43 protein-coding genes and 1 pseudogene (1 of these 44 running past the window's edge) are annotated in these 57671 nt (G+C 59.8%); 9 read left to right on the top strand and 35 right to left on the bottom strand.

All coding sequences use genetic code 11. The features are described 5' to 3' along the window. The 9 genes from ACILSL_RS00220 to ACILSL_RS00180 form a co-directional block, all read right to left on the bottom strand. Positions 1 to 441, bottom strand: partial view of a DUF1501 domain-containing protein gene (locus tag ACILSL_RS00220; RefSeq protein ID WP_395729973.1) — the 5' portion only. It extends 1041 nt beyond the left edge of the window; the window shows 441 of its 1482 coding nt (coding positions 1-441); the start codon lies at positions 439 to 441; its stop codon lies beyond the left edge, outside the window. Positions 442 to 447: 6 nt separating this feature from the next. Then, complete coding sequence (locus ACILSL_RS00215) at positions 448 to 1785, bottom strand: DUF1501 domain-containing protein (protein ID WP_395729972.1); 1338 nt, start codon at positions 1783 to 1785, stop codon at positions 448 to 450. A gap of 57 nt (positions 1786 to 1842) precedes the next feature. Continuing rightward, positions 1843 to 3969 carry a PSD1 and planctomycete cytochrome C domain-containing protein gene (locus ACILSL_RS00210; RefSeq protein WP_395729971.1) on the bottom strand — a complete coding sequence of 709 codons (2127 nt, stop codon included), beginning with the start codon at positions 3967 to 3969 and terminating at the stop codon, positions 1843 to 1845. 3 nt (positions 3970 to 3972) lie between these two features. Beyond that, positions 3973 to 5010, bottom strand: coding sequence for an alkaline phosphatase D family protein (locus tag ACILSL_RS00205; RefSeq protein WP_395729970.1), 1038 nt, complete (start codon positions 5008 to 5010; stop codon positions 3973 to 3975). Next, on the bottom strand, positions 5007 to 6014 hold the full coding sequence (locus ACILSL_RS00200; RefSeq protein WP_395729969.1) for a Gfo/Idh/MocA family protein: 1008 nt from the start codon (positions 6012 to 6014) through the stop codon (positions 5007 to 5009). The genes ACILSL_RS00205 and ACILSL_RS00200 overlap by 4 nt, the downstream gene beginning before the upstream one ends. A 37-nt stretch (positions 6015 to 6051) precedes the next feature. Further along, positions 6052 to 7296: a hypothetical protein gene (locus ACILSL_RS00195; protein WP_395729968.1), complete on the bottom strand. Its 1245-nt coding sequence runs from the start codon at positions 7294 to 7296 to the stop codon at positions 6052 to 6054. Between the two features lie 19 nt (positions 7297 to 7315). Continuing rightward, positions 7316 to 8500: a sialidase family protein gene (locus ACILSL_RS00190; RefSeq protein ID WP_395729967.1), complete on the bottom strand. Its 1185-nt coding sequence runs from the start codon at positions 8498 to 8500 to the stop codon at positions 7316 to 7318. Positions 8501 to 8576: 76 nt separating this feature from the next. Next, positions 8577 to 9983, bottom strand: coding sequence for a DUF1501 domain-containing protein (locus ACILSL_RS00185; RefSeq protein ID WP_395729966.1), 1407 nt, complete (start codon positions 9981 to 9983; stop codon positions 8577 to 8579). 4 nt (positions 9984 to 9987) lie between these two features. Then, on the bottom strand, positions 9988 to 13134 hold the full coding sequence (locus ACILSL_RS00180; RefSeq protein WP_395729965.1) for a DUF1549 domain-containing protein: 3147 nt from the start codon (positions 13132 to 13134) through the stop codon (positions 9988 to 9990). Between the two features lie 159 nt (positions 13135 to 13293). Between ACILSL_RS00180 and ACILSL_RS00175 the strand changes: the two genes are divergently transcribed. Further along, entirely contained in the window at positions 13294 to 14418 is a 1125-nt protein-coding gene (locus tag ACILSL_RS00175) for a hypothetical protein (protein WP_395729964.1), read from the top strand. Between the two features lie 4 nt (positions 14419 to 14422). Here ACILSL_RS00175 and ACILSL_RS00170 read toward each other — a convergent pair whose 3' ends face one another. The 22 genes from ACILSL_RS00170 to ACILSL_RS00065 form a co-directional block, all read right to left on the bottom strand. Then, complete coding sequence (locus tag ACILSL_RS00170) at positions 14423 to 15088, bottom strand: SGNH/GDSL hydrolase family protein (RefSeq protein WP_395729963.1); 666 nt, start codon at positions 15086 to 15088, stop codon at positions 14423 to 14425. 26 nt (positions 15089 to 15114) lie between these two features. After that, positions 15115 to 16980: an alpha/beta hydrolase domain-containing protein gene (locus tag ACILSL_RS00165; RefSeq protein ID WP_395729962.1), complete on the bottom strand. Its 1866-nt coding sequence runs from the start codon at positions 16978 to 16980 to the stop codon at positions 15115 to 15117. A gap of 74 nt (positions 16981 to 17054) precedes the next feature. Next, complete coding sequence (locus tag ACILSL_RS00160; protein WP_395729961.1) at positions 17055 to 17699, bottom strand: gluconate 2-dehydrogenase subunit 3 family protein; 645 nt, start codon at positions 17697 to 17699, stop codon at positions 17055 to 17057. After that, positions 17699 to 19510 carry a GMC oxidoreductase gene (locus ACILSL_RS00155; RefSeq protein ID WP_395729960.1) on the bottom strand — a complete coding sequence of 604 codons (1812 nt, stop codon included), beginning with the start codon at positions 19508 to 19510 and terminating at the stop codon, positions 17699 to 17701. The genes ACILSL_RS00160 and ACILSL_RS00155 overlap by 1 nt, the downstream gene beginning before the upstream one ends. A gap of 39 nt (positions 19511 to 19549) precedes the next feature. Beyond that, entirely contained in the window at positions 19550 to 20881 is a 1332-nt protein-coding gene (locus ACILSL_RS00150; protein ID WP_395729959.1) for a DUF1552 domain-containing protein, read from the bottom strand. 10 nt (positions 20882 to 20891) lie between these two features. Next, positions 20892 to 24836, bottom strand: coding sequence for a DUF1592 domain-containing protein (locus ACILSL_RS00145; RefSeq protein WP_395729958.1), 3945 nt, complete (start codon positions 24834 to 24836; stop codon positions 20892 to 20894). Positions 24837 to 24871: 35 nt separating this feature from the next. Beyond that, positions 24872 to 26272, bottom strand: coding sequence for a DUF1501 domain-containing protein (locus tag ACILSL_RS00140; protein WP_395729957.1), 1401 nt, complete (start codon positions 26270 to 26272; stop codon positions 24872 to 24874). Continuing rightward, positions 26269 to 28710, bottom strand: coding sequence for a PSD1 and planctomycete cytochrome C domain-containing protein (locus ACILSL_RS00135; protein ID WP_395729956.1), 2442 nt, complete (start codon positions 28708 to 28710; stop codon positions 26269 to 26271). The genes ACILSL_RS00140 and ACILSL_RS00135 overlap by 4 nt, the downstream gene beginning before the upstream one ends. Continuing rightward, complete coding sequence (locus tag ACILSL_RS00130) at positions 28707 to 29357, bottom strand: GntR family transcriptional regulator (protein ID WP_395729955.1); 651 nt, start codon at positions 29355 to 29357, stop codon at positions 28707 to 28709. Before ACILSL_RS00130 ends, ACILSL_RS00135 begins: the two co-directional genes overlap by 4 nt. Before the next feature lie 127 nt (positions 29358 to 29484). After that, positions 29485 to 31164: a GDSL-type esterase/lipase family protein gene (locus ACILSL_RS00125; protein WP_395729954.1), complete on the bottom strand. Its 1680-nt coding sequence runs from the start codon at positions 31162 to 31164 to the stop codon at positions 29485 to 29487. A gap of 12 nt (positions 31165 to 31176) precedes the next feature. Beyond that, complete coding sequence (locus tag ACILSL_RS00120) at positions 31177 to 32559, bottom strand: DUF1501 domain-containing protein (protein ID WP_395729953.1); 1383 nt, start codon at positions 32557 to 32559, stop codon at positions 31177 to 31179. 36 nt (positions 32560 to 32595) lie between these two features. Beyond that, positions 32596 to 33645 (bottom strand): 6-bladed beta-propeller, encoded by a 1050-nt coding sequence (locus ACILSL_RS00115; RefSeq protein ID WP_395729952.1) that lies wholly within the window; start codon positions 33643 to 33645, stop codon positions 32596 to 32598. Positions 33646 to 33694: 49 nt separating this feature from the next. Continuing rightward, a complete protein-coding gene (locus ACILSL_RS00110) occupies positions 33695 to 34315 on the bottom strand; it encodes a trimeric intracellular cation channel family protein (RefSeq protein WP_395729951.1) in 621 nt (206 codons plus the stop codon). Continuing rightward, on the bottom strand, positions 34315 to 35346 hold the full coding sequence (locus ACILSL_RS00105; protein ID WP_395729950.1) for an alkaline phosphatase family protein: 1032 nt from the start codon (positions 35344 to 35346) through the stop codon (positions 34315 to 34317). Before ACILSL_RS00105 ends, ACILSL_RS00110 begins: the two co-directional genes overlap by 1 nt. A 3-nt stretch (positions 35347 to 35349) precedes the next feature. Then, positions 35350 to 35934: a MarC family protein gene (locus ACILSL_RS00100; RefSeq protein WP_395729949.1), complete on the bottom strand. Its 585-nt coding sequence runs from the start codon at positions 35932 to 35934 to the stop codon at positions 35350 to 35352. Positions 35935 to 35942: 8 nt separating this feature from the next. Continuing rightward, positions 35943 to 39533 (bottom strand): proline dehydrogenase family protein, encoded by a 3591-nt coding sequence (locus ACILSL_RS00095; protein ID WP_395729948.1) that lies wholly within the window; start codon positions 39531 to 39533, stop codon positions 35943 to 35945. Between the two features lie 12 nt (positions 39534 to 39545). Next, complete coding sequence (locus ACILSL_RS00090) at positions 39546 to 40736, bottom strand: glycine C-acetyltransferase (protein ID WP_395729947.1); 1191 nt, start codon at positions 40734 to 40736, stop codon at positions 39546 to 39548. A gap of 59 nt (positions 40737 to 40795) precedes the next feature. After that, positions 40796 to 41632 carry an alpha/beta fold hydrolase gene (locus tag ACILSL_RS00085; RefSeq protein ID WP_395729946.1) on the bottom strand — a complete coding sequence of 279 codons (837 nt, stop codon included), beginning with the start codon at positions 41630 to 41632 and terminating at the stop codon, positions 40796 to 40798. 127 nt (positions 41633 to 41759) lie between these two features. After that, positions 41760 to 42743, bottom strand: a complete 984-nt coding sequence (locus ACILSL_RS00080) for a LysR family transcriptional regulator (RefSeq protein ID WP_395729945.1) — start codon at positions 42741 to 42743, stop codon at positions 41760 to 41762. Positions 42744 to 42794: 51 nt separating this feature from the next. Then, the gene (gene tdh / locus ACILSL_RS00075; RefSeq protein WP_395729944.1) at positions 42795 to 43823 is read right to left on the bottom strand and encodes an L-threonine 3-dehydrogenase; all 1029 of its coding nucleotides are present in this window, start codon (positions 43821 to 43823) and stop codon (positions 42795 to 42797) included. Between the two features lie 63 nt (positions 43824 to 43886). After that, positions 43887 to 45311 (bottom strand): DUF1501 domain-containing protein, encoded by a 1425-nt coding sequence (locus ACILSL_RS00070; RefSeq protein WP_395729943.1) that lies wholly within the window; start codon positions 45309 to 45311, stop codon positions 43887 to 43889. Next, positions 45308 to 47731, bottom strand: a complete 2424-nt coding sequence (locus ACILSL_RS00065) for a PSD1 and planctomycete cytochrome C domain-containing protein (RefSeq protein WP_395729942.1) — start codon at positions 47729 to 47731, stop codon at positions 45308 to 45310. The genes ACILSL_RS00070 and ACILSL_RS00065 overlap by 4 nt, the downstream gene beginning before the upstream one ends. A gap of 181 nt (positions 47732 to 47912) precedes the next feature. Between ACILSL_RS00065 and ACILSL_RS00060 the strand changes: the two genes are divergently transcribed. From ACILSL_RS00060 to ACILSL_RS00050, 3 genes are read left to right on the top strand one after another with little or no spacing between them, the layout of a single operon-like run. Then, the gene (locus tag ACILSL_RS00060; RefSeq protein ID WP_395729941.1) at positions 47913 to 48866 is read left to right on the top strand and encodes a hypothetical protein; all 954 of its coding nucleotides are present in this window, start codon (positions 47913 to 47915) and stop codon (positions 48864 to 48866) included. A 5-nt stretch (positions 48867 to 48871) separates the two neighbouring features. Further along, positions 48872 to 50266: a GDSL-type esterase/lipase family protein gene (locus tag ACILSL_RS00055; RefSeq protein WP_395729940.1), complete on the top strand. Its 1395-nt coding sequence runs from the start codon at positions 48872 to 48874 to the stop codon at positions 50264 to 50266. Positions 50267 to 50291: 25 nt separating this feature from the next. Continuing rightward, entirely contained in the window at positions 50292 to 51290 is a 999-nt protein-coding gene (locus ACILSL_RS00050) for a GDSL-type esterase/lipase family protein (protein ID WP_395729939.1), read from the top strand. Positions 51291 to 51344: 54 nt separating this feature from the next. Here ACILSL_RS00050 and ACILSL_RS00045 read toward each other — a convergent pair whose 3' ends face one another. Next, entirely contained in the window at positions 51345 to 52196 is an 852-nt protein-coding gene (locus ACILSL_RS00045; RefSeq protein ID WP_395729938.1) for a sugar phosphate isomerase/epimerase family protein, read from the bottom strand. 145 nt (positions 52197 to 52341) lie between these two features. Between ACILSL_RS00045 and ACILSL_RS00040 the strand changes: the two genes are divergently transcribed. Both ACILSL_RS00040 and ACILSL_RS00035 read left to right on the top strand, forming a co-directional pair. After that, entirely contained in the window at positions 52342 to 53265 is a 924-nt protein-coding gene (locus ACILSL_RS00040; protein ID WP_395729937.1) for a PmoA family protein, read from the top strand. Between the two features lie 2 nt (positions 53266 to 53267). Continuing rightward, on the top strand, positions 53268 to 53714 hold the full coding sequence (locus tag ACILSL_RS00035) for a SufE family protein (RefSeq protein WP_395729936.1): 447 nt from the start codon (positions 53268 to 53270) through the stop codon (positions 53712 to 53714). On the opposite strand, the gene ACILSL_RS00030 is transcribed toward ACILSL_RS00035, so the two are convergent. Then, positions 53711 to 53971, bottom strand: a complete 261-nt coding sequence (locus tag ACILSL_RS00030) for a hypothetical protein (protein WP_395729935.1) — start codon at positions 53969 to 53971, stop codon at positions 53711 to 53713. The two genes, ACILSL_RS00035 and ACILSL_RS00030, sit on opposite strands and share 4 nt — an antisense overlap. Positions 53972 to 54107: 136 nt before the next feature. Here ACILSL_RS00030 and rpsT point away from each other — a divergent pair, with 136 nt between their 5' ends. Together rpsT and ACILSL_RS00020 are read left to right on the top strand one after the other, a co-directional pair. Further along, entirely contained in the window at positions 54108 to 54374 is a 267-nt protein-coding gene (rpsT, locus tag ACILSL_RS00025; RefSeq protein WP_395729934.1) for a 30S ribosomal protein S20, read from the top strand. Between the two features lie 100 nt (positions 54375 to 54474). After that, entirely contained in the window at positions 54475 to 55395 is a 921-nt protein-coding gene (locus ACILSL_RS00020; protein WP_395729933.1) for an aldo/keto reductase family oxidoreductase, read from the top strand. A 16-nt stretch (positions 55396 to 55411) separates the two neighbouring features. On the opposite strand, the gene ACILSL_RS00015 is transcribed toward ACILSL_RS00020, so the two are convergent. After that, on the bottom strand, positions 55412 to 55900 hold the full coding sequence (locus ACILSL_RS00015) for a hypothetical protein (RefSeq protein WP_395729932.1): 489 nt from the start codon (positions 55898 to 55900) through the stop codon (positions 55412 to 55414). A gap of 1 nt (position 55901) precedes the next feature. Further along, on the bottom strand, positions 55902 to 56762 hold the full coding sequence (locus ACILSL_RS00010) for an MBL fold metallo-hydrolase (protein ID WP_395729931.1): 861 nt from the start codon (positions 56760 to 56762) through the stop codon (positions 55902 to 55904). 173 nt (positions 56763 to 56935) lie between these two features. On the opposite strand from ACILSL_RS00010, the pseudogene ACILSL_RS00005 reads away from it, so the two are divergent. Further along, positions 56936 to 57671, top strand: a pseudogene (locus ACILSL_RS00005) (glutamate synthase subunit alpha); the annotation flags it as partial.

Raw genomic sequence — 57671 nt, 5'->3', positions numbered from 1 at the left:
GGAACGCACCAGCGCGATGTCATCCGCGCAGGTGGCAATGTGCGGCAGCAGATCGCTGATTTCCATGCCGCACTGGCCGTGCTTTTTAAAGGTGCGGCTGGTGCCCATCACCGTGGCGGTGTCCTTTTGCAGGAAAGCGAACTTCGCATCTCCCACGATCGAATCGGGCAGCGGCTGGCCGTCGTATTTGTTGAGCAGTGGCTTCGGATCAAAGAGATCCATCTGCGAGGGGCCACCTTCGAGGAAGATGAAGATGCAGCGCTCCGCCTTCGGCGCGAAATGCGGCCTGCGTGTGGAGAGCGGATCAGCCGGGATGTCCGCCTCCGCAGCCAGCAGACCATCCTGCCGCAGCAAGGAAGCCAAGGCGAGCGTGCCAAGACCGCAGGAACTCGTCGCAAGGAAATCGCGACGGGTTTGGGTGATGTATTCCAGCGGTGACATGAAGGGTCAGGCCAGCTCCTTGATCGACTGGAATTCGTTATCGACCAGGTAATGAGGGCGACCGGAGAAGTCAGACACCGTGCTGGTATGCGGATTGATGCCCAGATTGTTGTAGAGTGTGGCGAAGATCTCCTGGAAATGCACAGGTCGGTCCGTGGCCTCGCCGCCGAGGCGATCTGTGGCGCCGATGACCTGCCCATTCTGCATGCCGCCCCCGGCGAGCAAAGCGCAGGAAACATTCGGCCAGTGATCACGACCGCCTTTGTCATTCACACGCGGCGTGCGCCCGAATTCGCCCCAGGCGAGCACGGTCACATCCTTGTCCATGCCTCGTTCATGCAAATCCTGTACAAGGGCGGAGATTGCCTGATCGAAATCGGGCAGGTTTTCCTGCGCGTATTTGAAGTTCTGCCCGTGCCAGTCCCAAAAGCTGTAGCTGAGTGTCACCACGCGCACACCGGCTTCGACGAGCCGGCGTGCCAGCAGGAACTGCTCATTGAGCCGCGGCGCGGCATCGCCCTGAATTTTTTCAGTACCTTTGCCGTAGCGCTCGCGGACCTTGGGAGACTCTTTGGAAAGGTCGAGAGCATCCACAAGCTGCGAGGAGGTCAGAATGCCATAGGCCTGCTGCCGGAAGACATCGATGCCCGTCATGGTGCCCGAGGCATCCGTCTCGCGACGGAAGGTGTCGAAAGCAGAGAGCAGTCCTCGTCGATCCCCCAAACGCTCCAAGGTCACACCATTGAGTGACATGTCTTCTTTTCCACGCTCCAAAGGCATGAAGGGAGCATGCGCCACGCCAAGGAAACTCGGGCGCCCCTGATTGTAAGGCGTGTGCTTCATCTGCTGCGAGAGATTCACGTAGCCGGGCACCGTGGGTGCGCCGCCTTTGAGCTTGGACACCACACTGCCGATCTCCGGCCAGCCGCCCGGAGGCGCATTGTTGCTGAGGCGGCCCGTCACACACTGAAAGCTCTCATGCCGGTCCTTCGCACCCACAACGCTGCGGATGAAGGTGAGCTTGTCCGCCATCTTCGCCATGCGCGGCAGGTGCTCGCTGATCTGGATGCCTGAAACATTGGTGCCGATGGCCTTGAACGGACCACGCACCTCGGACGGCGCGTTCAGCTTGATATCATACATGTCCTGATGCGGAGGACCGCCCGGCAGGTAGACAAGGATGAGCGCCTTCTGCGATTTGCCGACTCCCTGAGCCGACTCCGCACGCAGCAGTTCTGGAAAGCTCAGGCCTCCGAGACCGAGACCGCCGATACGCAGAAACGAACGTCGCGAAAGGCCGTCACAGTAACGGTTGGCGGATTGTTTGGAGAACAGAGTAAGCATGGGGTCTAAACGGAGGCTGAGGCGAAGGTGTTGCGGTGGCGAGGTGAGGAAAGGAGGCTATTCACGATTGATGAACTCATCCAAGTTCATGAGCACCCGCGCGACAGCGACGAGCGTGGCGGCTTCGATCTGACGGGACACGGGCACGGAAGCGCTGGTGCCGCCCAAAATCTGCAAGGCCTCCGCGCCACCCTTCTGAACGCTGGCCAGCTGCGCGGCATGAAAGACGGTGAGCCGCTGCAGCTCCTCAGCACGTGGCGGACGGTTCAGCGTGCATTCAAAAAGATGACGCAGGCGGCCGGCTGTGCCCTGAGCTGACTCGTGCATCGTGCGCAGGGCGAGCGCCTGGGCGGCTTCGACGAAGACACTGTCGTTCATCATGGCGAGCGCCTGAAGTGGCGTGTTGCTGCGCTCGCGGCGCACGCAGGCGTCTGCGGCGTCGGGTGAATCAAAGGTGGTGAGCGTGGGATACAGCACGCTGCGCAGAGTGATGATGTACAGGCTGCGGCGGTAAATTTCGTCGCCAGGACTGGCCTGCCAGTTTGAAGAACGGCCCACATCAAAGACATCCTCCGGCAATGGTGGCCGGAAGCTGGGGCCGCCGAGGGTGCGCTTCAGCAAACCGCTGACGGCGAGTGCGGAGTCGCGCAGGATTTCAGCGTCCAGGCGGATGCGGTTCTGGCGGGCGAGGAGGCAGTTCAGCGGATCGAGTTCAACGATGTCTTCGCGATGAGTCGAAGACTGGCGGTAAGTCTCACTCATCACGATGAGCTTGATGAGCCGTTTGCGGCTCCAGCCATTGCGCATGAACTCAGAGGCCAGCCAGTCGAGAAGTTCGGGATGCGAGGGCGACTCGCCGGCGGTTCCAAAGTCATCCGGCGTTCGCACGAAGCCAAACCCGAAGAGCTTGCTCCAGATGTGATTCACTGCGACGCGACTGGTGAGCGGGTGCTGCGGCGAGACAAGCCAGTGCGCGAGATCGAGGCGGCCGGGCTCAGGCTGAACGGGCTTTGCCATCGGCGGCAGCGCGGAAAGGCTGGCGGGAATGACATCCGGTCCGCGGCGGGTGTAGTCGCCCGCCAGATGGACATAGGTCTGGCGGCGATCCTTGTCCGCCTCGGCCAGCGCCTGCGCCTTGGTCTTCGCATCATCACGATCCACGGTGTTGTCGAAGAAGGCATAAAAGCTGTAGTAGTCGCGAATGGTGATGGGATCGTATTTGTGCGTGTGGCACTGAGCGCAGCCCACGGTGAGGCCCATCCAGACACGACCGGTCGTATTGACGCGATCCACGATGTTTTGATAACGTGCCTCCTCCTTGTCCACCCCGGCTTCGGTGTTCAGTGCGGCATTACGATGAAAGCCAGTGGCGGTGATTTGCTCCGGCGAGGGTTGCGGCAGCAGGTCGCCTGCGATTTGCTCAATAGTGAACTGATCAAACGGAAGGTCGGTGTTGAAGGCACGGATGACCCAGTCGCGATACAGGTAGGCGTTGGGGCGTAGACCATCGCCGAGGAAGCCGTTGGAATCCGCATAACGCGCCATGTCCAGCCAGTGGCGCGCCCAGCGTTCGCCGAAGTTGGGCGAGGCAAGAAGGCGGTCCACGATCTGCTCGTATTGTTGTTCCGACCAATCGGATAGAACGGCGAGGTCGGATGGGGAAGGTGGCAGGCCGGTGAGATCAAGATAAACGCGGCGAATCAAGGTGGCAGGTGAGGCTGCTGGCGCAGGCTTGAGGCCGTGCGTGCGGAGCCTGGCAGCGATGAAAGCATCAATGGGATTTTTGCTGTCCGACAACGGCACCGCAGGGCGCGCGATCGGTTCAAAGGCCCAGTGATTTTGATACTCCGCACCTTCGGAGATCCAACGGCGGAAGAGATTACGCTCGGCTTTGGTAAGCTGCTTCGGCGACGAAGGCGGCGGCATCACGTCAGCAGGATCCGTGTGTGTGATGCGTTGCCACAACTCGCTCGCGTCGGGCTGGCCGGGCTTGATGGCAGCCTTCACGGCCTCGGCACGCACATCCAGTCGCAGGTCAGCCTCGCGCTTGTCTTCGTCCGGTCCATGACAGGCATAGCATTTCGCAGCGAGTATGGGACGAATGTCGCGATTGAATTCCACACGCGCTTCTGCAGCGAGAGCGCCGCAGGAGACCATGAAGACGAATGGAACGACGAGACGCATGGGCTAGCTGATCAGCAGTTCACGGAAAGGCAGAGTCTGCGCTATCTTGGTGCCGCCGTCTTCACCGAAGACCTTCACCGTGATGGTGGCAGCGTCCCAGTCGATGCGTAGATGACCGACGTTGGGCAGATGGTAGGTCTGGGGCATGCAGCGGTACTTGTTCGGCGTGGGGGTGCCGCGCGGATGCTTCTGCGTCATTGAGCTGGTGGTGAAATCAAACACGCCATTGTGCGAGAACTCACACCAGTGGCGGTCGCCACTCAAAACCACCGCAGTCTGCCCCCGCAGGAGTTTCAGCAGCTTCTGCTGCTCGTGCGGCATGTTGGCCCAGCATTCGCCACCATGCACTTCAGGGGCAAACTGGATGCTGGAAACGATCAAACGAAGTTCCGCCGGCTGCTGGAGCACTTGCGCGAGCCAGCTCCATTGCTCTGCGCCAAGCATGGTGGCGGCAGTGTCATCTGTGGGAACGTAAGAGCCGCCGAGCAAGGCTTTGTCCTTCGGCACTTTTTTAAGCGGACTGCGAAAGTAGCGTGTGTCCAGCATGACCACCTGCACGCGCTTGCCTGCCGGACCGAAGGTCCGCGCGTGATACACGCCCTCCTGCTGACGGCGTGGCGATGAAGCGGGTTCGTCGAGCCAGTTCCAGAACTCCACGTGCGCCTCTTTTTTTTGCGGATAGCTCCCGCCGCCATCGTTTTCGCCAAAGTCGTGATCGTCCCAGGTGGCGAGGATGGGCTTGTTTTGCAGGCCTTTGAAAAAGCGGCTGTTTTTGAGCAGCGCGTACTTTTCCTGCATCATCGGGATGCCGCCTTTGTCCGCATAGATGTTGTCCCCCATGAAGATGAACAGATCTCGCGGCAGAGTAAGCGTGCGGTCAAGCATCGGGTGGTCATGCGTGTCGAGGCAGGAGCCAAAGACGATGTCCTGCAACGGAAGCTCATCCGCTGCGTGGGCTGCCGCCCAACCAATGGCGGGAAGAGTGGCGAGGAAATGACGGCGGGTGTTGAGCCGGGGCATCGAAGAGAGCGCTGAGTTCATGGTACAAGTTTGGCAGCCTCTGCTTTTGCCTTCGCCAGCACGTCCGCCAGCGCGACAGGTTTGCCGCCTTGGCGCAGGCTTTCATCCGCCGCCTCCATGAAGGTGAATATTTCGATCGTCTCGGCTTCGCTCACCGGTGCCTCTCCCGTCCGGAAGAACTTGCCGATCTGCCGGCACAAGGCCTCATAGCTGATGGTTTTGGCCCCCTGCCGCACGCCCTTGCTGCCGTACACCAGGGCACCGAATTCGGATTTGCCTTTCACGATGCCACGATAAGTGCCAATTCGCCCGTCCTTCCACACGCCAGTGACCTGATCACTGATGGACCCCTTGGCGCGTGAAACGGTTTCGCAGCCAGTGCCCATGAGTGTGAAGAGCGATTCGATGCCGTGGATGGCGTAGAAAAACAAGTCCGGTGTGCCGCTCTGATAGGAACACGGCCCCCAGGTCGTCACGCCGAGGATGTCGCCAATTTCTTCGTTACCTTGCAGGGTGAGAAGGTCCGCCCCAAAGCGTGATGACGAACTCGACCAAGTCTTGACGTGATGCTTCTTCGCGAGCTCAAACAACGCGATGGTCTCCGGAAGAGTTCCCGCAATGGGTTTGTCGATGTAGACGAGCTTGCCCGATTGGAAGACCTCACGTGCTTCTTTCAAATGGATGCGCCCATCCACGCTCTCAATCAGCACAACGTCGACTTTTTCGAGCAGCTTGGAAATGGAGTCCACAATCTCCACGCCCATGCCGCGCACCTGCTCGGTGAATTTCGCCACGCGGTCCTTGCTGGCAGGCATGTCGGTGCCGCCGGGATAACCCGCCACCACCTTGATGCCCGCAAGATCACCATCGGCCTTCGGATTGTTGAAGAGCTTGGTGAATGCGGGCACATGCGAGGTATCGAGACCGATGATGCCTGCACGAAGCGGCTTGAGCGTGTCCTGGGAGAGAGCGGAGCCTGCCAGACTGAAGAAGAGAGCCGCGGCGAGTGGAAGAACCTGTTTCATAATGGCTGACACGTACGCTGTGAAGTGCTGAGGTTGATCAGGTCATCAGCCCCTGAATATCGATGAGGTGCAGCTGGCGTCCTTGGTCGCCATGTGGAGCGTCGATGCAGACCCAGCGTTCATCGCGGCTGGAACGTGGATGATTGTCCACACGCCATTCGCCGGAGTATTCCCGGGGCAGGTGGAACTCGCCGAGGTCGATGCGTTTGTTGGTGGCGATGTGATACAGGTGCGGCGTCTGGATGCGGCGCACGCTTTTGGGATAGGTGTCGTTCAGAATCCACTCGTTGCGATGCAGATAGGTCAGGTGGCCACCACTGTCGAGCACGCCATGACCGATCTCCTCAACGATGCCGCTGTCCTTGTCTTCGAAGAGGAAATCGCCCCACTCCTTGTTGCCGAGCCAGTCCTTGGCTTGGGAGAGGATGTGCGTGGCATCGCGCCAGATGAAGTGCGAGGCGTAGCCATTGGGGATGACGATGCGGAGATCACTGCCGTCCATGTTGGCCGTGATGAGGCGCGTCAGGTGGCCGCCTTTTGGCTGCGTCCAGCGGTGCAGCATGATGAAGCGTTTACCATCAGGACCGACGAGAAGGTGATAAGCGTGATGCTTTGAGCCGGGATGGTTTTCCATGACCACGCCGGTCTTGGCGAGCAGCTCGTGCGAGACAATGAGCTTCTCCGCGCCGGTTTCGAGGTTCACGTGGGTGACGCCGCTGCCCGCAGGGGCCATGTCATCAAAGAAGCGATCCTTGATGCCGGTATAGCCGTAGCCGGGCCGGCAATCGGCCACGCGTGAAAAATCACAGCTCACGGCTTCTTTGCCATTCGGTGCCAGCGCGTAGATGGGGCTGGGAATCGTGTGCTTCTCGCCCGTCTTCACATCGAGGATATGACTGACGAAGCGATCCTTCTCACGGTCATTCCAGATCACCTTGGACTCGGAGCCGGGAATCCATTGCAGCATGCAGCCCTGTTGCCAGCACCAGGCGCGGGACTTGCCGAGAGGGATCCATTTGTCTTTCTCCTGAAGATCGACCATGCCGACTTCGATCTCATCGTCCGCCGTCGGAGAGCGATGCTCGAAGCTGACCTTGTTGCTGAGCACAAAGCGATTGTCCGGCGAGAACTGGAGCTTGTCATAGTAGGCGAACCAATGAAACCCGGGGCCTTTGGTAATGACCCGTGTTGGCGGAAACTTGGGTGCCTCCTGCCCGCGTGCAGCGAGCGATCCGAGAGCAAGCGTGGAGAGAAACTGACGGCGGTTGGGGGATGAAGTCATGGCTGTAAAAATTGACGGTTTATTGTTTGGCGGCCTTTGCATCGAGCTCTGCAAGCTTGAAACGCACACTCACGATGTAAGGAGCTTCACCTGCCGTCCAATGTCCGTAAGTGGTGGTGACGATGGTGCCATCTGGCAGCACCTCGATGCCAGGGTAGGTGCAGTCAGCGCCTTTGGTGTTGTCCATGATGCGCACTCGATACTGACCCTCGGCACCGTTGACGATGTCCTCATATTTGCCCACCCATCCGACCCAGTCGCCCTTGGTCGAACTGACATGAGTGGTGTCACGGAAGCTGATGAACAGGCGGCCATCGGGTGTGTATTTGGCGACGTGGCGGTCCCCAGTCAGAGCTGCGGGCAGTTCCTTGGGCTCGCTCCAGGTCTGGCCTTCATCGTTCGAGAAAATGACAAACGAATTGTACTTCCGTGAATTCTCGCGCAGCAGCACGGCGATCTGCTTCCCATCCGGCGAACGCAACGCGCCAGGCTCGCAAAGGCTGGCATCTGGCAGCATGGCGATGGGTGCGGGCGCGCTCCATGTGAGTCCACCATCTTTGGAAAGTGTGGTGTAGACCCAAAAGCGCCATGCCTTTGCCGGTGCGCCTCGGATATAGCGGCCATCGTCATGGAAGAAAGCGAGATAATGGCCCGGTGTTTTCAGATCGATCACCGTGCCCATGGCGACGATGCCGCCGAAGTTGCCGATGGGTGCCAGTTCGCTCCAGTTTGCCCCATCATCTTCGGTAATGGCCATGCGGATGGGGTAAAGACCGCTGAACATGATGATGCGCTTCTTGCCATTCGCATCCACCACCCGGTGCAGCGTCGGCACCTCCAAGGAAGTCTCCCATGATTTTGGCGTCAGCAGCCGCTCGCCCCACGTCAGGCCCGCGTCATTGCTGCGCTTGTAAACGATGGGCCCGCGCCCGTGCCCCTTTGGATAGACGATGAGCATGGTTTTGTTGTCTTCGAGCAGCAGCGTGGTCGGGTGGCCGAGGTACTGGCCCTTCTCCTGATCCACGATGACCTGGCGCTCCTTCTCACCGCTGATATCAACGACAGGAATCGTGTAGCCCGGCGCGAGTTTTGTTTTGAGGCTCTTCGGAGGCACCAGAGTGACGTCCTTCTTTTGCAGCCCGGTTTGGGCGTAGGCGGAGGTGAGCAACAAAGGGACGAGAGCGGCAAGAGTACGAAGATGCATGCAAAGCAAACGGACAACCTCACGAAGGCTTTGCAAAGGAATCATCCTGGTGAAGCGCCCACCACCACCACCACGGTCAAGCGCCCAGCAGTTTCGTCATCGGGTGCCCTTCGTTCTGGTCAATGCGTTCGGGACGGCCTTTGTGGTTATAGACGAGCTTGGTGTGATCCAGGCCCATCAAGTACAGGATGGTCGAATGGATGTCATGCACATGCAGGCGGTCTTCGATGGCATAGAGCCCGAGGTCGTCGGTGGCACCGTAGGTCTGGCCGCCCTTCACGCCGCCACCGGCCATCCACATGGTAAAGCCTGTGGGATTGTGGTCACGGCCGTCGCCCTGCTCACTCATGGGGGTGCGACCAAATTCGCCGCCCCAGATGACGAGGGTTTCGTCGAGCAGACCCCGAGCCTTCAGATCGGCAAGAAGGCCGGCGATGGGTTTATCAACAGCATTGCAGAGGCGCGAATGATTCACCTCAATACCCTTGTGGCTGTCCCATTTGCTGCCGGCACCGCTGTAGAGCTGGATGAAGCGCACACCACTTTCGACGAGACGGCGGGCGAGCAGGCAGTTGCGGCCAAACACAGCAGTGGCCTCGTTGTCCATGCCGTAAAGCTGCTTCGTCGCCTCGGTCTCCTTGCTGAGATCCACCGCCTGGGGTGCCTCAGCCTGCATCTTGTAGGCGAGTTCATAGCCACGAATGCGGGCATCGAGCTCGGTGTTGCTGGCGCGGGATGCCCCGTAATCACGGTTCAAAGCACCAAGCAGGTCGAGCTTGTCGCGCTGACGTTTGCGATCCACGCCTTTGGGATTTTCCAGGTATTTGATCGGCACGCCGTCAGAGTTGAACTCCACGCCCTGATACACGGCGGGCATGAAGCCGGTGCCCCAGTTGCGCACCCCATTCACCACGGTAGCTTCGCTGTCTTTGATGACCACAAAGCCGGGCAGATTTTGATTTTCAGAGCCAAGCCCATACGAGGCCCAGGCACCGAGCGAAGGGCGCCCGCCAAAGACAGAGCCGGTATTCATGGAACATACGCCACCGGCATGATTGATACCGCTCGATGCACAGGAATGAATCACCGCGAGGTCGTCCGCATGCTGCGCCACGTTTTGAAACCAGTCCGAGATCCACAGGCCGCCCTGACCGTACTGCTTCCAGGTGCGTTTGCATTCGAGCAGCGGCGACTTGGTTTCCCCCATGGCGGTGATCGGCGGCTTGAAACTCGCAGGCAGAGACTGACCGGCCAGCTTGTTCAGCAGCGGCTTGTAATCAAAGGTGTCGAGGTGGCTGGGCCCGCCTTCCATGAACAGGAAGATCACGCTCTTGGCCTTGGCCGCACGCTGCGGAAGTGTGGTGGCGGCAGAGGCATTTTTTTCACCCATCAAACCGGCCAGTGCCACGGCACCGAAGCCGCAGCCTGCGGTTTGAAGAAACTCACGCCGAGTATTGGGAAGATCGAATCGATTGCAGCTCATGGTGTTAGTGAAGATAAAAGAACTCGTTCGTGTTCAGCAGGACCTGGCAGAGATCATTCATGGCCTGGCGGAATGGATCGTCCGCCTCAACCGTTTTCGTGTCCGATCCAGACCATGCCAGCTGCGAAGTCAGCGGATCTGCGGAACGCCAGATGACGAGACCGGCCGCCCATTTCTCAGCGTCTTCATTGAGCGCCTTGTCATCCAGCACGCCGCTGGCCACGCGCAAAGCCTCGATCCGGCCATCCCATTGATGCGTGGGCGCGCGCTTGTGCAGACCGCCAATCACGAGCTGCGAAGAGCCCATGCTGAGTTTCGAACGAATGTCCATGGGCACCACGACTGTCTGCGCTGCGGCTCCCGCCGTGTCGAGATCACGCACGGTGAAAGTGACGGTATGCCCGACACATGAAACACGTGCGGCAATGTGATAACGGCGGCCCAGTTCAATATGGATGTCCGATGGCACGACCTGATAGCCGATGTTGGAGTTCTCATCTTCTCCAACCACCTGGATGATGACGTTGCGCGGCTTGTAGCGTGATTTTTCACCTGTCACCCCAAGGCTCCAGCCGAAGGCCTCCAAGCTGTCTTTTCCGCCAAACCAGCGAGAGGCAATGGTACGCACCGAAGCATTCATATCAACGCTGTTCAGGCTCGCGATGGCCTCCACGGTGAATTCATCCCCCTCCTTCTCGCCGTTTTGGACGATGAGGCGCTCATGCGGGGAGTTCTCCTTGAATGCGCCACTGCTTTCATCCGCATCGTTTGCCACCACCGGCGCAGTCGCAGTGCCTGCTCGTTTCTTCAAAAAGGATTCTGCTTTCTGGCGCTCCAGCTTCGTGGGCAGCCGGCCCAGCACGGCGAGCCAGACATCATCAATGTTTTCCACGCGTGCGGCCAGCTTGCGTGCACGGGCCAGCAGCCAGTCGCCATTGAGCAGTTGCAGCGCCTGCGTCGGCGTAGTGGTGCTTTGACGTTCGGAGGTACTGGCAAAACCTGCGGGCGCATCAAGGGCACGCAGCAGTTCATTCTGATTGTTGCGCTTCTTTTTCGTGTAGATGGAGCGACGGGTGCCATTGCCATCATCGGCGGGACCACCCGCCTGCGGGTCAAGTTCGCCGCTGGCGGCCAGCAGCGCGTCACGCACCTGCTCCGCATCAAGGCGGCGGGGATTGAAGTGCCAGAGGTAATGATTGGACGGATCAATCTTCGCAATGGCAGAGGTCGGCTCACGCCGGGCAGTCTGTCGGTACGTCGCAGAAAGCATGATCTCACGATGCAGTGGCTTCATGTGCCAGCCATTGGCAACGAACTTGGTGGTGAGGTAGTCGAGCAGTTCGGGGTGCGTGGGTTTCTCGCCCAGCTTGCCGAAGTCACTCGCCGTCGCGACGATGCCGCGGCCGAAATGGTACTGCCATATGCGGTTCACGATGACGCGTGTGGAGAGCCGGTTGTCCGGGCGCGTGATCCAGTTTGCCAGCACAGTGCGGCGGCCTGTGGAATTGCCGATGGGTTTGATCTCGGGCTCCTTGGGCTCCAGCAAAGTGAGGAAGCCGGGGGCGATTTCCTGCTCTCCTTTGCGTGTTTTGAGCGCGACAGACGGCGCCTTGGGCCCCGCATCCGTCGCCACAAAGGCGTCCAGCAGGGGCTTCGGCTTGAGGTTGTCGAATTTCTTCATCTCTTCCTCCAGCGCTTTGTACTGCGCCTTCTGCTCATCCGTCTTGAGGCTCTTGATCGGATCAAAGGTGTCACGCACCTGCTGCATCTGGCGCTCGCACAGACCGGCGAGCTGTTTTTCCAAGGCCTCGCGCCTGTTGTCCGGCTTCCGCACCATCTCCTGCAGATCATCCGTGAAGCGTGTCAGCGCACGCTCCACCCGAGGCTCCAGGATCGGCTTCGTCATCGCGTCCATCTTGGCGCGGATGTCGGCGGTGGCGGTCTCCCATTTGGCCAGCTGTTCGTCGTGCGCTTTCTTTTGAGCAGGCGTCGCCAGCTTCAGATCATCGCGCCATTGCACCGGGGCCAGAAAGGCGCGCAGGCGGTAGTAGTCCTTCTGCAGGATGGGGTCAAACTTGTGATTGTGGCAGTGCGCGCAGCCCATGCTCAGGCCTAGGAAGAGCTCGCCGGTGGTGTCCGTCATGTCGGTGAGAATGATGTCCCACTGACCGCGCGCATCGCGCTGGTTCCATTCGTACACTGGATTGCGCAGGAAGCAGGTGGCGATCAGCACATCCGGATCATTCGGCGCGATCTCATCACCCGCGAGCTGCTCGCGCACGAATTGATCGTAGGGCTTGTCGTTGTTGAAGGATTTGATGACGTAGTCGCGATAAGGCCACACGGACGGACGATAGGCATCCGCATTGTAGCCGTCGCTCTCGGCATAGCGCACAAGGTCGAGCCAGTGCTGCGCCCAGCGCTCTCCGTATTGAGGGCTGGCCAGCAGTTCATCCACCAGCTTTTCATAAGCACGCGGGTCCTTGTTATTCACAAAGGCATCGATCTGCTCGCGAGTCGGTGGCAGGCCGTGCAGATCAAAATACACGCGCCGCACCAGTTCATTGCGGTCTGCCTCCGTCGCCGGGTCGAGCTTCATCTCCATCTGCTTCGCCATGATGAAGCGGTCGATGTCGTTGCGCACCCATGAACTCTTCACCGTGGGCGGTGAAACTTTTGCCACCGGTTTGAAAAACCAGTAGTTCCGCTGCTCCTCAGTGAAGCCGCCTTCTGTCACGACGACTTTCTCAGCCGCATCCTGCGGCCAAGGCGCGCCCAGCTTGATCCACTTTTCCAGAACAGCGATCTCAGCGTCGGGCATCTTGCCACCGTTGTTTTTAGGCGGCATCTGAAACTCCTCGTCTTTGTAATGAATCGCCTCGACCAAGGCCGACTTCTCCGGATGGCCAGGAATCAAGGCGGGGCCGGTGTCACCGCCCGTCTTTAAATAGCCGATGTTGTCCACACGCAGGCCGCCCTTCTGTTTGGTCTTGCTATGGCATTCGAAGCAGCGTTTCACCAAAATCGGGCGCACTTCGTTTTCGAAGAACTTCATCGCCGAACGCGCGGCATCGTCGTCTGCAGCAAACGACACTCCCGCAGTGTGGCAGGTGAGAAGGAAAAGGAGGGCTGGAAGGCGTGACCGTGTCATGTCGATAATAAAAGGCCTGAGGAGTACGTCTTTGGACACGAAAATTGGCAAAATCATGCCTGTTTGAGTGTCTTGGGAGGAAAAGAATGCTTCTCTGGGTGCCGCATGCCCCCCTGCTCCTGTAAGCCTTTGACAATCCTCCTGCTATTCGCTGCAGGAATGGCGGCCGCTGAACTGCCCGCGGTGGATCGTTTCAACTACATCCTCGGCACGCAGGCCATCGGTGGCAAGTACCAGTTCACCGGCCAGGATCCTCTGGTGGAGTCTGCCGAGGTCATCCACGCCATGGGGGCGAGTTGCATGAAATTCGACCTCCGGCCCAAACCGAAGCAGTATCCGGGCGCCCGTTCACTGGTCGAACTGGCACGCGACGAACCCGCCCACCGCAAGGTGCTGGACATGCCCTTTGCCAATTTCCAGCTCTGGGCCGAGCCTTTCGCGAACACTTCGTGGAAGCAGGGCTTCTCCAAAGCCCATGCGGAGCTGGAATATGTGGAAATGTACGCCCTCGTCGTGCATCTGCTGAAAACCTACAGTGGCACCGGCAAGACCTTCTACCTGGGGCACTGGGAGGGCGACAACCTCCTGCGCGGCAGCATCAGCAAAGCCGCAGACGCCCAAATGACCCCTGAGAAAGTACAGGGCATGATCGATTGGTTGACCACCCGGCAACGCGCCGTGGACGACGCCAAACGCGACACGCCCCACCAGGACGTTCAGGTCTGGCACTACACCGAGCTCAACCACCCCACAATCTCCCTGCGCGAAGGCCGCCCAACTTTGGCCAACCAAGTGCTCACCCATGTGCCGGTGGATTGTGTCTCCTACTCGGCCTATGACGTCACGAACGAGCCCAAGCCGGAGGCAATCAAAGCCGTGCTCAGCTACATCGAGTCCAAGCTCCAGCCGAAATCCGGCATTCAGGGCAGGCGTGTCTTCATCGGTGAATACGGCTACTCCGTGTTTCACAATGGCAGGTCACATCACTCGCCACAGGAGCAGGACCGCCTCTCACGCATTACCATCCAGGCAGCACTGGAATGGGGCTGCCCTTTCATTCTTTACTGGGAGCTTTACAACAATGAACTCGATGCCAGCGGTCAGCAGCGCGGCTTTTGGATGATCGACGACAAGGGCGTCAAACAGCCGGTGTATGAAACCCACCGCCTCTACTACCTATGGGCACGGCGGTTTGTCACTGAATGCATCACACGCACCGGCAAACCTCCCGCCGACACGGAGTTCAGAGCAGCAGCATCTGATTATTTCAAAGCGATCCGTTAGAAACTCAAGGCAGTGCCTTCACCAAGGCCGCAGCAATGGCCGCCATGCCCTTGTCACCAGGATGATTCGCCACGCCCGCGTGTTTGTAGGGCCGCTCTGAGCGTGCGTAGTTCGCTTCATCTTTGCTCAGGCTGCCGATGTTGACGTAAATGCCATCCACGGCGGCGCAGGCCTGCTGGAGGGCTTCATCCTTGGCGGCATTGGCCCAGAAGCAACTGCGCACGAGGATTGCGGGCTTGCGGTCTCCCTTGAGAGCACGCAGCAACGCGGCCACACTGGCCTGCAGCTTCATCTTGTCCTCGGCCGTCTTCAGACCCGGCACATTCTCACCGATGGCGAGGATGATGAGGTCCGCCTTGAACTCAATGGCCTCCTTCAGTTTGGCCGCGATGTCGTAGCCTGAGTAAGCGCGCTCAAAGTCGGCGATATTCTTCACCATCACCTGGGGTGCGGTGCCTGCTTTCTCCGTCAGAGCCTTGGTGACGAGGTGCACGTAGTCGTTTGCCTCGGCACTCGCTGCCATGCCCCAGTTGCCCGACCAGTCGATGTCTTTCTTCGGGCCGTGTTTGGTGATGCTGTTGCCGACGAAGAGCACCTTGGTCTGCGCCGAGGCGTGAACTGTGACGCAGATGAGGAAGAAGATGAGGAGGAGGAGACGATGAATGGTCATATGGTTGGATGGATGGAAAAATGTGATTACTGCGCAGGCCGGTGCATCACCCAGTCCCAGCGATCACCCGCCTGCTTGAGCTGAGATTCGAGATCCTGCGCGCTGAGGAGCCTCTGAGTGATAAGCTTTTGCAGGACGTCTTTCACCTGGGACAAGTAGGATTCCCGCGATGCATATCGTTCCGCCAGCGCTGGACGAGGATCATGCGCCGCTTCGCGTTGTCCACGCGTGGCTGCAAAAGGAACCCAGGCACCACGCAGCAGCACAGGCTCCAGCGGTGAACTCATCGAAGCCGAACGAAACACCCAGCCAGTTGCCGTGCCCAGAGGCACCGCCACGTCCGGCATGCGGATGCCAGCGATGTCATTGCCATCCGTATCCACCTGCGGCACCAGCAGCGGCAGTTCCGCACCTTCACCGGCGCCGTCAGCCCACCGGGGATTGCGCACGCGGCCGCCCGCTTTCAGCAGCCTCGGATCGCCCATGCCGGGGATGCTTGGAAACCGTACCTCTGCAACCGGAACAAGCGTGCCGTCCGCGAGTTTCGGATACACACTGGGCGGCGGAGCCGTGCCCTCCGTCACCCAGCGATGCATCGCCAGCCTCAGGGCCGTGACCACTGCGCTGGGATTGACGGGATTGGCCAGCGGCGCGTCTTTGGCCTGCGAGGTCGGAGGGAAGCTCGCTGCGCCGTGCTGTGTACCTGCGAAGAAATAGGAGCGCACATTTTCCGGGAATGAAATATCCTTTCCCCCGTCTGGAGTCGTGTGCGTCAGTGCCGCCACACGACCTGCACCCCAGTATTCAGCGGCCGTGTTCGTGTAGAAAACCTTGGGCGGATGTTTCACCCGTGAGTTTTCCAAGATGCCTTCCGCATGACCGCTCACAGCATCAGCCCGGGCCGTGTCTGCAAAAGGATACGAAGCCGTGTAAAAACCCGCCAAAGCGCGCGGGGTGGACCAGCGCTGGTTCAGCACCAGACGACCTGCGCCCGCCACATGGGACATCACACCATCCAATGTCTGGCGGTCCTGCTCATCGGTATTGAAGCCGAGATAAACAAAGTCGCGCAAAAACCGACCGCACTGCGAGGAGCCAAACGCATACGCATGTTTGACTGGGGCCAGTGAGCCTGCATCATGCTTCAGCCATGCCACGGCATCGCGGATGGCGGCATAGCCAAGTCCGGCCAGCGGCGGTGCTTCAGCCAGATAGAAGATCTCATACGTTTTCCCCGGCTCAAACCCGCCTTCCAGATGAAGCCGGTCACCCTTCAGGCTCCATGCTTTTCGCGCAATCTCAGTCCCTCCGGGATAGGCCATGCGCGACCGCACGATCAACCGGCTCTCAGGGCCTTCAGCGTTCACCGGCGGGTAAGACGTCAGATCCGTGAGTGTTTGTTCATCCGCAGGTTTGTCAGGCGTGAAGGTGGCACTCACCACGCCACGAATCGCACTGCCATCCTTGTTTCGCGCCGATGGCACCTGGATGCTCATTTTGCCGGGCTGTGCGGGCACGTCGAACTCCCAGCCGACATTCAACACGGTGAAGCCATTTTTCACGATCCAATCGCTCAGCCCCGCCTTGCCTCCACGGTTTGGAATCTCCACCCAGGCAGCGCCATTGCTGCTCGCAGCGGATTTCGGCTTCAAGAGGCGCATGTCCGCAGAAAAACTGACCTTGCCCGCCGCATTCACCGGAGCCAGCGACACATCGGCGATGACGGCATTGCCAGGCAAAGCTGGATCAATTTCGAAATAAAGCCGTCCGACGATCTGCTCATAGCCGGTCGTTCCCATGTTCGAACGCTCCAAGACCTCCACGCGTACAACAGCAGCACGCACGTGGCAGGCGATCAGCAGGAAAAGGAAGAATCGAGGAAACAAAGACATCGCTTTAATACAGCACCTATTTCTATTTTTTGACAGCGACCTCATCTCACGATCGCGGGGGAACTTGCAAAACGTCACGCGAGTCCCACATGCTTGAGCGCCTCAATGGGAGGCCCTTCGAAGGTGCCGGAGGGCATGTTGCCCACATAGCCGATGGCTTTCATGCCTTCGGGTGTGGTGTAGTAGCCGCCTGCGGTGAGATCGCGAAAGCGTTTGAAGAATGTCGCAGCCTTCTTGAAAGCGGGCAGCGGCTTGGCGGCAGCAATATCACTGCAAATGGCGGTTTGCTGTTCGAGCGCGAGATCAGCAAACACTTTGCCAAAACGGGTGTTTGCCTCCTGATCGATCCACTGCAGGCCTTCGAGCACGAGACGTCGATCACCTGCTTGCGCAGGATAGGGCGAGCTGATCCATTCGTCGATAAAGTCAGGCACGCCGAGAGCCGAGGCACTGGGTGAAGCTTCATCCGCAGGCAGGATGACATCGCACAGGGCACGCGTGGTGCGGCGCTGGGGTTCGGCAAGCGTGAGCGGCCAGACATCACCGGGCTTGTACACTTTCACCATCACCGGATCAGGCCCGTAGCCCTGGGCTTTGATGGGGCTGGCGTCAGCCGCGAGAAGATTCGGATCACGCACAGCCATGGTCGCCGTGGCGGTGAGCATCCATTGCAGCGCCTTGCGGCGGTCCATGCGGGGGAGTTCGTCAGGGGTGCTCATCAGATGTTTCCTTTCTTCATTTCGTCCATCAGGTGGTCAGCCATGCGCCAGGCCAGCGCCATGATGGTGAGCGTGGGGTTCTTGTCCGCCGTGCTGGCGAAGGGGGCACCATCCGCCAGGAAGAGATTTTTCACGTCCCAGGTCTGGCTCCATTGATTGGTCACCGAGGACTCGCGGTTTGCGCCCATAATCGCTCCCCCGACCTCATGAATCACCTCGCCACCGCGCCGGATGAGCTTGGCCGGATCTGAATCGGCCTTCGCCGACACTTTGCCGCCCATGGCTTCGAGCAATTCACGGATGCGCTGCTGCTGATGCTTCACCTGGTTGAGTTCGAAGTCCGTCCACTTCCAGTGGAAGCGCAGCACCGGGATGCCCCACTGATCCTTCAACTCGGGATCGAGTTCGCAGAAGGAGCCGTCGTTCGGCAGCATGGTCCCCTGCGCACCAAAGCCAAGCTGACAGCCGTAGTACCGCCGTGCCTCTTCTTTAAGCTTTGCACCAAACAGCACACCCTCGTGGCCCAGCTTGCTCTCGATGCCGTTCAGCGTCGTCAGCGAAGGCATCTGTCGCCCACTTGTAAACTCCAGATGGTAGCCGCCGGGAAAGCCCAGCTCGCCTTTGCTGTTTTGCGCATGCAGCGTCCACGGCACATAGGCGTGCGGACCACCGGCGCCATCCTCATTGTGGATCGGCATTCCCTCAAAGGCCGAAATGTACGCGCTGAGACTGCTCGACACCGAGTCCGTGACGTATTTGCCCACCTTGCCACTGGAGTTCGCGAGTCCCTGAGGAAACGCATTCGACTTCGAGTTCAGCAGCAGCCGCACTGACTCCTGAGAGCTGGCTGCCAGCACCACGGCACGGCCCTTGGCGTACCCCTCGCTGCCATTCGTCTTGTTGATGAACGTGATGCCCGTGGCCTTGCCCTGTTTGTCCAGCGTGACCTCCCGAGCCATCGCATTCGGCAGAATGTCGAGGTTTCCCGTGGCCAGCGCGGGCCGCAGATGCACCGTTTGCGAATCGTAGTTGGCACGGATGGAACAGCCGCGATGGCAGTCCGTGGCCCAAAAGCAGGGCGACCGTGTCCGCATGGAATCCGCCAGGATGCTCTGCGCCTTGGCATTGCCTGGGTGCAGCTTGGCTGGCAGCGTGTCCGCATCCTGAGGCTTGGTCAGCACCGCACGATGAATGGATACCACGTGCGCCCCGACCTTTTTACCGTGCTTCTGCGCATAAAGCTCGCCCACGCGCAGCTTGGGTGCTGGTTGCAGTACGCCTGGCGATGAATTCGGAGAGTTCTCCAAGCCTTCGTTCGTGCCGAAGACGCCGATCAGCATCTCCACCTTGTCGTAGTAAGGCGCGATGTCGTCATAGCCGATCGGCCAGTCGAACCCGAGATCAAAGCGTGTGCGCGGCTTGAAATCATACGGCCCGTTGCGCAGAGAGATGCGCCCCCAGTGGTTGGTGCGCCCGCCCATCATGCGCTGCCGCCACCAGCGGAACTGATCCTCCGGCTCCTTGCTCGCATTGGTATAGGGCTCACCGGGAATGTCCCAGCCGCTGTTGATCGAGCAATCGTGGAAACCGTACTGCTTGTCAGGCGTTCTCTCACCGCGCAAGGGCGCCTGGCTTGGCAGCTGCAGCATCGCCACCTCAGACTGCACATCAAACGCACGACCCGCCTCCAGAATGAGCACCTTCAGGCCCTCCATCGTCAGCGTGTAGGCCGTCTGCCCGCCGCCCGCCCCCGAACCAACGATGACCACGTCATAAGAATCCCGGAGTTTGTCGGCGGTGATGATGGGCATGAGATAAGAAAGGAACTCAAAAGCGAAAACGCATGGTTTTCAAACCTCTTCCAGCATCATTTTTGCGTCGCCAAAAATCTTCGGGTGCTGGCCCATCTTGTCCATCATGGACATGAAGAGACGGCACATCTGGCGCTCAGGCTTGTCTTTATAGTCGAGTGCACGGCCACCTTTGAGCCGCCCGCCAGCGCCGCCGAGTACAATGACGGGAAGCTGGTCGTTGTCGTGTTTGGCACCGGCCATCATGCTTGAGCAGTGCATGATCATGGTATTGTCCAGCAGCGTGCGCGAACCCTCCTGAATGGCGTCCAATTTGCGCGCAAGGTAGGCCAGCTGCTCCATGAAGAACTGGTTCACCTTCAGCCAGTCCTCGGCATCGCTGTGGGAGAGCAGATGATGGATCATGTAGTCGATGCCATGCCCGACCTGTTGCACACTGGGCAGATTGGGAAAGCGCAGGGCGCTGTGGTCATTGTTGAGCTTCAAGGTGGTGATGCGCGTGGTGTCAGTCTGAAAACCGAGCACGAGAAGATCAATCATAAGCTTCATGTGTTCGCCGATGTCCTGAGGGATGCCATCGGCAGGACGCTTGATATTGGGTTTGTCCAGCGTGGGCCGCCAGCCCTGCAGCTCGCCACGCTTGCCGGCGTTTTCGATGCGCTTTTCCACATCGCGAACGGAGTCGAGATATTCATCGAGCTTGCGCTGGTCATTGAGGCTGATGTCACGCTTGAGATCCCGTGCTTCAGCGAGCACCGCATCCAGCACACTTTTATCAGCAGGAGAGGCTTCGTCTTTGAAGAGTCGGTCAAAGGCCAGTGCGGGGTAGAGCTCCAGCGGTGTCGGAGTGGTGGGCGAGCTCCACGAGATGTGGGAGCTGTAGAGCATGGAGTAGTTTTTATGCACCGAGGGGTTCGACTTCTCACAGGCCAGCACAAGGCTGGGCACCTTGGTGCTGCGGCCATAAGTCTGCGCGAGCACCTGGTCAAAGCTGGTGCCTGAGCGGATCTCGCCGCCGGAGGCAATCGGTGCGCCGGAGAGCATGTTGCCAGTCTGCGAGGAGTGGATGTTTCCCTTCCGTGCCTCCTCATGATAGAGGCCGCGCACAAAGAGAAGCTTTTCGCGAAAATCGTGCAGAGGCTGCAGGACTTTGCCCAGCTCCATCCCCTTCCCTTCGCCTTTGGCCCACCATTCCTTCGAATGAAAGCCATTGCCGGAAAAGGTGACGCACAGGCGCACCGGAGCCTCGCTGGCGGGCTTGTCACGTTTGGGTTCATCTCCCCAAACATTGAAGGACTCCATCCACGGCAGTGCCATGGAGATGCCTGCTCCGCGCAGGAAGGCTCGACGTGAGTAATGATGTGTGTGCATAGGAGTCAAATCAGTGCTGGGCGATGGTGTCTTTTCCCCGCACTTCCAGGAACTGCGGGCTGTGGGTGATGAGGTCGATCAGAGAAACCATGCGGCGGTCGCTTTTGACCATGGACTCGATCAGGGGCTTGTCTGAAAGCTGCACGCTGCGGCCCAGGGCATAACCGAGCAGCTTGCGGCAAAACTGACGCACGAAGTCATCGCCGCGCTTGTCGATCAGATAGGCACGCAGATCGGCGAGACCATCAACGGCCGTGCCATCTGGCAAAACGGTCTTTGTATCCGCTTTGCGCGAACGGCCAATGGCATCAAAGCCCTCCAGGGCAAAGCCAAAGGGGTCGATGCGACGATGGCAGCCGGAGCAGTTTTCATCGCGGCTGTGGCGCTCGATGAGCTGCCGCTCACTGAGATTGGCAGGCGTTTCCTCCGGAAGCACGGGCACGCCTTTCGGCGGAATAGGCAGCTTGTCCCCCAGAATCACTTCGCTGAGCCAGGTGCCACGCAGAATGGCGCTGGTGCGGGAGGCACCTGATTGCTTGGCAAGGGTGGCGGCAAACCCGAGGATGCCACCGCGGCCTTTGGTGTGCAGTCCATCAATGCGCTGCCAGGAATTCCCCTGCACCTCCAGCGCATAGTGCTTGGCGAGGCTGGCATTCAAAAAGGTATGATCGGCATCGAGCAGCGAGAGCGCGCTGCGGTTGTTCTGAAAGAGGTCGATGAAGAAGCGGGTCACCTCCTCCTGCATGTCTTCACGCAATGAGACAAAAGTGGGAAAGTGACGCTCGCTCTTTTCATCCAAAGTGCCGACATCGCGCACATGCAGCCACTGGCAGCCGAACTCCGTGGCGAGGCGGCGTATTTTGGCGTCTTTCATCATGCGCTGCACCTGCGCCGAGAGCACGGCGGGATCATTCAGCTTTCCAGAAGCTGCGAGCTGGCCCAGTTCGGCGTCCGGACAGGATGACCAGAGAAAGTAGCTGAGACGCGTGGCGAGCTCATGTGTGCTGACCGGCGCGGCTTTGGAGCCGGGCATGGCTTTCTCCCCGCGATAGAGAAATGCAGGGGCGACAAAAACGCGCGCCAGCATCATGCGTGTGGCAACGGCGTGCGGCAGCTCCTGGCTGCGCATTTTTTGGTAGAGAGCCTTCAGCCCTTCACGCTCTCCACGGCTCAGGGGCCGACGCCAGGCTTTCTCTGCAAACTCAATCACGGCGGCCACCTGCGCGGGCTCTGCCTCAACAAGCTGACGCTTGAAGGCGGCGGCCGCATTCATGATGGGCGCACGCATCGGCTCAAAGGCGCTGGGCTTCGCGTCCTGGGTGGCAAACTGGAATAGCTGCTCGAAGACATCCACCTGCTTCAGCGGCCATTCACTGACGAAGCGCAGCTCATCCCAAAGGCGGTCGATTTCGGCTCCTTCGGCCTCGGTGAGCATGAGGCGTTTCAGATGGTCATCCTCACGGTGAAAGAGCGTGAGCGTGACAACTTCATCGATCGGCACAATCTGAGTGTAGCAGAGCGCGATGGGAAAAAGACTGCGAAACTCATCAAAGGCGGCCTGGAAGCGGCGGCGGGCGGCGCTTTGCTCGCTCACAATCACTGGTGCGCTGTGATGAGTCTGCAGATTGTTGTCAGACCACAGGCCCTTCGACTGCGCGGTTTGCGCTTCGTCCACGGCGAGGCCTTTGAGCGATTCGGGCCTGACGTCATGCACCTGCATCTGCACGCTGCCTTCGGGGTTCAGCAGCCGGGCCGTGACCACCAGTTCCGTATCTTCCAGCAATTCGGCAGGAACCTTGATCTCGACTACCGAGGGAGCTTTCACTTCGTAGTTGGATGCAGCGGCGGTGCCGGAAGCATGCTCCTTCAAGACAGCCATGAGCAGAGGTCCCGTGGCTGACAGGAGCTGGCGGCGCAGGGCCTGCTCGGGTGATCCGGCAGGAAGTGTGGCAGGATCTTTTTCAAGCAGCGCCCGAACCTCCCCCGCGAGCAGCTCACGCTCGGCCGCATCCTTGGTCTTGCGCCAGCGGGCCAGAGGTGATCCACCAGGAATCGCCGAGTCCACCTGCTGAGCCGCAGGCTGGCTGAGGAAATGCCAGGCTCCATGGGGATTCCCCGCCAGGATGTTTGGAGACACATCCTTTGCCAGATCCCAGGTCGTCCGGCCATCCGTGAGAGTCAGATTTACCGTGGTGAGATCGCAGCTGTGGTTTCCATCTTTGGGGCCGATCACCATTGCGACCACATCTCCTTTCATAACTTGAACCTTGTCGAAGTCTCCTGTGGAAACGCGTTCCGATCCTTTGCTGACTCCGGAGGCGAGCACATCCCGCATGTGGCCCCGGCGAACCTCCAGGGCCCAGGTGAACCCATTGCCGCATGCTACGTCTGCGTCCGCCACATCCCCATGGATATGCAGCGAGCCGCTGACAGGGCTGCGCCATGCGATGACCGATGCGCGTGTAGGAGAGGGATGCGTGGCGACGCTGTGCGCCTGCATCAAGCCCGGAATGCGCGGCGTCTTGTCGGAGGAGTTTGCCAGCACGCTGAGCGCCTGCTCGCCCGACCATCCCTTGATGAAATTGTAATTCGGAACACTCTGAATCTTTTTGGTGAGCAGCGGCTCCAGCTTCACCTGGCTGGCCGATCCGACGCCGACATAATCCAGCCACCCCAGCAGCAGCGAGGCATCCACGCCATGTTTCTCCGCCAGCGCAGCCACATCGGTGCGCTCGGAGTTCATCTGCGCCTCATGCACCGCAGCCAGACAGGGCAGCACACTGGCGACCAGCTGTGTGCGCCGCTGCAGCAGACGCTCCATGAGCCTTGGCACATCGCGCAGTGGAAGATCGGCACGGCCAGGGGCCACCAGCCGCGCATTTTCCCACACGGCCGAATCGTTCTCGCTGCCATCCCCTGCATCCGTCGTGGTGAAATAGAGGGCGCGATCTCCTCCATCCTTGGGAGCCGTGAGCTTCATGCGGATCTCATGCCGGGCCACCAACGGAGCCACGGGCTCCTGCCAGGCTTTGGGACCGTTTTCTTTGCCGATGTGTCCCACACTGGCAAACCGCCACAAGGCCTGCTGCCAGGCGGCCACATCTGCCGCAGTGAGCTTTCCCGCACGGAACCTGGCGCGTAGCGGATCCAGCAGCATGGATGGCTGTGAACTGCTGAGAGCCTGTCTGAGCAATGCCAGGTATTTCGGGCTCAGCCCCTCGGTGCCCCCCTGCCCCTGCAATGCTGCGAGGTATTTGCCCAGCGGCAGACGACCTTCGTCTTTGGCGATGATTTTTGCACCCGCCACTTTCAGTTGGGACTGTCCCGTAGATTCGCTGTAGCGTCGATAGATCTGGCGGATTTTGGCCAGAGCATCGTCCGCCCAATCACGCGGTGAGTTAGACTGGGAAAAGTGCATGCCCTGCGGAGTGAGCACCGCATGAGAGGCGACCTCCTTGGCCGCATCCAGGTACTTGCCGAGCAAAGCAGGAGACATCACGAGCGCCGCACCGGCATTGGTAAATCCTTCGCCCGCCGCGCCATCCACGGGAAACTCCTTCGCGGGATCAAGTGATTCCACACCCGTCAAATCCCGAAGCGTGTAAGAGTACTCCATGTTCGAGAGGCGGCGTAACACCACGGGCCCGGGATCACCGGCACTCGCGAGGGCTACTTCCTCCAGCCGGTCCTGCACCCACTTGGTCAGCAGCGTTTTTTGTGCACTTGAAAACTGCGGCTCTTTCTTCGGCGGCATCTCACCCATATGCAGCTGCTCCAGCACTCCTTCCCAGATCATGGGCTCCCGCTTGATGTCTGCCACGGAGGCAAACCGCTCCAGATCAAGATCCCCCTTTTGTTTTTCTGTGGAGTGGCACGAATTGCACCGCTCTTTCAGCAGGGGCAGGATCGAGTTTTGGAAATCTTCCGCGCCAAACGCCGCGCCATGAAGAGCCATGCATGCCGCGATGGCCCGGATTGAATTGAAATACTTCATGCCAGAATCTCCTTCACAAGGTTGCCATACACATCCGTGAGCCGGAAATCACGACCCAGATGCCGCCACGTCAGCTGCTCATGATCGAGCCCCAGCTGGTTCAAAATCGTGGCATGCAGATCATGCAGATGAACCTTCCCAGAAACGGGTCGGAAGCCAAAGTCATCGGTCTCACCGAAGGTGAAGCCGGGCCTTATGCCGCCGCCGGCCATCCATGTGCAGAAGCTTTCCGGCTGGTGCTCACGACCATGTTTCTCAATGGGCGAAGTCCCGCTGAGATCCTGGCTCCAGGACGTGCGGCCAAACTCGCCGCTCCAGACGACGAGCGTGTCCTCCAGCAGGCCGCGTGATTTCAGATCTTTGATCAGCGCGGCGCAGGGCTGGTCGCTGGCGGCACAGCTTTTCGGGAGAGCATTGCGGATGTCACCATGATGATCCCAGCCCCCCATGGTGACCTGCACAAAGCGCACGCCAGCCTCGCTCATCTTGCGCGCCAGCAGGCAGGCACGGGCGTTTTTGTCGGTGTCTTTGCCACCGATGCCGTAGAGCTTCTTTGTCGCCTCGGACTCGTTCGAGAGGTCCACGAGTTCGGGTGCCGTCATCTGCATGCGAAAGGCGGTCTCCATGCTCTCGATCATGCCTTCCATGCGGGCGTCGGCTCCAGTCTGGTCGATCAGGCGTTTATTCATGCGCTGTGTGAAATCGATACGCGCACGCTGAGCCTTCGCATCGCCGGAGATGTCGGCGAGGTAGTCAATGGGAGATTGTTTGTCGCTGGAGGGAATGACGACCTTGGTGCCCTGATGCGCTGCGGGCAAAAACGACGAGCCATAGAGCCGCGTGTCGCTGTCCGGATGAATCGAAATGAAGCTCGGCAGGTTTTGATTCTCAGCGCCGAGGCCGTAGCTGATCCATGAGCCCATGGAGGGACGCACATCCGCAGTGACTCCAGTGTGAAACTGCAGCGCGGCGGGCTGATGCTGGTTGTTGTCCGCATGCACCGCACGCAGCAGGCAGATCTCATCTGCGATGTTCGCAGTATGTGGCAGCAGCTCAGAGATCATCATGCCGGATTGTCCGCGCGGCTTGACTTCGCCATGCGTGGCAAGCGCTAGAAACTTGTCCGTGCCTACACGAAGTTCGTTGGTGTTGACCGGTGCCGTGATCTTCTGGCCATGCATGCGCTTGATGTAATCCTTCGGATCAAACAAATCCGGCTGCGACGGCCCGCCCGACATGAACAGGAAGATCACGCGTTTCGCCTTCGCCGGGAAGCGTGGTGATTTCAACGCCAGCGGACTCTGTGCGCCCTGAACCAGCTCATGCAAAGCGAGCGCACCAAAACCGGTGGCCGTGCGCTGGAGCCAGGAGCGGCGGGAGATGTTGTTCAAGTTCATAAGCGGATCATAAATTCATTCGATGCCAGCAGCGCGTGGCTCAGTTCGATCCACGCTGTTTCGGCGGGCAGGGATTCGAGAAAATTCGCGGCATCCTCGCGTTCGGCGCTGGTAATCGGGCGGCTGAGGATGCGCAGCCAGAGGGCTTCGAGGCGCGCGCCAGTGTTGGCTTCCGTCTCAGCAAGTCGCCTGGCCACTTCGGTGGCACGGGCGCGCACTGTGTCGCTGTTGAGAAGGAAGAGCGCCTGCGTCGGCACGGCGGTCTCGGCACGTTTGCCGGCGATCTGCGCCGGTTGCGTGAAGTCGAACACATCCCGCAGCTTCGCGGAACCGGGTTGCGTGGCCGTGCGAATGACAGGGAGATAAATCGTGCGCTCAAAGTCCTGAATGGGGCGCATCTTCTTGAAGGAAAAGGCAGGTGGATTCACCGCCTTCGGACTGATGCTGGACACGTTTTCAGGAAACTCCAGAGGCAGGGCGGGACCACCGCTCGAAGGCGTGAGCTTGCCGCTGATGGCGAGCATGGAATCACGAATCGCCTCGGCATCGAGACGTTGGCGGTTCATGCGCCAGAGCAGGCGGTTGTCAGGGTCTCTTGCCTCAGCCGTGAGATTGTGTGCACTGCTCATGCGGTAGGCACGACTGAGTACAACTTCGCGAATGAGCTGTTTCTGCGACCAGCCGTTTTGCATGAACCGGCTCGCGAGATAATCCAGCAACTCGGGATGCGACGGCGTCTCGCCGCGTGCACCAAAGTAATCCACACTGCGCACAAGCCCCTCACCAAAGAGCTTCTGCCAGATGCGGTTCACCGTGACTCGTGCGGTGAGCGGATTGCGCGCATCGGCAATCCAGTCGGCGAGCTGCACTCTGCCGCTTTGGCCGGCAGGAATTGGCGGAAATTCGGCCCACGATGCGACGCGCAGTGCACCCCGCTTCACCAGATCACCCAGCGCATACGGATTCCCGCGAATGGTAATGCGCATGTCAGCAGGCTTTTCACCGTCATGCACGGCAAAGGCTTTCGGCGCGACAGGGGCAAAGAACTTCGCGTGCTCGATCTGGCCATTGAGAGACTTGATGCGTGCAGCGAGTTCATCACGCTTCTTTTCGAGGTCAGGCTTCGCCTCCTTCCTGGCGCTGACGATCTGTGGCTCCAGTGCTGCCGTTTCTTTGCCCAGGTTGTCACGCTCAGCTTCCCACTGGCGAATCCTGGCTTCGTTCGCGGCGAGCAACAGGTCTCGTTCAGCCTTTTGTTTCGCCATCTCAGGCAGTTCGGTTTTGTGAACGCTGCTCCAGACGCCGTTGTCAGTCTTATACGTGGCCTCAGTGCTGCGGAACATGCCGGCGATGGCGTAGTAGTCGGTCTGTGCGATGGGATCAAACTTGTGATCATGACAGCGCACACAGCCGAGCGTCAGGCCGAGAAATGCGGTGCCAATTTTGCTGACCTGCTGATCAACGAGATCGTGCTCCATCTTGAGCTTGTCCACGGCAACGATTTCGACGTCGCCCAAAACGAGAAAGCCAGTGGCGGTGATGTTTGCGGCACGCTCCTGAGGAGATGAGGCAGGCAGGAGATCTCCGGCGATTTGTTCCCGAATGAAGCGGTCGAAGGGTTTGTCCGAATTGAAAGCGTCGATGACGTAGTCGCGATAGCGCCAGGCATGCTCCGCAAAGACATTGTTTGAGGTGCCGATCTGATCTGCGTATCCAACGAGATCAAGCCAGTGCCGAGCCCAGCGTTCACCGAAGGCCATGGATTGCAGCAGGCGGTCCACAGCGGCGGCACGGGATGCGGGAGACGCATCAAAACGGGCCAGATCCTCAGGCTTCGGTGGCAGGCCTGTGAGATCCAATGAGACTCGGCGGAGCCAGGTGTAAGCGTCCGCATCTGGCGCGGGGGAAAGGCCGTTGGCCTCGAGTTTGGCCAGAATGAAGCGATCCACAGGGGCCGACGGCCAGTCCGCCTTTGTCACGGCGGGAGCTTGCTCATCACGCACAGGCCGGAAGGCCCAAAATTTCTTTCCCGCCTCGATGTCAATCACACGCGCAGCTTTTGTGGCGGTTTGTTTGACCCTTGAATCGGGCGCACCCATGGCCACCCATTGCTCAAAGATCTCGATCTCACTTGCGGAGAGTTTGCCCTTCGGCGGCATCTCCATTTCGGGATCGGCGTAGCGCACCGCAGTGATGAGATGACTTTTGGCCACCTCCCCCGGCATGATGGCAGGCCCGCTGTCGCCACCGGTCTGCCAGCCTGATTTCAAATCGAGCGCCAGCCCGCCCTTGATCTTTTTTTCATGCGAGTGGCATTCGTAGCAGCGGCTTTGCAGCAACGGCAGCACCTTCGATTCAAAAAAGGCCATGCCATCTCCCGCCCGCGCCGGAGCCAGTGCGAGCATGACGATGCCAAGACTCTGGAAAAAGCGGTTCATGGGAAAAGCGGCAGCCATTCACGCCAGCCGAGGATGTGCTCACGCATCAGACGCTCGCAAGTGGACGGGTTCTGCGAACGAAAGCTCTCAATGATCGACTGATGCGCATCCACAGTTTCCTTGAGAGTCTCCTTGGTCTGAAGCTGGTGGCTGCGGTGCAACCGGCCCAGCCACAGCTCCAGCTCGCCGCGCAGGGAACGCCAGAGCTTGAGCAAACGTGCATTGCCAGAGGCTTCGAGAATGATCTGATGAAACTCAAGGTCCAGCAGTGTCACCTCCTGCACGGACCGGGCGCGCCGGGTGGTGGTCAGATTTTTTTCGAGCTTTGAAATGTCAGCCTTGAGAGCCTGAGCCGCCAGACGGGAAGCGAGGGGCTCCAGCGCAAGCCGCAGCACATACAGCTCCTCGAAATCCTGCGGCGTCAGTGCTTTCACGAACGCTCGCCCCGTGGAGCTAAACTCGACCAGGCCTTCGCGCTCAAGCGCAAACAAGGCCTCACGCACCGGAACCCGGCTGACGCCCAGACGTTTCGCCACGGCAGATTCAGCCAGCAGCGCACCCGGCGCGGAAGTGCCGTTCAGAATTTCCGTCCGCAGCAAAGAAGCGGCAGAATCGGAGCGAAAAGCGGGATTTGGGGCGAGGTTCATTCGGTATACCGTTTCAATACGGCCCGAACGATTCCTTCTTTCTTATGTGATGATTTTCTTTGCCGCGCTGCCTTTCACATATCAGCGATCACCAACCTTCCGGACCGCTTGACGGCAGGTCAGGACATCACTTCGCGTTCTTCGCGATGAATTCAATGATCGGCGTCGAGTCGTCCAGCCCATGCGGATGGTGCCCCACACCTGGCTTGCGAATCAGCGTAATGCTGCCGCCAAGCGCATTGTAGCGTGTTTCAATCAAGCCGGTGTTTTCATCCCACGGCACCACATCGTCCGCATCGCCAAAAACGTGCAGGAGGGGCACATGGTTCTGGGCCAGAGGAGCGAGATTGTCCACGGGATTGCCTTTGTAGGCGAGTGCTTCGCCCTCGTTTTTAAAGCCCCAGAGCTTAGGCACCAAAGCCCAGTTCTTCGGATCACCCTTGCCTTTGCCCTTGCCGCCGGGCCAGCTTTTGAAGTCACACACCGGCGCGTCGGCATAGATGCAGGATACCTTGGAGGGATTCGCAATGGCCCAGTTGTAACAATACAAACCGCCACGGCTAAGTCCGACGAGGGAGGGCTTGGCGCTCAGTCCATAATGCGTGGTGAGCTCGGCGTAGCACTGGTTCCACAGCTTCACGGCATCAGGGCAGCCGAGCATGTCATTGATCTTCATGTACACGATGTGAAATCCTTTGCCGAGCAACGCGATGTCCGGCGCGGGCTTGTGACCGAAGAACTCGCCATGCCAGACCCACGGGCGGCCAGCAGCGGCGGCTTTCGGCGCGATGATGGTCACGGATTTGCCCGCGATGGTGAGTTCGTGTTTCGCGTAGCCGTTCCATTCACCAGTTTGATTGGGGAAAACGATTTCCTTCGCGTTGGCCAGCTTGCGAGCTTCGGCGTCGAGTTCGGCGGCTTTCACCTTGGCTTCCTCCATCGGCAGGCCGGGCGCATTGCCAGGACGCTTGTGCCCCACGTAGCTCAGCCAGGCTGGACGCAAGATGGCGTGCTTCTTTTTGACGAGCGCCAGGATCGCAGCGCCATTGGGATGATCGGGCGTGCCGTCCGGTTTCACCTTGAGACCCCAGGCATCCAGCACGGCGCGGGCCATCAGCAGATGACCTTCCGGCCCTGGATGCACGCCGTCTTTGGAAAAGGTGAACTCAGGATCCGTCTTCCGCTTTTCAGCAATGGCGGCGTTCATCGGGCCGTGAATGTCCAGCACCTCCCAGCCTTTCTGGCGCATGTCGAGCAGCCAGTTAGAATAGAAGTCGAGCACCTCATTGTAGCCTTGGTAAAACAGGCCCGGCTTCACCTGGTCGCCAGCAACCACGCGCTGCTTGATCGGCACGGGATCAAACACGGGCGGCGTGAGATGCACAATGCGCGCTCCTGTGGCGGTGACCTTTTCATGCAGCTTCTTCATGCCATCTTGGAACGCCTTGGTCCTCACCGCGCCGAGCGGCAGGTAAATGCCGTCGTTCATGCCGTAGCAGGCAAAGACAAGCTCCGGCTTGGTCTTTTCCAGCGCACGGTCAAGACGCTCGTGCAGATCCGGACGCGGAAACTTGCCACCGGCATGGCCGTCTTCGCTCAAACCGCTCACCGTTTCGCTGCTGAGGCCGAGCGGAATGATCTCCTTCGTCACTTCCGGATGCTGCGCGATCAGTGCGGCATCAATGAACTCAATGTAGCCCCCTCCCTGCGTGATGCTGTCGCCCAGAAAGACGATGTGCTGTTCTTTGGGAAGTTCCGCAGCCAGTGCGGTGATGGTAAGGAGGAGGGAGAGGATGAGATAACGCATGAGAGAATGATGTTAGACGCCGACGATTTCGCGCAACGGCACGCCGCTGTCTGTGACAATGCGCGGGCGCTGCAACGCGTCCATGAATTCGTGATTTGGATGAATGCCCAGCAGGTGGAAAATAGTCGCGGCAAGGTCCGGCGGACGCACAGGTCGATCCGAGGGGAAACCGCCAGTCTTGTCACTCGCGCCGATGATTTGACCACCGGCGATGCCCGCACCAGCCATGGCGACGGAGAATACATTGCCCCAGTGATCGCGCCCTCCGCTTTTGTTGATGATGGGCGAGCGGCCAAACTCGCCCATGACGACGACGAGTGTCTCATCCAGCAAACCACGCGAATGCAGATCTTGAATGAGCGTGGAGTAAGCGATGTCAAACTGCGGACACAACACCTCGCGCACACGCGGACCGTTGCGCTGATGCGTGTCCCACAGCGGGCTGCCTTCTTTGTCATCGCCAGGCTCGCGCGGCCAGTTCACCTGCACCAGCCGCACTCCGGCCTCCACCAGACGACGCGCCAGCAGCACGCTCTGGCCGAATTTATGTCTGCCGTAGCGATCCCGCATCGCCACCGGCTCGCGCTCGATTTCCAGCGCGGCACGACTGGCCTCTGAGTGGATCAAATCAAAAGCGCGATGCTGCATCGCATCAGCCTCCTCCATCAGCGGATTTGCCAGCGAGCGGCGAAATTGCACGTCCAGCTGCCGCAGCAGGCTGCCACGCTCGGAAAAACGCAAATCCGTCATGCCATCAGTCAAACTCATGCCTTCGATGCGCAGACGCTCGGCGCTGGGATTGCACTTGATAAGCTGCGGATGCCACGGTGCCCCCATGAAGCCGCCGTTCTGACCGGGCCACACGACGTTGCCGTTGTTTTCGAGACGTTCCGGCAAAACCACCGACGAAAGCGGTGATCGCCCGCTCGGCTTCAACGCACCGACAACGGACGCGATGCTCGGCCAGTCATTCGCGCTCGGCGGCACGCTCTCAGCTTTCGACGCCGGCGCATAGCCCGTGAGCATGAAGCAGCCGCTGGTCGAATGCGCGTTGATGCCCGTGGTCATCGATCTGATCACCGCGAGGTGCTGCATCAGCTTCGCCGTGCGCGGCAGCGTCTCGGAGAAATGAATCCCCGCCACCGAGGTTGGGATGGATTTGAAATCACCGCGAATCTCCAGCGGTGCATCCGGCTTCGGATCAAACGTCTCATGCTGCGGCGGCCCGCCGCTGAGAAACAGAATGATGCAGCTCTTCGCCCGGCCAAATGACGCGTCCTTGCTGGGAGTCCTCGCATTCAACATGGATGGCAGCGACAGCCCCAAACAACCCAGCCCACCGACGCGCAGCCATTCGCGGCGATTGACAGCAGTGGTTGAAAGATGTTGCTGCATGGACGTCATCAACTACGCCCAGACAAAGGGGCTCTATCACACCCGGTGCAGCTTGTACGGATACACCTGATCCGCGTTCCACTGGCAGCCGTACAAATCCCCTGCGTCATCGACACACACGTCATGCACATTGCGGAAGACGGGCTGGTCTTGCAGCAGGAGGCCGGCCTGATCCCCTTCATACTTTGGCTGCTGGCCGCCCGGAGCAGAGATGACGCGGTTGTTCTTGTCGAGAATGATGATGAACCCGCGCTCCCGCCACATGCGGTAGTCATTGGGCTTCATGCCAAAGCACACGCCCGAAAGCAGCAGATCTCCCGCAATGACCGGCCGGCTCATGAAGGCACCGGGCAGATACACGGAATGCGAATAAGTGCCGTCGAGCTGATACCAGTGAAACTCATTTCGAATGCGCTCTGTGCACAGCACCAGCGGCACAGGGCCGCGGGTGTCGATCGTGACGCCATGCGCCTGCATGAATTTTCCCGCATTCATCGCCTGGGTGCTGTTGCCGCCGAATTTACGGATGAATTGCCCCGTGGCGTCAAACTGCAGGATAAACTGGGAGCCGTAGCCATCAGCCACATAGATGTCGCCGTTCGGGCCCGCCACGGCCTCAGTGGGGGCGTACTTCGTCACGGCGTCATACGCGCCGCAGTCCTTGGCGTGCGGCAGTTCCAGCACGATCTCGCCAGTGAGCGTGGTTTTCAGCACACGCCCACCACCCGGATCGCACAGCAGCAGGTATTCTTTGCCGTCCCGCACGTCCAGACTCAAACCGTGGCCGCCGCGCAGCTTCAGCGTCCAGGCATCGAGCACCTTGCCCTCCTTGTCGAAGATCAGGATGTTGTTCTTCGCTTCGTCCGTGATCATGATCAGCCGTTTCTGCGCATCCATGATCATTTCATGGCAGTTCTTGACCGGATGCACCTCCCTCTTTGCCTTGCACCACTCCAGATCGACCCGATACCGATGCTCCCCATGCCCGATGACGGCTCCCTGAAGCGAAGTCTTGCTCTGCGCCCGCACAAAAGGGGCGGCAAATGCACTGGCAGCGGTCGTGGCGATGAAATGGCGGCGGTTCATAGAGCAGTGAAAACAGTGCATTCCCCCCATGCCTTTCGGGAAGCAGTCTTTACGGCGCGGAAATCCGGCTCCGAAACGCCGGCAGCCGGAGCTTCCACCGCATCGCGGCAAGGCGCAGCACCAGAATCACGACCATGGCAATGTAGCGATGGCTTTCAGAGGCCGGCAGCCACATCCGTAACAGCACAAACACCTGAGCACCGGCGAAAACGGTTGTGGCATATAGATTCACATCGGACTGAAAAACGTGCGGCACTTCACCACGCAGCACATCACGCAGAATGCCTCCGGCCACGGCGGTGACGATGCCCAGCAGGATCGCCACGATGGCCGGCACCCCAAACAACAGCGCTTTTTCGGTTCCAGCGATACCAAACAGCGCCAGTCCAAATGCATCCGCGACTGCCAGTGTTCGATGCGGAGGATGAACGAAGCGCACCAGCACAAAGGTCACCACGGCCGCAATGAGCGCCGCCCACACATGATGCGGTTGTTCGATCCAGAAGACAGGCTGGGCACCGAGGCACAAATCACGGATTGTTCCGCCGCCCACCGCCGTCACTAGCGCCAGGACCAGCACCCCGAACAAATCCATTCGTTTTCCTTCCGCCGCCAGCACACCTGAGATGGCAAACACAGCGACGGCTAAGTATTCGATCCAGGATGGCATCACTTGGCAGTCGGTTCAGGCTTCTCTGCCCGGGGTGGCTCAGGCCTCCATTCCGCCTTGGGCTGAATGCCCAGATGCTGGTAGATCATGGGCACAAGTGCGGTTTGGGGAGTCTCTTCATTCAGCAGTTTCTTTTTCGGCAGATCGGCGCCGTGTGCGGCAAGCCAGATCTTGCGCTCCTCGTCACTGTCACCGCCATGCTTGTTGCCACGACCACCGTGATCCGTCGTGACGAGCACCAGCCAGTTCTCTTCGGTAAATTTCGGCCGCGCACGCATGGCACGCAGCAGCTCGCCGATGTGTGAATCCACATGGCTGATGGCATTCAAATAAAGAGTGCTGTCCGGTGAAAAGCTCGCGCGCGAATCAACCGCCCCATGCCCAAATTCATCCACCTGGCCGAAATAGACAAACATCACGTCAGGATTGCTTCCCCGCAGCGTTTTGAGCGCCGCGTCGCGCACCTCCATGTCCTTTTCGGGATTGTCCACAAAGTGATGTGCAGCATCCGGCACGCAGGTGAACTTCACATCCAGAAACTCCGCACCGTTGATGCGTGAACCATCCGCGATGAAATCATGAATCGGCGGCCAGTCGGCAAACGACGCACAGAAGGCCTGCGGCTGCACCTCTTTGATGTGCCTCATGAAGTGAGAGTAGCTTTGAAAGCGCCCGCCTATGAAGCGGTTGTCCTTCACGCCATGCCGGTCAATCCACACACCGGTGAGCAGGCTGCTCCAGCCAGGCCCGCTGATGGTAGGCTGGTGGGTAGGGGTGCCCAGCTCCCCACCCGCATAGAATTTTCGAGTGAACAGCCCGGGCTCGCTTTCACACAGCATCTTCAACTGCGGCGCCAGACCACGCTCCATGGCGGCAGTCAGCGCATCAGCCCGGCAGCCATCAACACCGATGAACAGCACCCGTCTGCCTGAGAAATCGCTCCCCTTTCCAGGCCCATGCGCGAAAAGCTGGCAGGCAGAGCCAAGGAAAAACAAAAGGAGGGCGGCGGCAGGTTTCAAGGTGGATGTCATAGTTCAGTGCTTCATGTAATGTTCAATCCCGTTGAGCAGCATCTGCACGGCCACCATGACGAGGAGCATTCCCATCAGACGCTCAACCGCCATCGAACCTTTCTCTTTAAGCACACGGGCAATCGCCGGCGCACAAAGCAGGACGGCAGCTGTGACACCCCAGGCGATCAACAGGGCGGCAAACCAGCGCCAAAGATGCTCCGGCTGCGTGCTGACAAGCACCAGCAGCGTCGCCAGCACGGATGGCCCCGCGATCATCGGCGTGGCCAGCGGCACAATGAACGGCTCGCTGATAGACTCGTCGGCATCGCGCCGCGACGGCGGAAAAATCATCTTCAAGGCGATGAGAAAGAGCACGATGCCACCGCTGATGAACAAGGCCTCCTGTTTCAAATGCAGCAGGCTGAGCAGCCAGGGCCCCAGAAAGAGAAAAACGACCAAAATCACCAGCGCAATGACCAGTTCACGCGCGATCACCCGCAGGCGCCGCTCCGGCGGCACTGGGCGCAGACCGGACACAAACGTCGCCACATTCCCCAAGGGGTCCATGATGGTGATCAGCAGCAGCGTGGCGGAAAGCGTGTTCATGACTTCACTCAGCCCGCGTTTCCCCCCGGCGCAACCAACGGTGCACGATCTTCACCCATGCGGGTTCCCAGGTTCCCGTAGCGATGATAATCAAAGCTCACACTCTGCTCCTGCACATACCACAGCAGCTCCACCCGGCCCTCGGCCAGCACCGGCGCATCAGCAATGAACACAGATGCCTCGGCTGCAGCGCGGCGCACAATTTCGGGCACGCGGTCAGCAGCGGCGTAGCGCACGCGGCACACATGCCCGCTGCCAATTGCATCCGCGAGTTCCTCGTCGCTTTCTTCGATGAATTCGATCAGACCCGCCCATTCATGTGTCAGTTTCTCCAGAAGACTCAGTTCGTATGTGTCCAGACCGTGAGGGCTGCTGACGATCGTTCTGGCCCCCGTCACTCTCGCAGCCGCCACCCGAGTAAAGATTTCAAAAAAGCTGTCTTCCCGGCTCACCCGCACATGCACCACACGCAGCGGCAGATAACGCCGGACATTGTCCTGCCCGATCAGGCGGAAGTAGTCATGCTCCCGACCAAACTCAGCGTTCCACCATTGGTCGCAGCTCTCCATGGCTTTCAGAGTTCGCCAATACTGTTCTTCTGGTACACCGCAGGACTCATTCACAATGTTCAAAGCCAGGCGCTCCAGCGCAGGATTGTTCAAAGGCTGATCGCCCGGCCGCGCAGGTGTTTCCACAAACCTCATGAACTGCGCCACGTAGTTCGGCCCGCCGGCTTTGAGGCCGGGCCCAAAAGCGCTTTTGCCCATGCCGCCAAAGGGCTGCCTCAAAACGATCGCACCCGTGGTGCCGCGGTTGATGTAGAGATTGCCCGCACGGATGCCCGCCTTCCATTCCGCCTGCTCGCGGTCATCCAGACTTTCCAGCCCGCTGGTCAGGCCGTATCCTGTTTGATTCACCAACGCGATGGCCTCATGCAGCTTCTCGAAGCGCATCACCCCGAGCACGGGGCCGAAGAACTCCGTCATATGCGTATAGCTGCCCGGCTGCACGCCCCATTTAATTCCTGGAGACCAGAGGCCGTCGTTGCCTTCGAGCTTGCACGGCATCAGCGCCCAGGATTCACCTTCTTCCAGCGTGAGCAGGGCATTCGCCAGGTCTCCCGTCGGCGGCCTGATCAGCGGCCCAATCTTCGTCGGCAGCTCCCAGGCGGAACCGACAATGAGACTCCGTGCCGCCTCGATGAACGTGCGTTTGAACTCGGCATCATCGTAGACCTCGGCCTCCAGCAGCAGCAGGGATGTGGCCGAACATTTTTGACCCGCGTGACTGAAGGCCGAGTGCAGCACATTTTTAATGGCGAGATCACGGTCCGCCATGGCCGTGACGATGGTCGCGTTCTTCCCGCCGGTCTCGGCACTCAAGGGCAGCGCTGGCTTGGCCCGCAGCATGGCCAGCGCGGTTTCCGTGCCGCCGGTCAAGATGACCGCATTCACCAGCGGATGCTGCACCAGCTGCGCCCCTTCTTCGCCACCAGAACACGGCACGAACTGCAGTGCCTTCTTCGACACGCCGCCTCGCCAGAAGCACTGGCACAGCTCCCATGCAGGCAGCACGGCATCAGAGGCAGGCTTCAGTATCACCGTGTTTCCCGCTGCCAAAGCTGCAGCAATGCCACCGCACGGGATCGCGATCGGAAAATTCCACGGTGACACGACCACCACTACCCCCTTGCCTGACGCGGTGACATTAGGCAGCTCAAAAAACGTGCGCGCACTGCCAGCGTAGAACTCAACGAAATCGACCGCCTCGCTCACTTCAGGATCAGATTCGGCCAGAGTCTTGCCGCAGTTTGCCAGGGCAGCGCCCATCAGATCTGCACGTGCCCGACGCAGCTCGCTTGCGACCTGCCGCATGATGACCTGCCGCTGCTGCGCTGACAAAGCGCGCCAGCCGTCCTCATCCCGCACCGCGCATTCGACAGCCATCTCAATGTCCTGCCGACTGGCTTGCAAATAGCGCCCCACCACAGCACCCGGCCGCGATGGATCAAGGCAATCAGGCGTGCTGCGCGCACCGGTGATCTCGGCACCATCAATCACCGGCGCCACTTCGATACAGCGCTTCTCCCACGCGGTCACAATGTCCCGCGCCCACTCCGCATGATGTGGCAATGACCAGTCAGTGTCGGGCTCGTTGACAAAAGCATCAGCCGATCTGGCAGCCTGCCTCAAATCCCGCCGGTCCTGCGTGCGGCGCGGTGCAGCACTCAGTGAGCCAAGGCGCGTGAACGCAGCACGAAAACCCTGCTCCAGCTGCCGCCATTGCTCACTGTCCGGAACCAGCTTGAAAGTGTGGCGCAGGAAGTTCTCCGGCCCGGTGTTTTCATCGAGCCTCCGGATGAGATAGCCTATGGCGCTGAGGAAGTGCTCCTTGTGACATACGGGCGCGTAGAGCAGCAGATGCGGAGCTTCCTCAAACAGCGCACGTCGCTGGTGATTGGCCATGCCTTCGAGCATCTCAAACTGCACCCGCTCCATCGCCTGATTGTCCCGCGCAAGCGTGAGCGCGTAGGCGACATCGAACAAGTTATGCGAAGCGACACCGAGCTTCACCGCAGCCAGATTCTCCGGACGGAAGCCCTCGTGCAGCATGCGCTTGTAGTTCGCGTCCGTGTCGGCCTTCGTTTCAAAGAGCGCCTGCGGCCAGCCTTTGACGGCTGCTTCAAAGCGCTCCATCTCCATGTTGGCCCCCTTCACAATGCGCATGGTGATGTCTGCGCCACCTTTGGCGACTCGTTCCCGCGCCCATGCATGCAGCCGCTGCTGCCAGAGGAAAGAGTCGGGAATGTAGGCTTGCAGCACGATTCCTGCGCTCACCTGCTCAAGTCCGCGCCGCTCCAGCGTTCGCATGAAAACTTCGCAGGTAAGGCTGAGGTCGCGATACTCCTCCATGTCCAGATAGATGAACTTCGGTACCTGCGTGCCGTCACTGCGCGTGAAGGTGGCGCGTGCCGCACTGCGGTAGAGTCTCTCCAGCCGGTCGCTCAATACCGCTATCGTATGCTCGCGCGCCATCGGCGACATCTGCGAGTAGAGCGTGGAGATTTTCACCGAGAACACTTCCGTTTCCGGGTGTTGCAGCGCTTCGAGATACAGCGAGATCCTGCGCTCCGCCTCCGCCTCGCTGAGGATCGCCTCGCCGAGGAAGTTTACGTTCATGCGCATGCCCTGTTCGGTGCGCTGGCGCAGATGCTCCGCCAGCACCTCCGGCTCCGCAGGCAGGATAACGTTGGCCGTCTCATGCTGCATGTGCTCCTTCACCATCGGCACTGAGACGCCCGGCAGCCAGCCGCCGAAGGTCTGAAACCCACGCAACATCGCCCGGTCCAGCGGGCTGAAGAAGCGCGGCACGCCCTGCACATCCAAAATGTGCGTGAACTGGTCCGCCACACGTGCGGCTGATCTGGGGCGAAACGCCTGGTCCGTGAGCTGCACCAGCGTGGCTTTGTCTGAAGGTGTCTGCAGCATGCGGTCCAGTTCTGCCTGCTGGCGTCTCTCGGCAGGCGTTTGCAGCTCGGTGGCGCGCAGTTGCAGCCTTCGGGCAAGATCAACCGCAGCATCAATGAGTTCCGCGTTCATGACAATGACACGTCAGACACCCAGCTCCTGTTTCACCGCAGCAAAGGCTTGCACCGCATTTTCGAGATCAGCCCGCGTATGTGCCGCACTGATCTGCGTACGGATCCTCGCCTTGCCCTGCGGCACCACAGGAAAGCTGAAGCCGATGACGTAAACACCATGCTCCAGCATCGCGTCCGCAAATTTCGCCGCCAGCGCCGCATCACCAAGCATCACAGGCACGATGGGGTGCTCGCCGGACACGATTTGAAATCCCGCCCTGGTCATCTGCTCGCGGAAGAAACGAGTGTTGGCTTCCAGCTGATCACGCAGGCTGGTGGACTGCTTCAGCAGGGCCAGCGCCGCGATGGACGCCCCCGCAATGCTCGGGCAGAGAGTGTTCGAAAACAGATAGGGCCGCGAACGCTGACGCAGCAGTTCGATGATTTCTCTTCTCCCGCTGGTGTAGCCCCCACTCGCACCACCGAGAGCTTTGCCCAGCGTGCCGGTCAGGATGTCGATACGCCCCATCACATCACAGTGCTCATGCGTGCCCCGACCCGTTTTGCCCATGAATCCCACGGCATGAGAGTCATCCACCATCACCAGCGCATGGTATTTATCCGCCAGATCACAGATCGCTTTCAGCGGAGCGATGAAGCCGTCCATCGAGAACACACCATCGGTGGCGATCAGCTTAAAGCGCGCACCTTTCTCATCCGCCGCGATTAGTTGCGCCTCCAGGTCGGCCATGTCACAGTTTTTATAACGATAGCGCTGCGCTTTGCACAACCGCACACCGTCGATGATGGAGGCATGGTTGAGCTCGTCGCTGATGATCGCGTCCTCCGGCCCGAGGATCGTCTCAAACAACCCGCCGTTGGCATCGAAGCACGAACCGTAGAGAATCGTGTCCTCTGTGCCAAGGAAGTCCGACAAGGAAGCCTCCAGTTCCTTGTGCACCCCCTGCGTGCCGCAGATGAAGCGCACACTGGCCAGCCCATAGCCCCAGTGCTCCAGCGCCTCATGCGCCGCCTGCCGCACTTTCGGGTGCTGCGCGAGGCCGAGGTAATTGTTTGCGCACATGTTGAGCACCGCCTTGCCACCATTCGCACGCACCAGCGTGCCCTGCGGCGTGGAGAGCACTCGTTCCCGTTTGTAGGTGCCCGCAGCGCGGATGGCCTCGAGCTGCGTGGTGAGATGCGTGGCGAAGGTCGGATTCATGACTGCCGATATAATGGACACATGTCCGTTATTTTGGCAACAGGGAATTTTCACCCTCCTTATCTGGCCGCTGCCAGAACGGCCTCGACCAGCGGCGTCACCGGATCAAGGCCGTGCGGATGATGTCCTGCCTCGGGTTTTGCCCAGCGGGTGACGGAACCACCGAGAGCCTTGTAACGGGTTTCTAGCACGTCGGCATGCTGTGTCACCGGCACGACATCGTCCTTCATGCCGAGCACCAGAAAGACGGGCACTTTGGCGGCAGCGAGAGCTTCCAGCCCATCGATCGGGCTGCCCTTGAAATCAGGAAGCTGTGCTTCAGTGATGCCGTAACTCTCAAGGCATTGCTTTCTCATGGCCCTGACCTCGGGCGTGCCGTTGGGAAAAGCGCGAAGATCCAGCAGCGGGTTGTCGCCATAAATGGCGGTGACCTTGGTGGGATTGGCCTTCGCCCAATTGAAAATATAGGTGCCCCCACGGCTCATGCCCTCCAGCACGGGCCTGGCACCGAGGCCGATCTTTCGCGCGAGAGCGTAAAAGCGATTCCAGCGTTCCACAGCTTTGGGCGCGCCCCAAAGCTCGACCACATCGCAATACACAAGATGATAGCCGTGCTCCAGCATGGCGATGTCAAAGGCGGGCTCATGCCCCCAGAATCGCGCACGCCACACCCACGGGCTGCCTGCGACGGCCTTCTTAGGCGCGACAATTTTGCACACCGCACCATCCTCGGGGAGCTTGAAGTCGAGCTCAGCAAAATCATGGAACTTGCTCGCTGTGGGGTCGCTGACGCCCGCACCCCGCAGGCGTGATTTCAAATCATCCGCGCAAGCAGCGATGCCGAACATGAATGTCAAACCAAAGACCAGGAAGCAGGAGACAGGGGAATTTTTCATCAGCAGTTTGGGCCAATATTACGTGCCCTGCGGTCCAAATCACGCCTTCAATCCAGCCAGCTCAGGTGCGAGGGCTTTCGCATCACGCACAAACCATTCCTGCTCTGTTGAGTGCCTGTGTTCGATTTCAAAACGCCTTCATCACCAACTCGCGAAAGGCCCGCACATGCGCAGGCTCAAACCGGCCTTTGCGCTGCACCAGAAAGACCTCCTCATGGCCAAACAACGCAGCAACTTCACGCACGACGACCTCAGCTTCTCCGGCCCCGCGCTTCGGCGGCTTCACGCTCGCCGCACTGGTCCCGATGGCAATGCCAAAACCGATGGCCACATAGTTCATCTGCAGGGCGCGATTCGTAGCCGTCACCGTCACATTCATGCGGTCCGCCAGCCCTGCCTGGGCAAACACCTGACGAATCTGCCGGTGAGAGCTGCTTTCCTCTGGAGCCAGCACCAGTGGCTGGTTGATGATGTTGGCAAGAGTCAGCTGCCGGGCGCGTGTCAGCGCATGGTTCGCCGGGCACATGAGATAAAAGGCATAGCGCGCCAGCGGCTGATACTGAAACTGCGGCATCACTTCGTCGCCAGTCGCCATGCCCATGATCGCCAGATCCGCCTCATCCCGCTCGATCACCTGCCTCGCCAAGTAGGAAGGCCGGTCCAGCAGCACGAGTTTCACCGTTGGGTGATTCTGGCGGTACAGAATGATTGGCCGCCGCAGCGCACCGGTGAGCATGGCAGACGGAGCCACCACCGTCAGTGTGCGGGCCGCGGTGCTTCGCTGATCCTCAAACATCGCCCGCAGGCCGTCAAAGGATTCGACCAATGGCGCCGCCAGATCCACCAACGCACGACCATCGTCGGTGAGTGAAACCTTGGAGCCTTCCGCCACGACAAACTGCACGCCGTATTCATCCTCCAACGCCCGAATCTGCTGCCATACGGAAGGCACGGCCAGATTCATCGCCGCGGCGGTCGCCGCAAAGCTCCCCTGTCGCGACAGCTCCACCAGCGCCCGAATCTGCCTGAAGCGCACTTCCTTGAAGTAACGGCGCGCAGGAGAGTCGGCCGTCGTGCCGATCCTTTGAGGGGCGTTGGGTTTGGCTTTCATCGTTAGGTCTTTCCTAACGAATATCGAAGAAGATAGCAAGAGCCTTATAATCTACGCCAACCAGTCCAGCACCACCTTGCCGCAGTTGCCGGACTCCATGGCGGCAAATCCTTTTTCGAACTCCGTGTAATGGAATCGATGCGTGATGACGGGTTTGATGTTGAGACCGCTTTCGAGCATGACGCTCATTTGGTACCAGGTCTCGTACATCTCGCGGCCATAGATACCGTGGATGGTGAGCATGTTGAAGATCACCTTGTTCCAGTCGATGGCGATCTGCTCGCTGGGGATGCCCAGCATCGCGATCTTGCCGCCGTGGCACATGTTGTCGATCATGCTGCGAAAGGCGGCGGCGTTCCCGCTCATTTCGAGCCCGACATCGAAGCCCTCCTTCATGTCGAGCTGTTTCTGCACATCCTCAATCTTCTCCGTCGAGACATTCACCGCACGCGTCGCGCCCATCTCACGCGCCAGATTGAGGCGATACTCGTTCACGTCCGTGATGACGACATGGCGTGCTCCGGCATGCTTCACGACCGGAATCGCCATGATGCCGATGGGCCCCGCTCCCGTGATGAGCACATCCTCGCCAAGGCATTCAAACGCCAGCGCCGTGTGCACAGCATTGCCGAAGGGGTCAAAGATGCTCGCGACTTCCTCATCCACCCCTTCCCGATGATGCCAGACGTTCGTCATCGGCACGCTGATGTATTCAGCAAAGGCCCCGGTGCGGTTCACGCCGATGCCCACGGTGTCTTTGCAAAGGTGACGCCGGCCCGCAAGGCAGTTGCGGCAGCGCCCGCACACCACATGGCCTTCGGCGCTGACGATCTCGCCCGGATGGAAATCGTTCACGTTGGATCCAACAGAAACGACCTCTCCCACAAACTCGTGTCCCACCACCATCGGCACCGGAATCGTCTTCTGCGCCCAGGCATCCCATTTGTAGATGTGCAGATCCGTGCCGCAGATGCCCGTTTTGCGGACCTTGATGAGGACATCATTGATGCCGACTTGCGGCTCCGGGACATCCTGGAGCCAGAGACCGCGTTCAGACCGTGCCTTGACGAGTGCTTTCATGATGGTTGGTTATGACGATATATTGGACACTCGTCCATTAAATCGGCAACTGATATTTTCACCTCACGCCAGGATCTGCGGAATCACCTTGCCGAAATCACGCTCCAGCCGCTTGCGGCCCGGGATCTCCAGACGATGCGGATCCAGCCCAAGCAGATGCAGGATCGTGGCATGCACATCCGTCACATAGTGCGGGTGCTCCACCGGGTGAAAACCGAGTTCATCGGTGCCGCCGTGGATCATGCCGCCCTTGATGCCGCCACCGGCCATCCACACGCTGAAACCATACGGATGATGATCGCGGCCATCGCTGCCCTGGGAGCCCGGCGTGCGGCCAAATTCGGTGGCAAAGACGACGAGCGTGTCATCCAGCATGCCACGCTGTTTGAGATCCTTCAGCAGGCCGGAGATGGGCTTGTCCACCTGCTGCGCCAGACTGCTATGGTTCTTCTTCAGCCCGGAATGCGAATCCCACGCGCCAGCCGCGCCATCGCCATGCTGGAGCTGGATGAAGCGCACACCACGCTCCGCGAGACGACGTGCCACCATGAGCTGCCGGGCAAACGGCTCCGCCACCTTGTCATCCATGCCATACAGTTTTTTCGTCTCCGCGCTTTCAGCGTCGAGGTTCATCGTCTCCGGCACGGCAGTCTGCATGTTGAAGGCCAGTTGATAGCTCTTCATGCGTGCAGCCAGCGTCTTGTCTCCAGGATACTGCTCCGCATTCAGTCCATTAAGCCGGTGAATAAGATCAAACTGAGCCTCCTGCTGCGTCCTGCCGATCTGAAATTCCGGCGCGGCATAGGTGAGCGGGTTCTTCGGGTCCACCTTCAAGTTCACCGCGTCATAGGCAGGGCCGAGATAGTGGCCATCCCGCACATCGAAGAAACGCGGCCCCATGTTGATGAAGGAAGGCAGATTGTCCGTCATGGACCCGAGACCATAGGTCACCCAGGCGCCGAGCGTCGGCACCCGTGGCTCCAGCATGTGTCTTCCGCTGTGAAACTGCACCTGCGCCCCGTGGTTGTCATCTGTCGTCCACATGCTGCGGATGAAGGCGATCTCGTCCGCGCATGAACCGATGTTCGGAAACCAGTCGCTGATCTCCACCCCGCACTGCCCATAGCGCTTGTAGCCGGTTTGCAGCGGATAGATAACATTGCGCTGCTGACCGTTCGCATCGTTCACCACCACCACGCGCACCTTCTTGAGCTTCTCTGGATTCTGCACCTCCTTGTAAGGTGTCTCGCCAATGGACTTGCCCGCATACTTTGTGAGCATGGGCTTCGGGTCAAAGCTCTCCATGTGGCTCACCCCGCCGCGCATGAAGAGCCAGATCACCCGCTTGGCGCGCTGGGGGATCATCGGCAGGCCATCAGGCGGCAGCCATGCATCCTCGCCTCGAAGCATGGACGCCATGGCAATACTTCCAAGTCCGCCGAGGATGTCGCGGCGCAGAAAAGGCGTGGGTGGAAAGCGCGGAATCATCGCAGGGTGACAAAGTCGTTGTGGTTGATGAGAGCCTGAAGAAACAGACTGCGGTCCTCGTTCAAGGCACGGAAGCCTTCGAGGCTGGTTTGCCTCTCGGCCTCCAGCGGCACACGCCCCAGGATGGCAAGGAACGACTGATCAATGAAAGCGGCCGCATCCAGCTTCGCCAGCGAAGCGGCCAGCGCGTTCGCACACTCACGGCTCAGCCCGCTGTTCGTCAGCGCCAGCGCCTGCTGCGGAACCACGCTTTCATTGCGGCGGTAGCACTCCAGCACGTTGCTGTTGTCAAAGACCGCCAGGAAGCGGTGCTCCACATCGGCGTTCTGGATGAAATACAATGAGCGCCGCAGACTGGTCTCCGCTTTGGCGGGATCCAGACTCGGGCCGCCTAGAGTGAGATCCAGTCGGCCGGAGAGATGCAGCAGGCTGTCGCGCACGAGCTGGCTTTCCATGCGGCGCGGATTCATGCGCCAGAGAAAGTGATTGTCAGGATCTGCGGCAAGGGTCCGGGGATCGGCGCCCGCATTGGAGGAACTGCGCCGATACAACTCCGCCGTTACCATCGTGCGGTGCAGCCACTTCATGCTCCAGCCATTCTCCATGAACCCGGTCGTCAGACTGTCCAGCACATCCTGGTGCAGCGGCGCAGTGGCGCGACGACCGAAGTCACCCACGTCCGCGACCAATGGGACGCCAAAATGCCGCGCCCACACGTGATTCACCAGCACACGCGCCGTGAGAGGATTGCGCTTGTCCGCGATCCATCGTGCCAGCGCCAGCCTGCGCCCCGTGCTGGTCTCAGGATAGGTTTGCACCTTGGCATTGCCATTCTCCGCCGGTCCTTCCTGCGCTTTGAAACTCGCAGTCAGCGGGGTGTAGGTATCGCCCGGCGCGGACATTTTCGTCCGGGATTTCTCCAGCGCCTCCCGCGCCGTTTTGATCTTCTTGTCAGCATCCTTGGCCTTGGGCGCGGCTTCTGCCTTGGCAAGATCGTCCTCAGCCTTGGCTTCGCCATAACGCGCCTCAGCCAGCGCCGCCGCCTGCGCGATGGCCTTGTCACCCTTGGCAAGATCAGCGGCATACACCGCCTGGATCATGGCCAGCCGCAGGCCCGCCAGTTTCACGGCTCCCGCATCCCCGGACTTCTGTGCCTGCGCGAACTGCTGATCCGCCGCTGCGAGATGATCCTTCAGCACAAACGGCAGCAGCACCGGACGCGACGAGGCTGGTGGCAGCTTCACCGCCTTGGGCTCAAACGACGCAAACTCCAGCACGCGCGGCACCCCGGGCGGCATAGGCCGAGACTTGTCCTCATTCTTTTCATCGCCCCGCAAATGTCGGTAGGTGGGCTGATCGAGGTGCAGGTCATAAACGCGCGGCAGACCGTTCTTCTCGAGATCAGATTCCCCTTCCCATGGATCAAGCCGCACATGCAGCGGCTCAAAGATGGCGCGCATGCGGTAGTAGTCCGTCTGTTCAATGGGATCATACTTGTGGTCGTGACATTTCACGCACTGCATCGTCAGCCCCAGGAAGGCGCGGCAGGTGTGCTCGATGGTCTCGTCCAGCCAGGTGGTGCGGTTGAAAAGGTAGTAGCTGCGGGCTAGGAAGCCGGTGGCGCGCAGATTGTCGCGGTCCTGCGGTGCGAGTTCATCCGCAGCCAGCATCTGCACAATCATCTGGTCGTAGCCCTTGTCGGCATTGAGCGATTCCACAATCCAGTCGCGCCAGTGCCAGAGGTGCTTCTGGCTGTGGCGGAGCTGCGCGCCCAGCCCATACCAGTCGCAGTAGCGCCAGATGTCCATGAAGTGGCGCGCCCAGCGCTCGCCATATTGCGGTGTGCTCAGGAGCTGGTCCACCAGCCGCAAGCGCGCAGGGGCCGAAGTGTCCTTCAAAAACGCATGGATCTGCGCAGGCGTGGGAGGCAGGCCGATGAGATCCAGATAAACGCGGCGCAGCCACAGCTCCGGCGCGGCATCAGGCTGCGGCTTCAAGTTTTTTGCCGCGAGGCGGGCGGCCAGCAGCGCATCCATGGAATGACCGGATGATTTGGGCGGCTGGTAGGCCCAGTGCGCACGCGGATCATCCTCAGGCTTTTCCTGCGCAGGAGCCGCAGCTCCGCCAGCCATCCAGGCCTGCAGCTTGGCCACCTGCTCCGCGGTGAACATGGAGCCCTCCCCCTCCGGCGGCATGCGGTCATCCTTGTCAGCAGTCGTCACGCGCTCCAGCAGCAGCCCAGGATTACCTGATAAAATATCGCCATTGTCCCCGCCCTTGCGCATGGCCGTGGCAGTGTCCAGCCTCAGGCCGGCCTTCTGCTTCAGAGCCCCATGGCAGGCATAGCAGCGCTCCTTCAGCAGCGGCTTGATCTCTTTTTCATAATCCACCGCCCGCACCGCAGTGGGCAGAAGTGCCAATACGCCGCAGCTCAAGACGCGGGTAAGGGCACGACAAAATACGACAGGATGAAAAGACATGGGCACAGGCAACTACGTCACTAAAGCCACGACTCTTTTGTCCCCACGGCCGTTCCCTCTTTTTACTGTCCAAAAACATCCTTCCCAAACCTTGGTGTGCCTGCCATCCTCTTCCTATTCCATGCACATTCTGTTCCGACTCCTGCCCGCACTCGCCATTGCTGTTTCATCATCCTTTGCCGGTGACGCCACTGTCATTGAAAAAACACCCGGCCTCGTCGGTTTCTGGACCTTCGGAGAGGAGGCAGGGCAGAAACGCGCCTCACAGAGCACACCGGAAAAACACCTGCTCAGTGAAGTAAACGGCCCCATCAAGCGCGCAGCAGGCGGGCCGTTCTCCGGTTTCTCGGCAGACCTCAACGGCCATCAGTATTTTGAAATCAAGCACCACGAGACCGGTGATCTCAACATCTCCGGCAAAGACGCGCAAGTGACGCTCTTCGCCGTCGTGCGCATCGTCGATCTCAAGAAGAGCCGCACCATCGCCGGCATGTGGAGCGAAGGCAAAGGCGCTAACGACGACACCGGCACGCGTCAATACGCGCTGCTCATGAACATGCCCACCTACGGCGGCCCGCGCAATCTCGTGCCCCACATCAGCAGCGAAGGCGGCGTGACGATGCGTGCCGACGGCACCAAATTCCCCTGGTGCGCCGACTACGCAGCCACCAAGCTCGAAGTCCCCGAGGAACAGTGGTGCACCCTGGCCTTCACCTACGACTCGAAATACATCCGCGCCTACATCAACGGCATGCTCGACGAACGCCAGCTCGACGCCGAGAAAGACAAACGCAACGATCCCTACTTCACGCAGGAAGGCCCCGGCGGCAAAGACCGCGGCATGAACCCCTACTACCACGGCCGCGGCATCTTCAAATACGACCCCGCCTTGCACGCGAAGACCAAGATCGCCCCGTCCGACTTCACCGTCGGCGCACGCATGGCGGTCGGCTCCATGACCGGCGAGGCCACGATTGGCAAGTTCGGCGGACTCGCGGTGTTCAATCGTGCCCTGAACGATGCCGAGATGCAGAAGCTGCATCAAGCCGCAGACGTCGGATCGATTCAGCCCTGATTGCGATGACGTTGATCTTCGCCATTCATCTTGCGGCCACCTGGATGCTTGTCGGCCTGATCTGGGTCGTGCAGATCCTGGTCTATCCGCAGTTTTTGAGGGTCGATGCCAGCCAGTTCAAAACTTACCACTTCGCCCACTGCTTCCGCATCGGTCTTGCAGTTGCCCCGCTGCTGTTCATGGAAGCCGCCACGGCAGCGTGGATCGTGTATCGCGGCTGTGATTTGAATTTCATCCTCAGCGCCTGCCTGATTCCCGTCATCTGGATCACCACCGCGATTTTTCAAGCGCCGCAGCACACCCGGCTTTTGAAAGGCTTTGATGCCTGTCTGATCCGGCGGCTGATCTTGACCAACTGGATCCGTACGCTGGCATGGACGGCCCGGGGCATTCTGGTCAGTCTCACACTCATTCATCATCCTCTCCTGCTCTCCCTTTTCACGGTAGGCAGCCTGCCGCATGTGGAAACGTCATCCCAGTTCGCCGCACCGGTGATGCAGGTTTCTCCAGGAGGCACCATCACGCTGCAAAGCAGCGAGCCAGACAGCCTCATTCTCTATACGTTGGACGGCACCGAGCCCGTCGCTCTGTCTAATCCATATCTGGCTCCCATCGAACTGGCCTGCGGTGGCGCATTGAAGGCACGGGTCTTTTCCAAAGATCGCCGAGAGGCGGGCGCGGTCCTGCAGGCGTCGGTCGAACCGCTGCCGGGCCGTCAGGCGCTGCCCAGCACGGTGGTGCCGGTGACCCAGGATCGAAGCTGGCCGCAGTACGACTGGCAGCAGCGCCTGGCATTAACTGCCGCAGCCGTCCAGCGCTCGAAGCCGGAAATTCTCTTCATTGGCGATTCCATCCTTCATTTCTTTGGTGGTGAAAAGTGGGACAGCTATGCCTTGGCGGGCCAGGACACGTGGAAGGAACACTATTCTTCACGCAAGGTCGGAAACCTGGGATTTGGGTGGGATAAAACTGAAAACGTGCTCTGGCGGCTGCAGCATGGAACGGTTGACGGCATCTCCCCCAAAGTCGTCGTCTTGTTGATCGGCACTAACAATGTGAGCAGTTGCTCTGCTTCCGACATCGCCCTGGGCATCAAGTCCATTGTGCTGGAAATCGAACAGCGCCTGCCTCATTCACACATCCTGCTGCTCGGCATCCTGCCGCGCGGGGAGAACCCCAATCCGCTGCGCGACAAGATCGCCGAGGTTAACGGCGTGATCGCCAAACTCGATGGCACGCATCAAGTGAGTTTTCTCGACATCGGGGCCAAGTTTCTCAATCCGGAAGGCTGCATCAACAAAGACCTCATGCCTGGCTTTCTGCACCCCAATGAGAAAGGCTATCGCATCCTGGCAGAGGCCATTGAGCCAGCTTTGACGAAGCTGTTGAAGACCGATTGATCCTGATGCTGTTTAGAGACTCCCTATGAACATCCGTCTGGCACTCGCCCTTCCACTGGCTGGTCTTTGCAGTATTCTCAATGCCGCCCCAGTTCTCCAACTCGAAGCACCCGCGATCAAACGCGACGAGCAAGGCGTGGTCACGCTGACGAGCACCGCGCCGGACACCACGATCCTTTATACACTCGACGGAGCAGCCCCCATCGCGAAATCAAATCCCTATCTCGCCCCCATCGACCTCGCCTCCGGCGGCACACTGAAAGCCCGCGCCTTTTCCAAAGACCGCAAAACCCAGAGCGAAGCCACGCAAGCCGCCTTCGAACCCCTGTCCGGTCATCAGCCCCTGCCGAGCACCGTGGTGGCCTGCACTCAGGACCGCAGCTGGCCAAGCTACGACTGGGCCAGGCGCCACGCCCTCACCAGCGCCGCAGTAAAAAAAGCCAAGCCCCAGCTCCTCTTCATCGGCGATTCCATCACCCACTTCTTCGGCGGCGAACAGTTCGACAGCTACGCCCTGCGCGGGCAGCAGACCTGGGGCGAATTCTATGCCCCGCGCAATGCGGGCAATCTCGGCTTCGGCTGGGACAAAACCGAAAACGTCCTCTGGCGCCTCCAGCATGGAGCCATCGACGGCATCTCACCCAAACTCGTCGTCATGATGATCGGCACCAACAACACGGGCACCTGCTCCGCGCCAGACATCACACTCGGCATTGAGGCCATCGTGCTGGAGTTCAACAAACGCCTGCCGCAGTCCAAGATCCTCCTGCTGGGCATCTTCCCACGCGGCGAAAAGCCCAACCCACAGCGCGAGAAGATCGCCGAAATCAACAGCATCATCGCCAAACTCAACGGCACCCACAATGTCACCTACCTCGACATCGGTCCCAAGTTCCTCACGCCGGAAGGCTTGATCACCAAGGACATCATGCCCGACTTCCTCCACCCCAACGAAAAAGGCTACCGCATCTGGGCCGAGGCCATCGAGCCCACGGTGAAGCAACTGCTGGGCGAGACCAAATAGGCACAAAAAAAGCAGGGGACCACAGTCCCCTGCTTCTCAGAAAGATCGTCTGACTTACTTCGCAGGCTTCCAGTTACGCACGAAGTCCAGGCACTGGGTGATTTCCGGCACGCTGGTCTCCCAGTTGTGCTCGTATTCACAGTGGAGGGGACCGGGATAGCCCTGGGCCGCGTATTCCGCGAGGATGGCCGGGATGTCGCTCTTGCCGGTTCCAAAAGGAAGGTCATGAGCCTTGGGGTCACCGAAGGCCGTGAGGTCCTTCATGTGGCTGTCAAAGATGCGGCCTTTGAGAATCTTGATGCAATCCACAGGATTCAGCCCGCTGCGCACCCAGTGACCCACGTCAGCGCAGGAGCCCATGCGCGGGTCACGGTTTTTGACGAGATCGAGCACATAGTTCGGGTCCCAGAACATGTAGGCGCGGTCCAGCGGGCGCTTCGGATGGTTGTGGATGGCCATCTTGATGTCGAATTCCTTCACAAGGACTTCGATCTTGTCGAGCGCGGTCACATCGGGCTCCGTGATGATGACGCCAATGCCCAGCTTTTTGCAGAATTCGAAAATTTTGCGATTGGAAGCGTCATCCTGGCCCAGCTTCACCACACCATAGCCCACGGCGGTGAGCCCTTTGGCCTCCAGATGCTTCATGACTTCGTCGATCATTTCCGGCGTGGCGTTGTGGTCCCACTTCGCATCCGGCTTGGTGGTGGAAAATTTCTGCCCGGGGTAAAACTCGATGGTCTTGCCGCCGCACTGCGCGGTCTTGTCGATGGCTTCAAACACATTGTACATGCGGAAGCTGTAGGCCTGGCAGCCGGCATAGAACTGGCCGACTTTGGCGGCTTCGGGGATCGTGGCCGCAAACGATGCGGTGGCGAAGAGGAGTGAGAGAAGGAGGTGCTTCATGGGTGGGTGGAGCACGAAGTCTGGCGAGTTCCCGGCGAAAGGGAAGAACTGAGAATGGAAAAGCTCGCCGGGGGAACAACGTTGTGGAGGGATGCTGAAACACTCCTTCCTGTTTTTAATGTCTGCCACGGCAGCCCTGGCTCAATTGCCTACAGCAAACCCCATTCCCCGGGTGCAGGCCGTACCCCTGCCGCATCACATCACATCCTTTCAGCTCGCAGGCCGGGAACTGACCGCCATGCATTTCGATCCGCAGGACATGCGCCCCTTCTGCTACCCCATCCGCGCCTCGCGTGATGTCAGCCTCACCCGCATGGGCCATCCGCATGATCCGCTGACGCATTCCCACCACAACAGCGTGTGGGTGACGCACAACATGGTGAACGACCTCGATTTCTGGGGAGACTACGCCAAGAAGCAGGGCCGCATCGTCAACGTGGAGGTTTCGCGTGAAGGCTATGAAGACACCGACGAATTCGCCTCCATGCGCATGGTCAACCACTGGGTCAGCGAGGCGGACAAGTCGGTACAGCTCATCGAGACACGCCGCACGGAGATCCGCCCAATCGATGGGGCCAAAAGCTGGTTCATGATCATCGACCTGGAATTTTCGCCCTCCAAGGGCAAAACCACGACCTTCGGCGCCACCGGCTTCGGGCTGGTCGCCGTGCGGATGGCAAAAAGCATCGGCGTACATGACGGCGGCGGCCGCATCTTGAATTCCGAAGGGCAGCTCAATGAGGAAGCCATCTTTCGCAAACCGGCGCGCTGGTGCGACTACAGCGGACGCATCACCAATGACACGGACGGCTTCGGCGGCATCACCTTGATGAACCACCCGATGAATCCGCACAACCCGACCGCCTTCCATGTACGCAATGACGGCTGGATGGGCTGCTGCCTCAGCCTGGACACCCCCGTGGAGGTCACCGAGGAGAAAAAGCTGCGCGTGCGCTACGCCCTCTGGGTGCACGATGGCGTGGCCTCCCAGGCCGAAAGCGAAGCCCAGTGGCAGAAATTCATCGAAATGCCCGTGGTGGATTTGGCGCTCAAACCGGCCAAGAAGTGAGCATGGCCGAATACCCCGCCGCCTTGGGCGAACTGATCACCTTTTTTGAATCGCTCCCCGAAGGCGAGCGCAGGGAAAATCTGATCGACCTCGCGGCGGCCGCAGCCTCCCATGCACCGAAGGACGGTGAAAAGTTCGATCTTGAGGATGTGCGCCACGATGCCGAATGCACCGACACGGTCGGGGTGCATGCCCGGCTGAAGCACGGCGACCACGTTCACTTTGCCATCAGCCTGGGGCCAAAAGTGCAGACACTGACCAAAGCCATGGCCACCATTCTCTGCCGGGGACTGAACGGATCGACGCTCTCTGAGGTCCTGACGGTGCCGCAGGATTTTGTGCCGCGCATCGTCGGCGCAGACCTGGTCAGGCTGCGCAGCCAGACCGTGTATTACGTCCTAGGCCGCATGAAACAGGTGGCTCAAGCGCTACAAAAAGCAGTGAACTAGCCCAGCCGCGTGGTCTGCCCCGTGCGCAGTTCCTCGGGAATCTGGCCGACAAAGCGGGGCTGAAGATCAATGGCATCAAAGATCTGGTGAATTTCCATCTGGCTGATGTCGCCGGGCTTGTCGATCTCGAAATAGACCAGATCATGCCGGGCATCCACCTTGTAGCGGACCTTGGGAAAGTGGTCCATCTGGTTGCGGAGCTGCATCACAGTGGACTCAGAACGGAGGCCGGGCGCGTAAATTTCGACTTCGATCATGTGTAGTATGCAGCGGTTCTACCGGAATTGCCCTCCGGAGCCAAGCAAAACCTGCCAGTTGTGCACAGACAGGATTCCAGTTTGACAGGCGGCGGGTGTCGTCCTATTCTCGTCGCCCCTTTCCCCCGCTCCTTTTATGGCCAACATCCGCTCCGCAGAAAAAGACATCCGCAAAACGACGGTCCGCACCGCTCACAACCAGACGGTGAAGAGCCGCATCCGCACTCTGCGCAAGAAGGTGGTCGCCGCCATTGAGAAGAAAGACGCCGCAGCAGCAGCCGCTTCCCTCAGCGAATTCGCTTCCGCCACCGACAAGGCCGCCAAGACCAACGTCCTCAAGAAGAACACCTCCTCCCGTCTGAAGAGCCGCCTCGCCGTCAAGGTCAGCGCCCTGACGAAGTAAGCGGTTCGTTCGATCCAACCCATATTTCCAAACGGCATCTCGCAAGAGGTGCCGTTTTTTGTTTGTCGTACGAGGCAAGGCCAGCAAAGATCGCCCACCCATGATCACCCGCCATAAAATCGCCCCCAACGGCCCTGAGTTCTCACGCCTCGTTTACGGCACCTGGCGCATCCTCGATGAGGCAGACACGGCCAACTGCACCCCGCAGGCACTTCTCAGCCGCTTCAAGGCCTGTGCAGACATGGGTATCACCACCCTCGACACGGCAGAAATTTATGGCGTTTATAAGGTCGAGGAGGCCATCGGCGGCGCTCTCAAGCTCGACCCCGCCTTCCGCAGCAAGATCGAGATTGTCACCAAATGCGGCATCTACATCCCTTGCGAGTTTCATCCCGACCGTAAAGTCGCCCACTACAACGTCACCGCCGCTCGCATCATCAAGAGCGCGGAAAAATCCCTGCGCTTCATGGGCATTGATGAAATCGACCTGCTGCTCGTGCACCGCCCCGACTGGCTGACCAGCGCCGACGAAACCGCCGAGGGCCTGAACAAGCTGCTCAAGGACGGCAAAATCCGCAGCGCCGGCGTCTCAAACTACAATGTGCATCAGTTCGATCTGCTGAACTCCCGCATGGACCAGCCGCTGGTAACGAACCAGGTCGAGTTCAGCCTCCTCCACATGGACCCGATCTACGACGGCACGGTGGATCAATGCCAGCGCCACCGCATCCTGCCCATGGCCTGGTCACCACTGGCCAAAGGCGCCCTGATGGAAAAAGAAGATCCTGCTGCAGTCCGGCTCCATGCCAAAGCCGCCGAGCTCTCCGCCAAATACGACGGAGCCACGCTCGACCAGCTCGCCTACGCCTGGATTATGGCGCATCCGTCCTGCCCGCTGCCGATCATCGGCACCAATAAACTGGAGCGAATTCAGGCCGTGGTGAAAGCGGCGGACATCAAGCTGGAGCGCGAAGACTGGTACGGCCTCTGGGAGGCTGCCAAGGGTCACGGCGTGCCGTGAAGCCCGCTCAGCGCGGTCATTCTTGCACCTGCGGGATCACGAGCTGGTTGTGGTGAATCAGGTTCACCTGCCAGTTCCATGGCCAGCGGCCCGGATTGCTCCAGTGAAAAGCCCACGGCTCGGTAAACTGGTTCACATACCCCACGATCATGTGGCTGTACCCCACGCCATTGCCTTCGAGGCGGATCATCGTGGCCACCAAGCCCTGCCCCCTCGTCGCTTTGAGAGTGGTTTGATCCGTCTTCAAGATCAGCGTGAAGAATCCGCTCAGATATTTGCGCCCGTCCTGAATCGCCGTGTCGCGGTTGTGGCCAAACGCATCTGTGTAGTTCGGTGCCATGAGCCGCTCCAGCTTCTTCCAGTCCCGGTCTTCAACCGCCTCGATCAAATTCGCCTGCGCGGCTCGCACCTGCTCCTCCGGCGAACGCCCGAAAACCCACCATGCCAGCCAGACCCCCTCGATGATGAACAGCACCAGCAGAATGCGAAGGATGATCTTTTTCATGTTAAAAAAGGGCCAGTTGTCCGGTGGAATCCGATGAAGCCGCCACGCAAAAGCTCACACCGCTGCTGCGGCGGCGCACCACCTCGATGGTCGGCGTGGGCTTGTGCCGTTCGGCACACACCACCCGGGCCTCAGGGGCTCCGGCAGAGTCCAAGGCCTGCCTGATATACCGGGAGGCCGTGGCAGGGTCATTGCAGTCATCGCTCAAATGCCCCAGCACCACATGACTCAGCCCCGGATGCGCCACTTCTCGCACCAACTCTGCGGCCTGGTCGTTGGAAAGATGCCCGTGGCGCGAACTGATGCGCTGCTTCGTGGACCAGGGTCGCTTGGTGTCATTTTCGAGCAGTTGGGTGTCGTAATTGGCCTCAATGAACAGACTGTCGGAATTCCTGAGGCGGTCTTTGATCAGATTCGTCACGAATCCCACGTCACTGAGCACCCCGAGGCGGGATTCCTCATCGGAAATCACAAACCCGACCGGGTCCACTGCATCATGGGGCACCGGAAACGACTCGATCCGCAGGTCCTGAAACTCAAAAGCCGCCCCCGTCGTCATCAGCCTCCAGGTGGGCGGTTTGCGAAAACCGAGGCTCCCAGCCAGGGTTTCCTGCGTCAGGGCGGTGCAAAACAGAGGGACCGGCCGTTTGCGGCTCAAAACCTCGATCCCCCCCGTGTGATCCTGATGCTCATGCGTCAGCAGGATGCCGTCCAGCATGTCGAGGGAAAAGCCACAGGCGTCCAGCCGGAGGCAGATTTGCTTGGCGCTCAATCCGGCATCGAGGAGCAAAGTGGTGCGTTCTGTCGAAATCACAGCGCAGTTCCCCGAACTGCCGCTGCCAAGAATTGTTAATCTCACCATGCGCTGTTTTTAGCGGCTGGCCTCGTCAGATGCAAGGCGGATGAGCCCCGCATGGCACTGCCGCCACCCCCGTTGGCTTCAGGGATTTAAAATAGGCACCATCTTGGCCGATAGAATGCTGGTTGATTTACTCCCTTGCATGGCCTAAATGCCACCCCCCTTTTGACGCAAAAATGAGAAACCACGGACTCCCCCCGAAACAAGGCCTATATGATCCGCAATTCGAGCACGACGCCTGCGGCGTCGGGTTCATTTGTCAGATGAAGGGAAAACGTTCTCACTCCATAGTACAACAGGGGCTGACGATTCTTATCAACCTCGATCACCGCGGTGCAGTGGGCAGCGAGAAAAACACCGGAGACGGTGCGGGCATCCTGATGCAGGTGCCTGACAAATTCCTGCGCAAGGTCGCTGCCAAGGAGGGTTTCACCCTGCCGGCTGAAGGACAATACGGCGTCGCCATGGCCTACTGCTCTCCTGATGCAGCTGAGCGCGCGGCTGCAGCACGTGCCTTTGAGAAAGTGGCCGAGGAAGAAGGCCAGAAAGTGCTCGGCTGGCGCGATGTGCCGGTGGACAATTCCATGATCGGCCTCTCGGCGAAGGCCAGCGAGCCCTTCATGCGCATGGCCTTCGTGCAGCGCGGAGACAACTGCCCGGATCAGCAGACCTTTGAACGCAAGCTCTACATCATCCGCAAGCGGGCCGTGACCGCCATCCGCACCGCAGAGGCGGACAGTTTCTGGTACTGCTCCAGCCTGTCCTCCCGCACTCTGGTGTACAAAGGCATGCTCATGCCCGAGCAGGTCGGAAAGTATTTCCTCGATCTGCAGGATCCTGACATGGAATCCGCTCTGGCGCTGGTTCACTCCCGATTCTCCACCAACACTTTCCCAAGCTGGGAGCGCTCAC

Origin of the sequence: Prosthecobacter sp. (assembly GCF_044222345.1) — a bacterium.
GTDB lineage: Bacteria > Verrucomicrobiota > Verrucomicrobiia > Verrucomicrobiales > Verrucomicrobiaceae > Prosthecobacter.
This window is presented reverse-complemented; position numbering and strand designations above follow the sequence as displayed.

What these genes read in the sequence shown, in the direction of transcription:
- ACILSL_RS00215 (WP_395729972.1), bottom strand. Translation starts at nt 1,785, where the DNA reads ATGCTTACTCTGTTCTCCAAACAATCCGCCAACCGTTACTGTGACGGC.
- ACILSL_RS00210 (WP_395729971.1), bottom strand. Translation starts at nt 3,969, where the DNA reads ATGCGTCTCGTCGTTCCATTCGTCTTCATGGTCTCCTGCGGCGCTCTC.
- ACILSL_RS00205 (WP_395729970.1), bottom strand. Translation starts at nt 5,010, where the DNA reads ATGAACTCAGCGCTCTCTTCGATGCCCCGGCTCAACACCCGCCGTCAT.
- ACILSL_RS00200 (WP_395729969.1), bottom strand. Translation starts at nt 6,014, where the DNA reads ATGAAACAGGTTCTTCCACTCGCCGCGGCTCTCTTCTTCAGTCTGGCA.
- ACILSL_RS00195 (WP_395729968.1), bottom strand. Translation starts at nt 7,296, where the DNA reads ATGACTTCATCCCCCAACCGCCGTCAGTTTCTCTCCACGCTTGCTCTC.
- ACILSL_RS00190 (WP_395729967.1), bottom strand. Translation starts at nt 8,500, where the DNA reads ATGCATCTTCGTACTCTTGCCGCTCTCGTCCCTTTGTTGCTCACCTCC.
- ACILSL_RS00185 (WP_395729966.1), bottom strand. Translation starts at nt 9,983, where the DNA reads ATGAGCTGCAATCGATTCGATCTTCCCAATACTCGGCGTGAGTTTCTT.
- ACILSL_RS00180 (WP_395729965.1), bottom strand. Translation starts at nt 13,134, where the DNA reads ATGACACGGTCACGCCTTCCAGCCCTCCTTTTCCTTCTCACCTGCCAC.
- ACILSL_RS00175 (WP_395729964.1), top strand. Translation starts at nt 13,294, where the DNA reads ATGGCGGCCGCTGAACTGCCCGCGGTGGATCGTTTCAACTACATCCTC.
- ACILSL_RS00170 (WP_395729963.1), bottom strand. Translation starts at nt 15,088, where the DNA reads ATGACCATTCATCGTCTCCTCCTCCTCATCTTCTTCCTCATCTGCGTC.
- ACILSL_RS00165 (WP_395729962.1), bottom strand. Translation starts at nt 16,980, where the DNA reads ATGTCTTTGTTTCCTCGATTCTTCCTTTTCCTGCTGATCGCCTGCCAC.
- ACILSL_RS00160 (WP_395729961.1), bottom strand. Translation starts at nt 17,699, where the DNA reads ATGAGCACCCCTGACGAACTCCCCCGCATGGACCGCCGCAAGGCGCTG.
- ACILSL_RS00155 (WP_395729960.1), bottom strand. Translation starts at nt 19,510, where the DNA reads ATGCCCATCATCACCGCCGACAAACTCCGGGATTCTTATGACGTGGTC.
- ACILSL_RS00150 (WP_395729959.1), bottom strand. Translation starts at nt 20,881, where the DNA reads ATGCACACACATCATTACTCACGTCGAGCCTTCCTGCGCGGAGCAGGC.
- ACILSL_RS00145 (WP_395729958.1), bottom strand. Translation starts at nt 24,836, where the DNA reads ATGGCTCTTCATGGCGCGGCGTTTGGCGCGGAAGATTTCCAAAACTCG.
- ACILSL_RS00140 (WP_395729957.1), bottom strand. Translation starts at nt 26,272, where the DNA reads ATGAACTTGAACAACATCTCCCGCCGCTCCTGGCTCCAGCGCACGGCC.
- ACILSL_RS00135 (WP_395729956.1), bottom strand. Translation starts at nt 28,710, where the DNA reads ATGAACCGCTTTTTCCAGAGTCTTGGCATCGTCATGCTCGCACTGGCT.
- ACILSL_RS00130 (WP_395729955.1), bottom strand. Translation starts at nt 29,357, where the DNA reads ATGAACCTCGCCCCAAATCCCGCTTTTCGCTCCGATTCTGCCGCTTCT.
- ACILSL_RS00125 (WP_395729954.1), bottom strand. Translation starts at nt 31,164, where the DNA reads ATGCGTTATCTCATCCTCTCCCTCCTCCTTACCATCACCGCACTGGCT.
- ACILSL_RS00120 (WP_395729953.1), bottom strand. Translation starts at nt 32,559, where the DNA reads ATGCAGCAACATCTTTCAACCACTGCTGTCAATCGCCGCGAATGGCTG.
- ACILSL_RS00115 (WP_395729952.1), bottom strand. Translation starts at nt 33,645, where the DNA reads ATGAACCGCCGCCATTTCATCGCCACGACCGCTGCCAGTGCATTTGCC.
- ACILSL_RS00110 (WP_395729951.1), bottom strand. Translation starts at nt 34,315, where the DNA reads ATGCCATCCTGGATCGAATACTTAGCCGTCGCTGTGTTTGCCATCTCA.
- ACILSL_RS00105 (WP_395729950.1), bottom strand. Translation starts at nt 35,346, where the DNA reads ATGACATCCACCTTGAAACCTGCCGCCGCCCTCCTTTTGTTTTTCCTT.
- ACILSL_RS00100 (WP_395729949.1), bottom strand. Translation starts at nt 35,934, where the DNA reads ATGAACACGCTTTCCGCCACGCTGCTGCTGATCACCATCATGGACCCC.
- ACILSL_RS00095 (WP_395729948.1), bottom strand. Translation starts at nt 39,533, where the DNA reads ATGAACGCGGAACTCATTGATGCTGCGGTTGATCTTGCCCGAAGGCTG.
- ACILSL_RS00090 (WP_395729947.1), bottom strand. Translation starts at nt 40,736, where the DNA reads ATGAATCCGACCTTCGCCACGCATCTCACCACGCAGCTCGAGGCCATC.
- ACILSL_RS00085 (WP_395729946.1), bottom strand. Translation starts at nt 41,632, where the DNA reads ATGAAAAATTCCCCTGTCTCCTGCTTCCTGGTCTTTGGTTTGACATTC.
- ACILSL_RS00080 (WP_395729945.1), bottom strand. Translation starts at nt 42,743, where the DNA reads ATGAAAGCCAAACCCAACGCCCCTCAAAGGATCGGCACGACGGCCGAC.
- tdh (WP_395729944.1), bottom strand. Translation starts at nt 43,823, where the DNA reads ATGAAAGCACTCGTCAAGGCACGGTCTGAACGCGGTCTCTGGCTCCAG.
- ACILSL_RS00070 (WP_395729943.1), bottom strand. Translation starts at nt 45,311, where the DNA reads ATGATTCCGCGCTTTCCACCCACGCCTTTTCTGCGCCGCGACATCCTC.
- ACILSL_RS00060 (WP_395729941.1), top strand. Translation starts at nt 47,913, where the DNA reads ATGCACATTCTGTTCCGACTCCTGCCCGCACTCGCCATTGCTGTTTCA.
- ACILSL_RS00055 (WP_395729940.1), top strand. Translation starts at nt 48,872, where the DNA reads ATGACGTTGATCTTCGCCATTCATCTTGCGGCCACCTGGATGCTTGTC.
- ACILSL_RS00050 (WP_395729939.1), top strand. Translation starts at nt 50,292, where the DNA reads ATGAACATCCGTCTGGCACTCGCCCTTCCACTGGCTGGTCTTTGCAGT.
- ACILSL_RS00045 (WP_395729938.1), bottom strand. Translation starts at nt 52,196, where the DNA reads ATGAAGCACCTCCTTCTCTCACTCCTCTTCGCCACCGCATCGTTTGCG.
- ACILSL_RS00035 (WP_395729936.1), top strand. Translation starts at nt 53,268, where the DNA reads ATGGCCGAATACCCCGCCGCCTTGGGCGAACTGATCACCTTTTTTGAA.
- ACILSL_RS00030 (WP_395729935.1), bottom strand. Translation starts at nt 53,971, where the DNA reads ATGATCGAAGTCGAAATTTACGCGCCCGGCCTCCGTTCTGAGTCCACT.
- rpsT (WP_395729934.1), top strand. Translation starts at nt 54,108, where the DNA reads ATGGCCAACATCCGCTCCGCAGAAAAAGACATCCGCAAAACGACGGTC.
- ACILSL_RS00020 (WP_395729933.1), top strand. Translation starts at nt 54,475, where the DNA reads ATGATCACCCGCCATAAAATCGCCCCCAACGGCCCTGAGTTCTCACGC.
- ACILSL_RS00015 (WP_395729932.1), bottom strand. Translation starts at nt 55,900, where the DNA reads ATGAAAAAGATCATCCTTCGCATTCTGCTGGTGCTGTTCATCATCGAG.
- ACILSL_RS00010 (WP_395729931.1), bottom strand. Translation starts at nt 56,762, where the DNA reads ATGGTGAGATTAACAATTCTTGGCAGCGGCAGTTCGGGGAACTGCGCT.